Origin of the sequence: Natronocalculus amylovorans (assembly GCF_023638035.1) — an archaeon.
Lineage (GTDB): Archaea > Halobacteriota > Halobacteria > Halobacteriales > Haloferacaceae > Natronocalculus > Natronocalculus amylovorans.
This window is the reverse complement of the sequence record NZ_JAKRVX010000009.1, coordinates 57,672-104,327: the sequence shown is the minus strand read 5'-3', so window position 1 is coordinate 104,327 and position 46,656 is coordinate 57,672. Positions and strand designations below refer to the sequence as shown.

41 protein-coding genes (1 of these 41 cut by a window edge) are annotated in these 46,656 nt (G+C 49.6%); 27 read left to right on the top strand and 14 right to left on the bottom strand.

Going from position 1 to position 46,656, the window contains the following annotated elements; all coding sequences use genetic code 11:
* Positions 1-175: 175 nt before the first annotated feature.
* Both AArcSt2_RS15330 and AArcSt2_RS15325 read left to right on the top strand, forming a co-directional pair.
* Complete coding sequence (locus AArcSt2_RS15330; protein WP_250585904.1) at positions 176-892, top strand: DUF47 domain-containing protein; 717 nt, start codon at positions 176-178, stop codon at positions 890-892.
* Positions 889-1,761 carry a DUF726 domain-containing protein gene (locus AArcSt2_RS15325; RefSeq protein WP_343233298.1) on the top strand — a complete coding sequence of 291 codons (873 nt, stop codon included), beginning with the start codon at positions 889-891 and terminating at the stop codon, positions 1,759-1,761. Before AArcSt2_RS15330 ends, AArcSt2_RS15325 begins: the two co-directional genes overlap by 4 nt.
* A gap of 48 nt (positions 1,762-1,809) precedes the next feature.
* On the opposite strand, the gene AArcSt2_RS15320 is transcribed toward AArcSt2_RS15325, so the two are convergent.
* On the bottom strand, positions 1,810-1,986 hold the full coding sequence (locus tag AArcSt2_RS15320) for a rubrerythrin-like domain-containing protein (protein ID WP_174655103.1): 177 nt from the start codon (positions 1,984-1,986) through the stop codon (positions 1,810-1,812).
* A gap of 1,431 nt (positions 1,987-3,417) precedes the next feature.
* Here AArcSt2_RS15320 and AArcSt2_RS15315 point away from each other — a divergent pair.
* From AArcSt2_RS15315 to AArcSt2_RS15260, 12 genes are all read left to right on the top strand, one after another.
* Positions 3,418-4,497 carry a DUF1616 domain-containing protein gene (locus AArcSt2_RS15315; RefSeq protein ID WP_250585902.1) on the top strand — a complete coding sequence of 360 codons (1,080 nt, stop codon included), beginning with the start codon at positions 3,418-3,420 and terminating at the stop codon, positions 4,495-4,497.
* A gap of 288 nt (positions 4,498-4,785) precedes the next feature.
* Complete coding sequence (locus AArcSt2_RS15310; RefSeq protein WP_250585899.1) at positions 4,786-6,123, top strand: nucleotide sugar dehydrogenase; 1,338 nt, start codon at positions 4,786-4,788, stop codon at positions 6,121-6,123.
* A gap of 2 nt (positions 6,124-6,125) precedes the next feature.
* Entirely contained in the window at positions 6,126-7,202 is a 1,077-nt protein-coding gene (locus AArcSt2_RS15305; RefSeq protein ID WP_250585897.1) for a glycosyltransferase family 2 protein, read from the top strand.
* Positions 7,203-7,373: 171 nt separating this feature from the next.
* Complete coding sequence (locus AArcSt2_RS15300) at positions 7,374-8,372, top strand: GNAT family N-acetyltransferase (RefSeq protein ID WP_250585895.1); 999 nt, start codon at positions 7,374-7,376, stop codon at positions 8,370-8,372.
* Positions 8,373-8,849: 477 nt separating this feature from the next.
* On the top strand, positions 8,850-9,698 hold the full coding sequence (locus tag AArcSt2_RS15295; RefSeq protein WP_250585893.1) for an ATP-grasp domain-containing protein: 849 nt from the start codon (positions 8,850-8,852) through the stop codon (positions 9,696-9,698).
* A gap of 4 nt (positions 9,699-9,702) precedes the next feature.
* Entirely contained in the window at positions 9,703-10,500 is a 798-nt protein-coding gene (locus AArcSt2_RS15290) for a polysaccharide deacetylase family protein (RefSeq protein ID WP_250585891.1), read from the top strand.
* Positions 10,501-10,621: 121 nt separating this feature from the next.
* Entirely contained in the window at positions 10,622-11,800 is a 1,179-nt protein-coding gene (locus tag AArcSt2_RS15285; protein WP_250585889.1) for a carboxylate--amine ligase, read from the top strand.
* A 1-nt stretch (position 11,801) separates the two neighbouring features.
* Positions 11,802-12,830, top strand: coding sequence for a glycosyltransferase (locus tag AArcSt2_RS15280; RefSeq protein ID WP_250585887.1), 1,029 nt, complete (start codon positions 11,802-11,804; stop codon positions 12,828-12,830).
* 421 nt (positions 12,831-13,251) lie between these two features.
* Complete coding sequence (locus AArcSt2_RS15275; RefSeq protein WP_250585885.1) at positions 13,252-14,421, top strand: glycosyltransferase family 4 protein; 1,170 nt, start codon at positions 13,252-13,254, stop codon at positions 14,419-14,421.
* A gap of 34 nt (positions 14,422-14,455) precedes the next feature.
* Entirely contained in the window at positions 14,456-15,286 is an 831-nt protein-coding gene (locus AArcSt2_RS15270) for a hypothetical protein (RefSeq protein ID WP_250585883.1), read from the top strand.
* Between the two features lie 134 nt (positions 15,287-15,420).
* Entirely contained in the window at positions 15,421-16,248 is an 828-nt protein-coding gene (locus tag AArcSt2_RS15265) for a hypothetical protein (RefSeq protein WP_250585881.1), read from the top strand.
* A 992-nt stretch (positions 16,249-17,240) separates the two neighbouring features.
* Positions 17,241-18,728 (top strand): hypothetical protein, encoded by a 1,488-nt coding sequence (locus AArcSt2_RS15260; RefSeq protein WP_250585879.1) that lies wholly within the window; start codon positions 17,241-17,243, stop codon positions 18,726-18,728.
* A 348-nt stretch (positions 18,729-19,076) separates the two neighbouring features.
* Here the strand turns inward: AArcSt2_RS15260 and AArcSt2_RS15255 are convergent, their stop codons facing one another.
* Complete coding sequence (locus AArcSt2_RS15255; protein ID WP_250585877.1) at positions 19,077-20,543, bottom strand: flippase; 1,467 nt, start codon at positions 20,541-20,543, stop codon at positions 19,077-19,079.
* A gap of 310 nt (positions 20,544-20,853) precedes the next feature.
* On the opposite strand from AArcSt2_RS15255, the gene AArcSt2_RS15250 reads away from it, so the two are divergent.
* The 5 genes from AArcSt2_RS15250 (at position 20,854) to AArcSt2_RS15230 (ending at position 25,751) form a co-directional block, all read left to right on the top strand.
* A complete protein-coding gene (locus tag AArcSt2_RS15250; RefSeq protein ID WP_250585875.1) occupies positions 20,854-21,840 on the top strand; it encodes an SDR family oxidoreductase in 987 nt (328 codons plus the stop codon).
* Between the two features lie 114 nt (positions 21,841-21,954).
* Positions 21,955-22,227 (top strand): DUF8044 family membrane protein, encoded by a 273-nt coding sequence (locus AArcSt2_RS15245; RefSeq protein WP_250585873.1) that lies wholly within the window; start codon positions 21,955-21,957, stop codon positions 22,225-22,227.
* Positions 22,228-23,361: a DUF4350 domain-containing protein gene (locus AArcSt2_RS15240; RefSeq protein ID WP_250585871.1), complete on the top strand. Its 1,134-nt coding sequence runs from the start codon at positions 22,228-22,230 to the stop codon at positions 23,359-23,361.
* A gap of 234 nt (positions 23,362-23,595) precedes the next feature.
* The gene (locus tag AArcSt2_RS15235) at positions 23,596-24,567 is read left to right on the top strand and encodes an AAA family ATPase (RefSeq protein WP_425493676.1); all 972 of its coding nucleotides are present in this window, start codon (positions 23,596-23,598) and stop codon (positions 24,565-24,567) included.
* A 671-nt stretch (positions 24,568-25,238) separates the two neighbouring features.
* Positions 25,239-25,751 carry a GNAT family N-acetyltransferase gene (locus AArcSt2_RS15230; protein ID WP_250585867.1) on the top strand — a complete coding sequence of 171 codons (513 nt, stop codon included), beginning with the start codon at positions 25,239-25,241 and terminating at the stop codon, positions 25,749-25,751.
* An 89-nt stretch (positions 25,752-25,840) separates the two neighbouring features.
* Here AArcSt2_RS15230 and AArcSt2_RS15225 read toward each other — a convergent pair whose 3' ends face one another.
* Positions 25,841-26,566 carry a class I SAM-dependent methyltransferase gene (locus AArcSt2_RS15225; RefSeq protein WP_250585865.1) on the bottom strand — a complete coding sequence of 242 codons (726 nt, stop codon included), beginning with the start codon at positions 26,564-26,566 and terminating at the stop codon, positions 25,841-25,843.
* 280 nt (positions 26,567-26,846) lie between these two features.
* On the opposite strand from AArcSt2_RS15225, the gene AArcSt2_RS15220 reads away from it, so the two are divergent.
* The gene (locus AArcSt2_RS15220; protein ID WP_250585863.1) at positions 26,847-27,389 is read left to right on the top strand and encodes a class I SAM-dependent methyltransferase; all 543 of its coding nucleotides are present in this window, start codon (positions 26,847-26,849) and stop codon (positions 27,387-27,389) included.
* Between the two features lie 408 nt (positions 27,390-27,797).
* Here the strand turns inward: AArcSt2_RS15220 and AArcSt2_RS15215 are convergent, their stop codons facing one another.
* From AArcSt2_RS15215 to AArcSt2_RS15205, 3 genes are read right to left on the bottom strand one after another with little or no spacing between them, the layout of a single operon-like run.
* The gene (locus tag AArcSt2_RS15215; protein ID WP_250585861.1) at positions 27,798-28,739 is read right to left on the bottom strand and encodes a DUF7982 domain-containing protein; all 942 of its coding nucleotides are present in this window, start codon (positions 28,737-28,739) and stop codon (positions 27,798-27,800) included.
* Positions 28,736-29,332, bottom strand: coding sequence for a DUF8163 family membrane protein (locus AArcSt2_RS15210; RefSeq protein WP_250585859.1), 597 nt, complete (start codon positions 29,330-29,332; stop codon positions 28,736-28,738). The genes AArcSt2_RS15215 and AArcSt2_RS15210 overlap by 4 nt, the downstream gene beginning before the upstream one ends.
* A complete protein-coding gene (locus tag AArcSt2_RS15205) occupies positions 29,325-30,845 on the bottom strand; it encodes a DUF58 domain-containing protein (protein ID WP_250585857.1) in 1,521 nt (506 codons plus the stop codon). The genes AArcSt2_RS15210 and AArcSt2_RS15205 overlap by 8 nt, the downstream gene beginning before the upstream one ends.
* Before the next feature lie 147 nt (positions 30,846-30,992).
* On the opposite strand from AArcSt2_RS15205, the gene AArcSt2_RS15200 reads away from it, so the two are divergent.
* Positions 30,993-33,125: a collagen binding domain-containing protein gene (locus AArcSt2_RS15200; RefSeq protein WP_250585855.1), complete on the top strand. Its 2,133-nt coding sequence runs from the start codon at positions 30,993-30,995 to the stop codon at positions 33,123-33,125.
* A 194-nt stretch (positions 33,126-33,319) separates the two neighbouring features.
* Complete coding sequence (gene aglF / locus AArcSt2_RS15195; protein ID WP_250585853.1) at positions 33,320-34,039, top strand: UTP--glucose-1-phosphate uridylyltransferase AglF; 720 nt, start codon at positions 33,320-33,322, stop codon at positions 34,037-34,039.
* Between the two features lie 115 nt (positions 34,040-34,154).
* On the opposite strand, the gene AArcSt2_RS15190 is transcribed toward aglF, so the two are convergent.
* From AArcSt2_RS15190 to AArcSt2_RS15155, 8 genes are all read right to left on the bottom strand, one after another.
* Positions 34,155-35,465 (bottom strand): hypothetical protein, encoded by a 1,311-nt coding sequence (locus AArcSt2_RS15190; RefSeq protein WP_250585851.1) that lies wholly within the window; start codon positions 35,463-35,465, stop codon positions 34,155-34,157.
* A 25-nt stretch (positions 35,466-35,490) separates the two neighbouring features.
* Complete coding sequence (locus AArcSt2_RS15185; protein WP_250585849.1) at positions 35,491-36,390, bottom strand: hypothetical protein; 900 nt, start codon at positions 36,388-36,390, stop codon at positions 35,491-35,493.
* Positions 36,391-36,475: 85 nt separating this feature from the next.
* A complete protein-coding gene (locus tag AArcSt2_RS15180) occupies positions 36,476-37,117 on the bottom strand; it encodes a hypothetical protein (RefSeq protein WP_250585847.1) in 642 nt (213 codons plus the stop codon).
* Between the two features lie 782 nt (positions 37,118-37,899).
* Entirely contained in the window at positions 37,900-38,721 is an 822-nt protein-coding gene (locus AArcSt2_RS15175; protein WP_250585846.1) for a class I SAM-dependent methyltransferase, read from the bottom strand.
* A 287-nt stretch (positions 38,722-39,008) separates the two neighbouring features.
* A complete protein-coding gene (locus AArcSt2_RS15170; RefSeq protein WP_250585844.1) occupies positions 39,009-39,824 on the bottom strand; it encodes an FkbM family methyltransferase in 816 nt (271 codons plus the stop codon).
* Positions 39,825-39,889: 65 nt separating this feature from the next.
* Positions 39,890-40,480 carry an AAC(3) family N-acetyltransferase gene (locus AArcSt2_RS15165; protein ID WP_250585842.1) on the bottom strand — a complete coding sequence of 197 codons (591 nt, stop codon included), beginning with the start codon at positions 40,478-40,480 and terminating at the stop codon, positions 39,890-39,892.
* A 580-nt stretch (positions 40,481-41,060) separates the two neighbouring features.
* Positions 41,061-41,672, bottom strand: coding sequence for a metal-dependent hydrolase (locus tag AArcSt2_RS15160; protein ID WP_250585840.1), 612 nt, complete (start codon positions 41,670-41,672; stop codon positions 41,061-41,063).
* 305 nt (positions 41,673-41,977) lie between these two features.
* Entirely contained in the window at positions 41,978-42,559 is a 582-nt protein-coding gene (locus tag AArcSt2_RS15155; RefSeq protein ID WP_250585838.1) for a hypothetical protein, read from the bottom strand.
* Positions 42,560-42,893: 334 nt separating this feature from the next.
* Between AArcSt2_RS15155 and AArcSt2_RS15150 the strand changes: the two genes are divergently transcribed.
* The 5 genes from AArcSt2_RS15150 to AArcSt2_RS15130 all read left to right on the top strand — a co-directional run.
* Positions 42,894-43,718, top strand: a complete 825-nt coding sequence (locus AArcSt2_RS15150) for a helix-turn-helix transcriptional regulator (RefSeq protein ID WP_250585836.1) — start codon at positions 42,894-42,896, stop codon at positions 43,716-43,718.
* Between the two features lie 198 nt (positions 43,719-43,916).
* Positions 43,917-44,522 (top strand): OsmC family protein, encoded by a 606-nt coding sequence (locus AArcSt2_RS15145; protein WP_250585834.1) that lies wholly within the window; start codon positions 43,917-43,919, stop codon positions 44,520-44,522.
* Positions 44,523-44,534: 12 nt separating this feature from the next.
* A complete protein-coding gene (locus tag AArcSt2_RS15140; RefSeq protein WP_250585832.1) occupies positions 44,535-45,305 on the top strand; it encodes a methyltransferase domain-containing protein in 771 nt (256 codons plus the stop codon).
* A 10-nt stretch (positions 45,306-45,315) separates the two neighbouring features.
* On the top strand, positions 45,316-46,026 hold the full coding sequence (locus AArcSt2_RS15135) for a hypothetical protein (protein WP_250585830.1): 711 nt from the start codon (positions 45,316-45,318) through the stop codon (positions 46,024-46,026).
* A gap of 238 nt (positions 46,027-46,264) precedes the next feature.
* Positions 46,265-46,656, top strand: the start of a protein-coding gene (locus tag AArcSt2_RS15130; RefSeq protein WP_250585829.1) for an FAD-binding oxidoreductase. The gene runs 1,018 nt beyond the window's last position; 392 of the gene's 1,410 nt are visible here — the first part of the coding sequence; its start codon is at positions 46,265-46,267; its stop codon lies off the right edge, out of view.

Sequence of the window (46,656 nt, the reverse complement as noted above, 5' to 3'; positions counted from 1 at the left end):
GCAAAGCGCGTCGTGGAAACGGGAAGCCTCGGGGCTTGACCCCGAGGTGGTTCACGTGTGTGTACAAATGACATTTTTGTCAGCAATCATGGCCAAAAAGACAATACGCTTCTGCTTCTTTTACAGACGAAATATACTTGCGAACCGAACTACAACTATTGTATTGAGTATTGTTATGTCATCAGACCCTGATTTTGGTACCCAGTTAGAGACCCTCACTGAAACATATTTTTTCGATCTGTGCGAGTGTGTTGAACTCCTTCCACAGATTCTTTCGGAGTATGAAGACAACGGTAGTTATGATGAAACGCTTGAACAGATACAAGACCTCGAAAGCGACTGCGATCGGACAGTACGCGAAATAAACGCGACCATCACAAATGCAGGTCCGAGTGAGATGGGTCTATTAAATTCGCGCGTGCATTTCAATTCGTCCGCACTCATTCAGTTCTACCAGAAACTCGATGTTATCGCAAACACAACCGAACGCATTGCCCAAGAGTTGCAGATGATGCAACCAGCACATGGCAACGAGTGTTATGACGGCCTCCAAGAGATGGCTGCCTGCACTGCTCGTGAGATCACAACGCTGGAAGATGTTGTTCAACGGTTTGTCCATAGCCTCCGTAATACAACAGAACAAGAGGTTCTCACGGCCGAGATTGCTGCAATTAGAGATATGGAGAGCGAGTGCGATCGGATTCGTAACCACGTGATTGCAACTGCATTTGAAGATGATTCAGTCGCACAGCCACTCATGTACCGTGAATTTGCAATCTTGTTTGATGAGTTGGCAAACACGATGGAAGACGTGACTGACCAAATTATCATTATTTCAAGTCACGAACCTGGTATTGTCGCCGAATCACGAGTGGATACTGACACACAGTGAAAGACATCTCAGCACCTATCAAGACGGATCGAGGAGTCTCACGTCGAGGAGTACTAGTTGGGGCCGGTGCTCTTACAGGGCTCTTTGTGAGTGCGGGAGCGTACGTCGCGTGGTCACTGCAAGGCGACCATGGCGGCTACGTCGCACCGGCTTCACAGCCAATGCTCTCGATACGTGGCCAGCAACTAGACGGGAGTGATCAACAGCTCCCAGAGCAAAGTGGAGAGTGGTCATTTGAGACTGCAGATGAGCTGTATCTCTTTGTACACGGGTTCGATACAACTGCTGATGCGGCTCCTAATTTGGCATACACCGCCGAACGTGCGTTCGAAGCAGTTCGTCCAAACCCTGTAGTTGGATTAAGTTGGGACTCCGATACTGAATGGGACGCTGCAAAAGAGACTGCAGATGCAACTGGTACTGTGCTCACGAACTGGCTTACCGAATGGGAACACACAGACGGAAGGCCGATTCATATTCTTGGCTATTCGCTTGGTGCGCGAGTTGTCTGTGAAGCACTCAACATCGCTGCCGATCGAAATGTGGAGACTCCAATCCGGTCTGTCTCATTACTTGGAGCTGCAATTCCACGTGAGAGCGTTACGACGGCGGGGCGATATAGCTCTGGAATCGAAGCCCTTGACGCGCCGGTCAGTAACTTCCACAGCGAGAACGATCGCGTCTTAGGTTGGATCTATCGCCTCTCCGATCGGTCACAAGCAGTGGGATACCAGGGAGCCGGGCAATCAGAAACGACGTCTGGATATACAGACGTTGATGTCACAGACTTGGTTGCAGATCACTACTCATATTTTCAGCCTGAAGAAGGCTGTATTCCTCGTGTTGTTGATCAGTTCCCGTCACAGTGACAGCTCACGTTGCTCTCAGTAAAACCGATGACATAAAAAGGAGCCGTACTATTCGATCGGCATCGATCGGTTGCGGAGATCAGAGCCACAGCTTTGACACGAACTCTCTGGTGTATCTGAAACCAGTATTTCGCCACAAGAGAGACACTCATACGATGTTGGTGTAGTATTGTCGTATCCACAATCCCAGAAACGCGGTTCGGATTCAGACGCTCTTTTCGACATACTAATGCAATATTTGCGTAGACCCATAGCCGTTTTAGTTTAATAATAAACTATTCAGAACACGACTCATTTATAATTAAACAGGCAGTGCATCAAACGGCAGTTGGTAATCACACGACACCGCACTCTGGACAGCAGACCCAATCTGGGACACAACTGGCGAAATACCGGATGAAGGAACGCTAAGCGTACGTGAAGGACCAGTCACACTGGAAAGATTGGAATGCACAACCCAGTTCGTTTGAAAAACGAAGTCTTTCGTAATGCCAGAAATCTTCGATTTTTGAACGGCACAGCCTTCGGTATACCTGTTTGATTACCGAGGTGGAGGCTCCGATCTGTAAGATCAAATTGTATCGTAAACCACCAAATATCCCAACTGAAGCACTGGAAGCCCCATCATCAGACTATCTGTGTTTTGATTGGCCAGCAAGATGCCGCGCGTCATGTGACGTCGTTAATATGGGAAGGATGTCACTCGAATAGACTTTGTCTTCATACATTGTTTATCCACCCTGGCAGGTTCTCTCGCTTCAATACATGATAACTAAATAGACTGTTAGCTGATATGCCTGATTAAAATCATAAATATAGCTCTAAGATACGTTATTTTATTTGGATCAAAAATACATAAATATAGCTAAGTACATAATATTGTAGTATATTTTAGCTTAGTTACCATAATATTACAAATTTTTGGATGATAAGAATTTCATAAAACTGTCAATCGTATTTGGCGGATCTAAATCCTATAGAATAGTATAATTATGTAAAAATTATATTTAACCACAAATGTGAAAGTTAGAAAAATAACAATTACAAAATTATGTTTGTAATTGCTCTCCAGGCAATTTGTCATCACCATTCAACGAGCAAACACAGTTGACGCGGACTCAAAATGGTTTCAATCTGTCATGTTTCCATGACGACCTCGATCTCGTCTATGGTTCAATTAGCATAATCCCACCTGTAGCGTTTGGCTGCGTAGCTATTGTACATGATGTCAAATTCACATTAGCAGATGAACCGTTATCATTAAATTACTATTACCAGTTATACCTAATGAACAATCTTTCTAATTAAATTTGACGTTCACACACCGACCACCGAGACAAAAGACGATTTCTTGATCTTGTTTGTTGGTTACCACTTCATTCTAATAACTCTTGAAGTAGCCATGTCGGCCCACCGTTTCTAATACTAACAGTTATAATTACAACATATATTATAAAAATCAAGTACGTATTACTGCTTGAACAATCTAAATTATATATTATTTTACATTATTTATCCGTTTGCGATTAAAATCAGCATTTTTGATCGGAGGAGGTATCCTATTAGAGATGCTGTATACGACAACCATTTCTAACAAAAATAAAATGACAGAACTAAATAAACCCGTTTTTGTCCTCTGAGAGATTGTATCTGACAATGGCTTCAAACGAGTTCTTTAGAATGCTCGTCCCACGCGAGATACGTCAGTTTCCTCCGGATCTCGCGGCCGTCGTTGTACTTACAGTCTCTGCGGTTGCAGCAGTGTTTCTCCCTGTTATCAACCTGACCCCAATACGGATATTTTTGGGAGTCCCGTTCGTATTGTTTCTCCCTGGATATGCGTTAATCGCCGCACTTTTTCCTGAGGCCGGTACATCGATCGACGAAGAAGGCGACGGAAGCAATGGAAGCAACGGAAAAGACAAAAATGGTAGTAATATCCTGCCTGGTGCCTTCCGGCTACGAACCGGAATCGATGGTATCGAGCGCGCTGCACTTTCTTTTGGGACCAGTATAGCAGTCATTTTTTTGATCGGCCTTCTGTTAAGTTTCACTCCTTGGGGGATCCGTCTCGTTGCGGTCGTACTTACCGTGGCGGGATTCACGATACTCACAGCTGCGATCGCGTCTTTTCGACGTTGGTCGCTCCCCGAGGAGGAACGGTTTGTCGTACCGTATCGTGAGTGGATTTCCCGGGGACGTGCGTCAATATTTGACACCGACTCACGGTTCGACGGTGCGTTGAACGCGATACTCGCGATCAGCGTGCTATTGGCAGTCGGAAGCGTAGCGTATGCTGTGGCTGTACCGCCAGATGGAGAGCAGTTCTCGGAAATATATCTGTTGACAGAGGATTCAGAGGGTGAGCTGGTGGCCGACGGGTATCCGCAGGAACTCGTCGCTGGCGAATCCGAATCCATCGTCGTCGGTATCGAGAACCAAGAGCACGAGACGACTGAGTACACAGTGATCGTTGAAGTCCATCAGGTAGAATTTTTGGAAGATAATGAAGTTCGTGTGACCGAACAAGAGCGAGTGACGACATTGGAAACGACACTTGAAGACGGTGAGACGTGGCAAGCGGAACACGAGGTGGCCTCAACGCTGGTCGGAGAGGACCTTCGCGTAACGTATCTACTGTATACTGACGACCCACCCGATGATCCGACGCGAGAAAATGCCTACCGATCGCTCCACTTCTGGATCGACGTAACCGATGATGACACGTCGGAGTGATACCGTTTCAGAACAGGATTATCAATATCACCATCAGCTCTTACTTTCATCGTTGAGTCTGTCGACGTGGCCTTACGAGATTCCACGACGTGAGTTCCGGTTCAATTTGTGCACTCTAGAAAATTTCAGCAGTCGGTGACAAGTACTTTGTATATTCTGTTCATGTGAAAAACCAATTTAAATGAAATTGTAAATATATATCTGTCCGTATCCGGATATGGTGGTATATACAGGCGCCCGGTACACCGAGAGAGCGACTGACAAACAGGACACCGCAGGGGTAAATAAATGGATACTAATGCAGACTACACCACGGAAAAATCGAAGAGGAGAGTACGACTGCCACCGAGCGATATTTGCGTCGTTGGTCTCGGATACGTTGGGTTACCGATAGCCGTCGAATTCGATCGCGCGGGCTACGATGTCGTTGGGTTTGACATCGACAACAAAAAGATCGATCAGCTACGCAGTGGAGTCGACCCGACAGGAGATGTGGGTGGTCGTCGGGTCAAAACGAGTGAGGTCCAGTTTACCGCCGACGAAATGGCGATCGAGCGCTCGAGATACGTCATTGTCACCGTACCGACCCCGATCGACGATTTGAAAAATCCGAATTTGACGTATGTGGAAAGTGCTGGTGAGACGATCGGTCGAAACATTACTCCTGGGACGACAGTCGTGCTTGAGTCCACGGTTTATCCCGGTGCGACGCGCGAAATTCTCGCTCCGGCAATCGAAGGGACCTCCGGACTCATCTCCGGTGACGATTTCTACCTTGGATATTCGCCGGAGCGACTCGTACCTGGCGACGATGAAAACGGCTTTCGAAATGTGGTGAAGATCGTCAGCGGCCAGGATGACGACGTGCTCGAGGATCTTACGGAGCTGTACGAATCGGTTGTCGATGCTGGCATCCACAAGGCACCGGATATTGAGGTTGCAGAAGCCGCAAAATGCATCGAAAACATCCAGCGGGATCTGAACATCGCACTAGTAAACGAACTTGCGATCACCTGTAACAATCTCGATCTCGATACGCATGCGGTGTTGGAGGCGGCTGGGACGAAGTGGAACTTCCACGATTATCGGCCAGGATTGGTTGGTGGTCACTGCATCCCGGTCGATCCATTCTACATCATCTATGAGTCCGAACGGAACGGATTCTCACCGAAACTCATCCAGCAAGGCCGAGAAATCAACGAGTACATGCCGAAGCACGTCGGCAAGGAGACGCTCAAGGCGCTCAATGAGTGCGGAAACGTACTCCGTGAATCTGTTGTGCTCGTCCTTGGATTGGCATACAAACCGAATGTCGGCGATATACGAACGTCAGCTGTCGATGGAACGATCCAGACGCTTCAGGAGTACGGCGTTAATGTCGTCGGATATGATCCCCACGTCGACGAAGATTTGGCAACGAAGATGTTCGATATTGACGTCCAACGAGAACTGATATTCGATGCAGTCGACGCGATCCTTTTCGCGACACCGCACGACGAATTCCGAAACATCGACTTCACTATGGCCGCCACCGAGATGACAGATAACCCGATTTTGATTGATGTGATGGGCGTGCTTACCCCCGAGCGCTACGAAAACTCGACGCTCGAATATCGGAGAATTTGAAAATGTATCGAGAGCACACGATCGGCGTCGTCGTACCTGCCTACAACGAAGAGGGGCTTATCAGCGACGTCATTTGGACGATGCCAGATTACGTCGATTGGATCTATGCGATCGACGACTGTTCCACAGACGGCACATGGGAAGAGATACAACACGCCGCACACGAAGATGCGATCGAAACTGAAGGTGGTGGACAAATAGGCCGTGAGCGGGCGCTACAATCTGTACGAGCCGATGGTGGCGTCGGAGATCTACTTACCGATCGTGCACGGATTCATTCACCGATCGGTCGCGTCGTTCCGATCCAGCACCGCGAAAATATGGGTGCCGGTGGCGCGATTAAAACAGGCTACCTTGCGGCACTGAAAGACGAACTGGATATCACTGTAACTATGGATGGCGACGGTCAGATGGATCCCAATCAGATGGTAAAATTGCTTGATCCACTCGTTGAGGATGCGGCCGACTACGCGAAGGGAAATCGGCTCCTGTACAGGGAGTATCGGGAGGGAATGTCGAACTTCCGTTTCTTGGGAAATTCGATTCTCACTTTCCTGACGAAGATTGCCAGCGGCTACTGGAAGACGATGGACCCTCAAAATGGGTACACGGCGATAACGCACTATGCACTGGAGAACGCCGACATAGAGAACATGTATGAGTACTACGGCTACTGTAATGACCTTCTCGTCAAACTGAACGCGAGGAATTTGCGGGTCGCCGACGTGGCGATGCCCGCGATTTATGGCGAAGAGGCGTCGAGTATTCGATACCCGACTTACATTCGAAAGGTATCAGGAATGTTGTTGCGGAACTACCTGTGGCGGCTAAAGGTGAAGTATCTCGTGATGGACTTCCACCCGCTCGCCTTTTTTTATATTTTTGGTGTCAGTACGATGGCGTTGGGGATGGTCGGCGGTCTCTGGTCGGTCTACGTAAAGTTCCTGCTCAATGGGGCGCTGTTTGTGCGGGCGTCGCTAAGCATGATGCTCTTTCTCATCGGGAGCCTGTTTTTATTGTTCGCGATGTTATTCGACATGCAGGTGAACAAAGATTACGAGGTACAAATTCATGAGTGAGGCCATCATAAATCGTAAACGGTGTATGATTGTTTCAGCCGAACTCTCAGGTGCTGATTTCTGGACATTATTATCTTCACATAAAACCTCGTTTTCGGTAGCAGGTCTTTCCGACGGATCCGATTTTGATATCTACCTTTGTGGAAGCAGAAATGCGGAGGAGCTGTGATTATGCGATTAGAACAAATTCAACTTACAGATTGGGAGAGAGCGCTCCAAAATCAGAAGTACAGTCCGTTTCACACGGCAGAAGCACTCGAAGTTATTGATACGCATACGGATGCGGAGATGCGGTTGTTTGCCGGATTCAACGGCCAGCGGCCGGTTGCACTGCTTCCGATATTTATTAAAGATGTGCCGATCGGGAAAATTGTACTTTCCCCACCATTAGGGCTAGGAATCAGGAGACTGGGCCCAATACTAATGCCGGCAAGCCCAAAACGGAGCAAACGTGAAAAAATAAATAGCAAATTTGCCGAACAAGTTATCGAAACCGTTGACGCCGACACAATGTCCACGCTGTTTTGGATATCCTGTGAGACAGAGTTTCGTGATCCGAGACCATACAAGTGGGCAGGATTCAACGTTGAGTCACTGTACACATACCAACTTGATCTCGGATCGTCCACGAAGGAAGAGGTTTTGAACTCGTTTAGCAGGAGCCTCCGTCGAGAGATCAGGGATGGAGAAGCAGATGATGTTCGGATCAAGAGGCGAGGTCAGGCGGGTGCACTCGACATTTATGAAGCCACAAAAGACCGATACGATGAGCAAGACAAAACATTCGACCTCTCTCCAGAATTTATGTTTGATCTGATAGAGGCACTCGGCGATCATGCAGCGGTTTACGTCGCCGAGTCTGCTGATGGCGAGTTCCTCAGCGGTATAATCGTTTTATATTCAAACGACACTGCATACTTTTGGAAAGGGGGGACGCGACAGGAACAGTTAGACCACAACGTAAACAGCTTGCTCCACTGGAACGTGATTACGGATATCTTCGAAGATCCTTCAAAAGAATCAATAAATAAATATGATTTTTCCACCGCAAATAACCGAAATATCGTTCAATACAAACGAAAGTTCGGTGGCAAACTCGAGACGTATTACCGGATCGAATCGAATAGCTTGCCCATGACAATCGCGAAACGAGCCTATCGCTTGAGGTGAGTTGTTGGCAAACGCACTAATGGGTTGCACCCAGCTGACTTCCTAATTTAAAATAATTAACCAGTATTCCACACTAATTTTTAAATAGGCATATAGCGATAGGTTGGCTTACGTATGACTGGAAGTAATTGGAGCGGAGAGTCAGTGGTAATTCCAGCGAATAAATATCCTCATTGCGTTCAACTGGTCCGTTCATTTGGTCGTCGAGGGATACATACGATCGTAGCCACTGACTCTATGGAGTGGGGACGAGCTCCATCACTTTGTTCACGTTATTGTGACGAGGCGATCCATACTCCCTCTCCAAGTGTACATTTAACGGAATTCAAAAATTCTTTTTTAAGTCTTGCCGAGCGACCGGACGTACGCACGATCACACCGATCAAAGAGGAAGATAGTTACGTATTATCCAAATATCGATCTGAGTTTAGCGATCACGTAGATACGCTCGCACCATCATTTGATATTCTTCGACAAGTGCAAGATCGTGTTCTCCTCGTCAAAGCTGCCAATGAAGCTGGTGTACCAACACCCGATACACAGATACTGAGTGAAGTAGAAGACTGGGATCGTGACGTAATAATCAAAACTCGGTATACGGTTCTCACGAACGAATATGTCGAATCAGTACCATCAACTGTCTGCCGAAAGGTACAGCCAGTAAAACAGATTCCGGCAGGGACAGAACCGGACGTTGAGGCGATACAGGCCGAGATGGGCCACGATCCAGTCGTTCAAGAATTCATTCGCGGAGCTGAATTTTCAGTGAGAGCGATTTGTGATCATGGTGAGCCAATTGCGACAAGTATTAAACGCCAACTTCGTGGCCAATCGTACGGTGGTGGGTTTAGTGCCTACCGAGAGCCGGTTGAACTTCCGAAACTCGAAGAATTAACCAATTCACTGCTCAAGGAACTCAATTGGCATGGACCGTGTTCTGTACAATTTATTGGTAACGAAGATAGCGGTGACTATCGTCTCACCGAAGTTAATCCTCGGTTCTGGGGGTCTCTCACAATGGATGTTCGAGCAGGGATTGATTATCCGTACTATTTCTGGCTTCTCTCAGGTGGTCAGTCAGTCGTCGTCAACCCGGACTACAAGACGGGTATCAAAACGCATCATCTGAGTAATGAGCTCCGATACATAGATACGGTCTTGCGTGAGAATTTAGCATTGACCGATCGACCAAAATTTTCCGATGCAATAAAAGAGGTAGGCTGGTCATCTGTGAGGTATCCACACTTTGATTTCTTTAGCATAGACGATCCCAAACCGCTGGTTCAGGATCTCTGGAACTCACTCGGTGTATATAAAGGTCGGTGAATATATGTCTGATACTAAACTGCTGTGTTTGACGTTGGATCTGGAGAACGACTGGTATTTCGACGATCCGGAGTTGGACCATCTTGTCTTCGACTATCTTGAGGACTTTCTCGAACTGGTTGGAGAACTTGATATCCCGCTCAGCGCCTTTGTCGTTGGACGGACACTGGAGGCGTATCCCGAGAAGGTCGATCGGCTTGGATCCGTTATCGATTGTGAGTTTCATCTGCACTCGTATCAGCACGACCTGAGCAAGTCTTATGATTTCGAGACGGAGGTCCGGTGCGGGATGACTGCGTTTCGAAACCATTTCAATCGGGACCCGATAGGCTATCGTGCACCGCAGGGGAATATTGAGCCCCACGAATTCCCTATACTCGAAGACCTTGGGTTCGCATTTGATTCGAGCATCTTTCCGTCGTATCGCCCAGGGAAATATTGTAACTTGAGAGCTCCCTTAGAGCCATATACACCTGAAAATGCCCAGTCAATGTTAGAGATTCCCTTCGGGGCATTTCGGGGAATTCGGATCCCGCTCTCACACAGCTACTTCAAGCTATTCGGTCGGCCGCTATCATCATATCTGTCGGTTGCCCCGCTACCGGACGTACTTGTGTATAACATTCACCTTCATGACCTGTATCGAACGGCATCACACGATGCACTCGACGAGCCAAAGCGGTGGATAATGAAACGAAACCTCGACGAAGCGGAGTCGATGTTTCGAACGAATATTTCAACACTCCTCTCCCGTGGATATAAGCCAACGACAATGACGGGGGTGTACGACGCTTTTAAGTAATTCGGCGGTGATGACTATTTAACACGACGTTATCAAAAATGCAATGTTGCGGTGCTGAGCCGTAGATGACTAACTTCCACGTCAGATAACGGGATTTACTTCAATTACAAAGCGACAAAATATGGAAACGAACAAAATACTGATAACCGACGGACGGACTCTCTCGTGTCTGGCATTTGTCCGGAAACTTGGACGTGAGGGGATGGACGTTCACGTTGGAGAATCTTTTAAACGTAATATCACAGCGTACTCGAAATTCACGAGTGAAAGCCACGTCTACCCATCAGCCGAGGATGATATGGATGGTTTTAAGACATATATCTTGAAACTCATACAGCAAGAGCAGTACGACTTTGTGCTTCCGACCAGGGACACGACAACAATTGCACTGGCCGAGATTCAGGATCAGCTACCAACTGATACCAACATGTTGGTAGATACGCCCGAGAAAATCCAACGGCTGAATGATAAGCATCGTTGTGCAAAACTTGCTGAACAAGTTGGAGTGCCAATACCCACTACATACTATCCATCAGAGACGCCGATTGAGGAAATCAGTTCAAAAGCTGATTTCCCCGTGCTAGTGAAACCAACCGATGCTTCGGGATCGCGCGGGATTCAACGTGTTGAGACACCCCAAGAACTACGTCCGACATATCATTCCGTACTACACGAACATGGCAATGCGATCGTCCAGGAGTTCGTAGACCACTCGGGGGGCCACTTCAGTATCGGGACGGTGTTCGATCGGAAGTCCAAGCCTCAAGCAGTTCACGTGTACAAAGAACTACTGCAGTACCCCGACAGTGGCGGTCCAGCAATCCAAGCAGTTAGCTCAGACCCCGAACCGTGGGTCGAAGAGATGCTTGCGATATTGGAAGCGATTAATTGGATCGGTCCTGCCCACATGGACGTGCTCTTCGATCCGGTGGATGATACCTACAAACTACTTGAGGTCAACCCTCGGATCTGGATGTCTGTTGCGCTCTCGATTAAATCAGGAGTTGATATTCCCAACGTGATACTCAATTTGGCTACTGGGACTGATACAACGGACCCTCAGTCGTATCGAACCGATCTTCATTATCGATGGGTGTTACCTAACGAAATTCTCTGGATACTGAATGGTGGGGACAGAGTAGATCGAATAAAAAAAATCGCATTCGACAGGAAAATCCCGGTCTGTTATGGAGTATTGTCTCGAGAGGATCCGTTCACGATCATCGGAACTCTCGCTCAAAGTGCTGACTTTCTGCTTGATACCGAAAAACGGCAGTTGATTTTCGATAGAGGGTGGTAAAATGAGTTCCAATGAAACACTGAAAGTTCTACAAATCGCAAGCTCTGGAATGGAGTTCTTCCACGAACAAGTTCGAGTGCTCAGAGGGCTCGGCATCGACTGTGACGTACTGTATTATCCTCCCGACTCTCGTAAGAAAAAGCAGATTCACGACGGACTGTTACGTAAAGTGTACGGCCATAATCCGATTTATTACGCAATACGGGGATCATTGTTCTATCCGAAAATCGTTCAATCGACGTTGCAGACAGACTACGATATTATCCACGTCAATTCGGGCGTTGTCGCTCCGCTAGGTCTGCTTCAGCCTCAGCGTCCGATCGTACTGACACTTTGGGGCGACGATCTGTTGGGTAACCGGTTGGCCGGGTACCAATCCGAAATAACGAAAATCTGCGCCAAACGTAGTAACGAGATTATCGTCAGGAACGAGGAGATGAAAAATGTACTACCTTGCGATGCAACCATTATTCCAAGCGGTGTTGACACGTCAAGGTTTAGACCGATGGATCAGACAGCGTCGAAAAAAGCGGTCGGTTGGAACGCTGCCGATCTCCACGTGATATTTCCGTATCCGAAGAGTCAGACAAAAAAACGGTATCACATCGCTGAGCAGCTAGTTGAGCAAGCGAATATGGCACTTGACGAAACGGTACAACTGCAGACCATTTCTGGTGTTGACCATGAAGACATGCCACAATATTATAACGCTGCAGACGTGCTTCTCTTACCTTCCCTTCGCGAAGGATCACCGAATACTGTCAAAGAAGCAATGGCCTGTAACGTACCGGTTGTCTCGAGCGACGTCGGTGATGTAAGAGAGCGACTCGATCCGGTATCTAATTCGTACGTCTGCTCGGACGATTCAGAGCTAAAAGACGCCCTCGTAACCGTTCTCCAAACCGGTGGTCGATCTGACGGAAGAGAGTACGTAGAAGAAGTAAGCCTCGATCGAATGGGCGAGCGGATCGTAGCTATTTATGAATCGCTTCTTGAGGATACAGAAGATCACAATCAAGAGATCATATGATCATGGGGAACAAGACCATCTGTTTGGCTCGAGAACACGAATCTTCTATTGGGTGTGAAGAGTCGTGCGAACAGATCCACAAATCTAACATCTGGAAAACGCACCGCTTTATGAACAAATCACCACGTATTCCCGAAAACCTATCAAAACCACTTCCTTGCTACGATGGCAAAATGTTCGGTTATCAAAATAATACAATTCTCTGTCTGTTATCAAACTTTTGCTGCGAGGATATTGAAGAGGTTAAAATCACTTTTTGTGGCGATCCTTTATTTGTGGTTATGTCCAAAACGAATAGACTACTAGAGGATACTAAAATTCAACATTATGATTGTATTATGTGCAGGTTTAAAATAACCAATTCCTTGAAGCGGGGTCGAATCGGAGATCAGATAACCGACATCTACGGGGACCTCGTCTAATGACAAGTCAGACACGCCCAGAAGAGAAGGCTGGGGAAAACACGTCACGACTGCACATTTGTTTCATTTGTCCGTACATTTATGGCTATCTTAAGCCGGGAAGTCAAAAAACAGTGGGCGGTGCTGAGAGACAGCAGCACCTGCTCGCAACGCGTTTTCGGAAAGAAGGACACCATATCTCGTTCATTACCTTCGAGACAGAGGATGACGAGTACGAACGGATCGACGGATTCAACGTGTGGAAAACGCTTCCCACCACGAACGACCTGACCCGCACACCGGAAGCGCTGATTAAATTACTACGGTCAGTCCACCGCATTGATGCTGACGTGTTCTATGTTCGAGGAAATCCTCCCCTTTGTATCCTGTCGAGCTACTGTTGCAAAATGCTCGGAGAAAACCTCGTCTACTGCGTGGCCAACGATTCAAACGTGGAGTTAAATAACCTCGCCAGACATCACGGGGTGTTCCGCCGTACGCTTCCGAAACTGGCGTACGTCGACGCGATTAGGCGATCAGACTACGTAATTTCACAGACTGATTATCAACAGCGTATTCTTAACGATGTGTTGGGAATACGGTCGACTGTCGTGGCGAACGCATACACTGTTCCACCGCGAAACAAACTCTTGGAGATGGACGAGCGATCTCACGTCCTCTGGGTCGGTAGCCTCGATAGCGAACAAAAGAAGCCCGACCGACTCATCAGGTTGGCCGAGCAATTACCACACATTGAATTTGTGATCGTTGGCTGGTCACAGAATAAATCGTACCGGGAAAAAATCAGGTACGAGGCAGAGGCCCTCTCAAACGTTAGATTTGAAGGGTTCGTCCCACCGGATAATATTGACCGTTATTACAGGCGCGCGGTGGCTTTCGTAAATACGTCTGAATACGAGGGTTTTCCCAACACCTTCCTCGAAGCGTGGCGGTACGGCGTTCCCGTGGTATCCCTCAACCATACCATTGATGGGGTCGTCTCCGAGCAAAATGTTGGACTTCACTCGAAAACGATGGATAGGATGGCCAATCACATTTCGATGCTGTGGAAAAATACCGACGAAGCGTCAGAAATGGGGCGTAACGGCAGGCAATATCTTCAAGAAAACTATTCATTGGATATTGTTTTTGAACGATACGCCTGCATATTTAATAACGTAGTCGAATAAATCATACACTATATACAACCAAACATCCAAGTAAATGATAGATACGATAGATCACGTACTTCGAAAGTCACAGAACGTGTTGATTGATACACATCCATCGGTAAAACAACTCGGAATGACTGCCACGCGCTGGTACACTCGGTTGTGGATACATGCAGCGACGGCGATCGGAGACATTCGATACGATGCACCCGTCGATCCGGCTCAACTCTACTGGGTGGATCCGAAACACATCCGACGTACCGTCTCCTGGACAGAGATTTCCACCAACAGGAAGAGAGACGAACATCCCCAGTTTCGGAACCCAAAATACCGCTTGGCGGGTCGCGTTTTTAGCGGAGAATGGGACAGGGTCGATACCCGGTTCAATGAGTCGACCGTCTATCGGTCCTTTTTGGCACGCTTCGATCGCGGTGTCACGTGGGAAGAGACGGACTTCTATAAGGAATCGACGAGCGCAATCAAGAATGGAGCCACGCTCTGGGGCTGTTCTACGCGGGATGAGTTCGATCGTCGTTGTAAACAGCTCGATACATTGTACAACCGGATCGCAAGTGGAGGATACAAGACGCAAAATGAACTGTACGAATATAACGAGCAGGGTGTAGGATTTGATCACATTGGGCGCGTCGTTTGGGGTGAAATTGCGGTCAATGTCGGTCGAGACGGTGAGTTTATTTTCCAGGACGGTCGGAATCGACTCGCAATGGCGAAGATCCAGGATTTAGAGTCTGTCCCAGTGGTTATTTTGGTTCGGCACAAAAAATGGCAACGGCTGAGAGATCAAGTTGTCCGAGGCCAGATTGAGTCGTCCGAGTTGCAAGATCAGATCCGGTCCCATCCTGACATTCTGGATCTTGTATGAACGTATCTGTTTGATAACGAACTTTTCGCGACGATGAACATCTGCACTGGATATTACCGTTACGATCCCGATTGTCACTTCCGAGCACTTCTATCCGCGTCAATCTTTTATAATCACGAGATGAATAAGAGGGCATGGTTCAATACATGCACCAACATGTCTTTCAAGCGTTTCGCAACCCAATATCTGCCTTCGAAACGATATCTCCGTATTTAAAATACTATCCGCCAAGTGACCCATATTTCGTTCGAGCCATTGATTCCCACTTGCATGAATATACTGATGCAGATATTTTCAAAACGATACACGTTTCGCCGGATGATATCGAATACTGTTCTCCTCGATTTGCTAATCAGTGGGAACTCGCCGGAAAGGTGGTGGGTGGTGAGTGGGATTTAGATCCTGTACCCTTCGAGGAAGAGTCGTTTACTGATGGCGTCAACGCCTCATTTTATCGCTCGCTCGAAGCTCATTTCCAAGATGAGGTTCCGTGGAGAGACACTCTCTTCGTACAACAGGTTCTCAAGCGTGTAGAACAAGGGCACAAGGTTTGGACCTGTTCTACTCGTGCCGACGTCAAAAAGAAGTGTGACCGAGTTGATCGTCTTTATGAGCGAATTGCCGAGAACGGATATCGGACCCACGAAGAGCGACTTGACGCCGGCATTAACGACCTCAAACCGTCTCGCAAGACAAGAATGTTCCAGTGGCTAAAAAGAAATACGGTCCTCAAGAAGGATGAGGTCACTGTTAATATCGCTCGCAACGGCACGCCGCTTCGGTTCTCAGGAAAACATCGGCTATCAATCGCCAAAATTCAAGAATTAGATTCAATCCCTGTGGTGGTCCTTGCTCGACACAAAAGCTGGCAGGATATTCGCAACAGAATCAACAAAGAAGATGGCGCTGCAGATATCTCATCTGAGCTTCTGGACCATCCTGATCTGCAGGACATAATTTAAAAATTTTGAGACTTTGTTGAAATTCTTCCACCCTGATAAGAAATGCTTGTTAAATACAACGCGAGTATCTTGCATTCGTTCCTCTCTGAATCACGGAGAATCAGATAGGTCAATATAGGTGACTTGCTGAGCAAATGTCATACAGGTGCCCGAAGGTTTGAGATCGTTTGATGTTAAATATCTATGTATGGAGGTCCCCAAACTTGATTTCAGATAGCTTGTTGAATTGGCATTAGTAGTTCTCGTTATTGCACTATTGCAGTATTTTGGAGGGATACTGGTTGAAAACCCAGATAAATTAATCCCACAGGGATAGTGATAATTGGGCGACATTTCACATATTTTCTGCTGTGATTGGGATTATCTCTGTAAATATATCTCTCCCGATGCCCAATTGAGCTATCAAATGATAATCAATAATCACTTCGAGTGGCACAGGTAATTCGTTAGATTGGGGCCAGAATGAATGCGGTTATTGTGCTGCGTGAGACCTCTATCTCTTACACGAGAAAAAATATCACTTATTATGTAATTTGACAGAACCAACATTAATTAATCTGTTGAACTCTCTGGTTACGGCGTCCGTATTTTGCCGTTCGACCGTCCGTAAGCTTATAGCCAATGTACCCTATTTACTCAGATAGATGCTGACTCGGTTAAGTGAATACTCAAAGGTTTGGTTGTTTCTCGGCTTTATCGCCGTGAGTATATCTACTGCTGCAGCGTATCAAACCCCCGTCACTGGGTATGAAATCTCAATATATACGGGTACACCAATTGTATTTTGGACTGGAATCTGTATTTCTCTGTTGATTTCGATACTGGTTGTTTTTAGTAACTTCAACAGCCATGAGCGGTATGTTGGTATCCTTCTAAGTGCATTGTCGATGACAACGATACTCTCGCTGCCGATCATACGCGGTTATCACTATATCGGGACGTCTGACTCATTGAGTCACCTTGGAACTGTCCGGGACATGAACTCCGGGTTGATGAGTGTTACTGTGAACCGATATCCGGTGGTTCACACCCTTGGATCCGTTTTTAGCGATGCCACAGGGCTTGAACTCCACCACACGTTCATGATACTGGTCGTCGTTTTTACTGTCTGCTTTTTTGTTTTTATTCCCCTGACGATCAGGCGACTCACGTACGATTCTCGCCTCGCCTATGTAGGATTGTACTCCGGATTCTTGCTGCTACCGATCAATCACCTGAGTCCCTCCTTATACATCCACCCGACGAGCCAAGCGATCATGTACGCTCCGGTGATCATCTACACATTTATTGCCGCCTACCGAGAGCCAAATCGGACGAATTCGATTATATTCCTCTTGGTTTCAACTATGTTTGTTTTTCTTCATTTACAGCAAGCTGCGAACCTAATCGTATTCTTTGCAATGATCGCAGCACTTCAGGTCGGTCGATCCGTCCTGACAAATAAGCGAGGAGTAGCGAGTGGTAAGCTCGTCTACTCGCTTGTCGCTGTGTTCGGACTTGTCTTTTGGCTCTGGGTACAGAATATCGAAACATTCTGGACGTCGGTAGCGGACACGATTCTTGTCCCATTTACCGAAACAGAAGTAGCGCAGACGGCAGCCAGTCGGGGTGTCTCACTTGGGCAGGTCGGTGGTAGCGTGGAGGAGGTATTCTTGAAACTGTTCCTTGTTTCGGTTGTTTACTCAGTCCTCGCAGCCATCCTCATGATAGGTGTACTGCTGCGCTCATCTAAGGTCTCCTCGATCCGATTGATCCAAGATGTGTTCACATCCGACTCCCACGCTGAAAGATTGCTACTGCTGTACTTTATTGGCGGCTTTGTCGCGGTCTCGTCTATCTTTTTCATTTATCTAATCGGCGGGATCTCCGATCAGTACTTCCGCCACCAAGGAACCATTATGGTTTTCGTTACAATGCTCGGCGCGATTGCACTGGGACGGGCGATGATCTTTTTCGGCCGTCACAGTTCGGCCCGCGCCGCACGTGGAACCACTGCCGCGGTGCTCGTTGTATTTTTAGTTCTCACTCTCCCCATCATTTTCTCCTCACCATACATTTATTACACATCTGACCACGTCACCGAGGCACATATAAACGGTTACGAGACGACATTCGAATATCAGGAAGACACCATGTCATTCGATGTTGTCCGCTCGTCCGTGGACAGATACGGAAACGCGATTCAGGGTCGGGAGATACCGCGTGATGCCTATTATCGAGAGGACGAAGATGGGAATGTAATTAATGATGGAATCCCCGATCATTTTGCCTCTCAGTCGTTAAGAGAGTACTATGATCAGCGAATGTACGTACCGGTAACGGACGCCGATCGCATCCGCGATCCGATCCTATGGAACGGCTTCCGATTTAGTCACGACGACTTCAGGTATCTCGACAACGAACCGGGCATCAATAAGGTCCAGTCAAACGGTGGGTACGATCTGTACGTTATCGAACCCATAGACGAGATCTCATTTTAAATAGAAAATAAATAACGAAGTCAAGGTCAGTTTTCATTCTCCATTTGCTCAGTCTCAATCTTGTATCTTCATACACCCAGGGTTTCTGTTCTACTAGCTGCTATTTTTCACAATTAATAATAAATATAGAATCTTTTCGGTAATTTGTCAGCAGATATTTTTGACTTTCCGAGATGCTCAATTTCACCTACTCATCGAAAAGCCCCCTTAGCAAAAATGAATTATATTTAATGATTGAATTGTACTTGGTTGCCATATCGCTTATTGAACACTTCGATAAACCATCATCAATATTATTGAATACGAAATAGTATGGCGTATTAACCACGTTTATTCCTCGCCGAGCCTTTACAGCAAAACCGATCGGACCTGCTTCAGGTCCAAGAGGCCGACCAGCACGGACAATATTGCCCAGACGATGACACCGACTACGACGATCAGAATTAGCGTTACCCATCCTGAGATGTAGCCAGTGAGAACGAATACTACTGCCGACATTACCACCGTAACTCCTAGGATCCAACCAACGTTCTTGAGAATGTATCCGATTCGTAGTTCGAATTCCTGAGAGACGATAAAAACGTTTGCCGATGTATAGAGAGAATACGTGAAAACGGTCGCAATAGCTGCTCCGACGACGCCAATTAGAGGAATTAGGATGACGTTGAGAACCACATTCAAGACAGCCGTCAGGCCTTTAGCGATTGCGCGCACTCGAGCTCTCCCGAGGTAATCCAACCCATTATCAGTGAGCTTTGTTACACATTTCAATACCGCATATAGTCCCAGAACCTGAAGAACAGGTATCGCACCGCTGTAATCCGGTCCGAACAGGAGGTGAATAAGCGGATCCGCGACGAGGATTATTCCGGCTCCAGCTGGGATGTAGAGAAGTAGCGAGTTAACGAGCGCCGATTCGTAGATTCGTGACGCTTGCTCGATATTTCCAGACGCCTTTTGCGATCCGAACCTCGGAGAGAGCGTGAATCCAAGCGCACCCATAGGAGTTTCAACGAACTTTATGACCTGTTCCCCGATCACATAGAAACTCACCGCGATAGGAGAAAGAAAGAAGCCAACCAAGAGTGTGTCCAGTTTTCCGTCCAACGTGTTTGCTGCGTGGGTTGCGGTGATGGGGACTGCATACTCAGCGATTCGACGTCGAAGACCGGACTCGACCACTGAACCGGATTCTCGAAAACCCTCTATCCGTTTATAAAGATAAATAAATCCAATGACCACAGATACGACGAAACTGAGGATGTATCCCCAGAGTGCGCCAACAGCTCCTAGACCGAGTAGAACTAATCCGACGGCGAGAATAACTCGTATTACTCGTTCGATTACTTGTAAGACGGCGACAAATTTTATGTCTTCAAACCCTTGGAATATGATTAAAAGAAAAGTTGTTAAAGAAGATAGAGATATATGAAATACACCAAGTATTAACAACGGTGCTAAGTCCGGCTCATTGAGGAGGTCAGCGATGTATTGATGGGTCAAGGCTAACGTGATTGTAGTGATTACTATTGTAATCAAGTTGAAAACTAGAGCGGCACGGACAATGTGTGGAACCTGGTGTCGTTTCTTTTTTTTATATTCAGCGATATATCGGCTCGCTGATCTCGGGATCCCGAGCCTCGCAAGCTTACTGAAAACACCAAAGACAGTAAGGGCAAGAAAAAGCAATCCATACCCGCTGGGATCGAGCAGTCGAGCTAGAACGACTGTGAGTATTCCACTGCTGATCGCTAGAATAAGATCACTGAGAAACAAGACTTTGAACCGTGATGTTATCTGTTCGGTGAGGTTCATCGATCACATCTCGTTATCCGTTTTAGTGTCCGCACCCAGGTACACCCCAAATTGCTACATTGATCGATTGCTCGCTGTAAGTTGAGACACTGGCAATATCTCAGCGCGACTGTTGGGGAATGCGGCGGTCCGGTAGAGTCTATAATCGCCATTTGCGGTGATCGAAAGGTCATCGATAACTATCCATAACGTTCGAGTTCCGATTATTAATAACATTACCATCTTCGGATCGACTTTCGGTTGAAGTTGGATCTCCACAACAGCGGAAATATCCGGTGAATTTTTATTTGCTGGTGCGGATGGAGTGAGCATGCGTATCCTCGTTACCGGCGGGGCCGGTTTCATCGGCAGTCACCTCGCAGAGTCTTTCGCACGTAACGGCCACGAAGTGACCGTGCTTGATAACCTAGAACCGTACTATGATATTGGCATTAAACAGCACAATGTCGAAACCGCCCGCAAGGCGTCTCACGAAAGCGACGGAAGCTACGAATTCGTTCATGGGAGCGTCACCGACCCCGAGATAGTTCGAGAACTCATCACAGACATAGACATAGTCTACCATCAGGCGGCTCAGGCGGGTGTCCGAACCAGCGTCGAGAACCCGACGAAGCCAAACCGAATCAACGTCGACGGCACGCTGACAATCCTTGAAGCCGCCCGCGACGCGGACGTAACGCGCGTGATCAACGCGTCGTCCTCATCTGTCTACGGCAAACCTGAGTACCTCCCGTACGATGAGGAACATCCTACGACTCCCGTCTCTCCGTACGGCGTCTCGAAACTTGCGGCGGAGAGCTATGTACGCGTTTTCAACGAAGTGTACGGGCTGCCGACAGTTTCGCTTCGGTACTTCACCGTGTACGGCCCGCGAATGCGACCCAACATGGCAATCTCAAACTTCGTCTCCCGCTGTACCAAGGGGAATCCCCCGATAATCTACGGAACAGGTGAACAGACGCGCGACTTTACGTATATCACCGATGTCATCCAAGCGAATCGAACCTTGTTAACTGACGGCGGCGCAGATGGTGAGGTGTTGAACATCGGATCGACAGACAACATTGATATTCACACGCTGGCAGAGGTGGTGCGCGATGAGATCGATCCGTCGCTGGATCTCAAGTACGCCGATCGTCACGCTGGGGATGCCGAGCACACTCACGCTGACATCACAAAGGCGAGCGATCTGATCGACTACGAGCCGACACTCTCGATCCGCGAGGGCGTGCGGAAATTCATCGACTGGTACGAGGTGAATCGAGAATGGTACGAACCGCTCGTCCTGAAATCCTAACTCGTGACTTCGTCGATGAACTCCTGCGTATCCCAACGGTCGATGAGAGGATCGAATACGTCGCATATCGGGAGAGTCGACAGTTTAGTAAGCCATTGTCTCGATAGTGAATTCATGGGTACTACGCGTCGAATCCAATTTGTACACGCGTTAACCGCGTGGATGCTCGGGGCAGTACTGCTGTTAGCCGTTCTCGACGCGTTATCGCCGGAGTTCCTCTTTACAATCTCACTGATCGGCTTCTTCGTTATTGTCGATCTGACAGCCGCATTCAGCGTCACGCCACGGTGGCGAAAGCGGCTCTGGGTCGTGATCGGAATTGGATTATTGGGCGTCAGTTATATTATCTTTCGCCGAACGATGGAAGTACTTCCGGAGGTGATGTGAGTGCGAGGTATCGACCGAGGTGGTGCTCGAACCCGTCTCAAAACATCCGTCTCTCGGCCGTTCGGTTGGTCGTATCCAAAACTGTTGTTCGTTGGGCTCACAATTGCGCTCGTTCTCACCGCTATCGTGCTCATGAGTATGACGACAGCGGGCTTCGGCGCGTACAATCCCGGCTGGGACGGAACTAGCGAGTTCAGAGAAATGGCCGACGAACGGAGCGAACTCACCGTCGGGACGACTACTGGACACTACGACACACTGGAAGCCGACACTGCAACGGCGATTGTGATCGCTCCCGAGTCCGAATATGACGAGACGGAAACGGAGCAGGTTCGAACGTTCGTTGAAGATGGGGGAACGCTTGTCGTTGCCGATAGCTTTGGCTCGCATGGGAATCAACTTCTGGTGGAGGTTGGAGCGAATGCGCGGTTCGACGGCGCAGTGCTCAGAGATGAGCAACACTACTTTCGTTCACCCGCGATGCCGGTCGCGAACAACGTCGATAGTCACCCAACCGTCCGGAACGTCGATCGAATCACATTGAATTATGGCACCGCGGTCCAGTCAAACGGCGCAATACCGATCGTCACTACATCTTCGTTTGGATACCTCGACCGAGACGGTAGTGGATCGCTGAGCGACGACGAAGCGATCGGTAATCACTCAGTCGTGACAGTCGAATCCGTCGGTGACGGGACCGTCATCGCCATCGGTGACCCGAGCATCTTCATCAACGCGATGATCGACGAACCAGATAATAGGTTGTTTGCGAACAATCTTGTGGGTAGCGGCGAGCAGGTGCTGCTCGATTACAGTCACGGCGCGTCTCACCCACCACTTGTTTCTGCAATGGTTACGCTCCAAAATGTGCCAACTGTCGCTGCAATCGTTGGGGTAATTGCTGTCATCATCGTAGCCTACGGTGGGGGGTTGTACAGCCGTTCGAATCGACGACGATCGAAGAAACGAGCTGTCGTGGATGAGGCAACAGCTATTGAGCAGCTACCTGCTGCGGTAGAACCGGAGGTTTTACGAGTTCAGCTACAGAACAAATATCCGAACTGGAATAGTAAACAAATTAACCGCGTGGTAGCTTCGATATTACACCGTCGAGAAGAATTGGATGAGGAGTAACGGTACTCGGGTTAACACCTGATAAATAAATTATACACATTCGGACCAAACGAAATTGGATCCTATATCGGTGATCAGAACAACCGATTGCATGATTCTCGACCGCATGAATTTCTAGGAACGACAGAAACTATGGACGATGCAGAACGGCAAAATAAAAACGAGAAAGATGCACAGATACCTGACTCAGTGACAAATAATCGCAAGTTGAACGACACCGATGGAGATCCGCTAATTTCGGATCCTAAGACGTTCTACGATCAGGTGCAAGAGTCAGTTGGAGCGGTGTTAGTCGGCAATGAGGAGATTATTGAGGGGTTGACGATCGCACTCTTGACTCGTGGACACGTTCTACTAGAAGGAGTCCCCGGGGTCGCAAAGACGACGATCGCAAACGCGTTCAGTCAAGCAATCGGCCTTGAGTATACGCGGATACAGATGACGCCAGACGTGCTGCCCGCCGATATCACTGGCACACACATCTATCGAGATGCGACTGGCGAGTTTGAACTGCGGACTGGGCCGGTCTTTTCGAACGTTGTCGTTGCCGACGAGATTAACCGTGCAACACCGAAGACACAATCTGCACTGCTAGAGGCGATGCAGGAACGACAGGTGACAATCGAAGGGGATACGCTACCACTCCCGGTCCCGTTTCTCGTAATCGCGACGCAGAATCCGATCGAAATGGAAGGAACCTTTGAACTGCCGGAGGCCCAGCGCGATCGGTTTTCTCTGAAATATATTGTTGAGCTGCCAAATCGTCAGGACGAAACTACGCTGTTGGATCGATTCGACACCGATCCCAATATTGGGCCACAGACCGTCGAACCGGTTGTTGGCCCGGCGTCGGTACACGCAGCGCGCGAAGTAGTCGCAGACGTACACGTCGCAGACCCGATCAGAGAGTACATTCTTGATATTGTTCATGGAACCCGGGACGATCCAAGTGTCGAACACGGCGGTTCGCCCCGGGCCAGTCTCGCGTTCCTCAATGCGAGTAAAGCGCGCGCCGCAATCCACGGCCGGAATTACGTCCTGCCTGATGATATCAAAACACTCGTTGAACCAGTGTTGATGCACCGAATCGTACGCAACACAGATGCCAGGCTGAGCGATCAGTCGACTAGCGCAATTTTAAATGGGTTACTTGAATCGCTCCCCGCCCCTGGTGCAGAGGTTGAATTCGCGTCGGCCGACGATTAACCCGAGCGGCCGGTGTATCGCACAGGAAATTCATCGCAAGCCAACGCATCAGGTCTGCCATTCATTACAGATATACATAAGTAACACTTTGTGTGAATGTATTGATTGAATGTTATTTCTACGGACGGGTCGGCCGGACGTGACTGCCGTCAATACTAATAGGCGCTACGGTGATTTTATTAATAATACCTATGGATATATTTGAGCTATCGAAGCCCGATAAATGGAACGAGTTGGTTGAGCGGAGTTCACAGTCGACTCCATTTCACCGTTATGAGTCGCTAGAAGTGATTGAGGATCACACTGACGCCACGTTACATCCATATGTCGGAGTTAAAAATAAGGAACCCGTTGGAATCTTTCCAATTTTCATTGTTTCGAAGGGTCCGTTTAGCGCTGCGTTCTCCCCGCCACCTAACGTAAAGATTCCTTACCTGGGACCTGCCCTAATAAATTCGGAGCGAGGAAAACAACGTCAAAGGGAGCGAACTAACTACAGATTTATTGATAGTTGCTTGGAAATGTTCGCCGAAGCTAACAGTCTGATTTTTACGCATTTCTTTTCGACACCTCATTATGCAGACATTCGCCCCTTCACTTGGAACAATTTTACCCTTACAACCAAATTCACATATTTTGTTGACCTCCGACCTACCAAGGAAGAGCTTCTCATGAGTTTCAGCAAAGATGCGAGGCAGAACATCCGATCTACCGACGAAGCGGCGTACGAGGTGTACGTCGGCGAAGAGAAGGACCTGATGCGAACGAATGAGATGATAACACAGCGTCACGAGGAACACGATGCTACATACAATGTTTCTTCGTCATTTCTCCTCGACCTTTACGAAGCACTCCCCGATGGAATGATGAACGTTTATCTATGCAAAGTGGCCGATCAGTTCGCTGGAGGCCACATCACGTTAGAAACCAAAGATATGAGTTATGGGTGGCAAGGGTGGGGAGATGTAGACGTCGACATTCCTGTAAACGACCTCATCGAGTGGACAATAATGAACAACGCCCGCGACAAGGGTGCTGAATGGTACGACTTCAACGGGGCAAACGTTCAACGACTTTCGAAGTACAAAGCAAAGTTCAATCCAGAGCTTCGAGCGTACAAACGAATAGAAAAGGGAATGCCTGGAATGGATTTTGTCTCCGAGGTGTACAAACGTATTCGGTGAAGTCCTACTTTTTAGAATAGTTGCCGAGCTTCCGATCGAATGATATCAGCTACCGATACGTGGATTCATCCAATCCAGATTCTTCACTTTTATTTCCGTTCCCCCGACTTTCTCAGCACGTAGTACATGTCTTTTTCAACGTACCGAGCTGGAAATTCACGCTTTCCGATCTTTTCGATCGAAAACCCGCATTTCCGAAACTCGTGAACGTGGCGTAACGGGGTCGAAAAGTGTCTATCTAGCCCCCATTCTTGATGGTCTCTTTTGTATGATTTAAACAACCGTTTATAATTTCCATTTCTGACGTAAAACCTGAAAAATAATTCTATCTTCCTGCGAAACAGTGATCCGAGCAGGTAGAGACTGTTGCCGGCGCTGATAATCAGGATACCGCCGGGCTTCAGTACCCGACGTACCTCGCGAAGAGCAGTCAGGCGCTTCGACCTTGGATGAAATATATCTATATTGAGTCCTGGAAACAGCGCAAACTCGAAGCTGTCTGATGAGAAGGGAAGAGCCGTCGCGTCCCCGACGTAGAATTCGACTCCGGGGTGTTCATCCTTAGCCGTAGTAATCATTCCGGGACTGATATCGACGCCCACGACGTCATACCCTTTGTCAGTGAGCGGTTTCGTCGTTCGTCCGGTGCCACATCCGACGTCAAGAACCCGTGCTGAGCACGGCCGAAAGTACCGATCGACGAGGTTGGCTTCCGTCGGGAACAACCCTTTTTTTGCGTGTTCTACATAGCTCTCAAGTGCGTCTTCGCTGGAGTACACCTCGGAAGCTTCGCTCGTGTTTCGGGGTATCTGCATAGTAGCACCACCACGGTGATGTGCAAGTAATTTTGGGTGTTTTACTCCGAACTCGTATTGGATTGGTTCCGTGCATAGATCAGATGGTATACGCGATACCTCCAACGCAGACCAGGCCACCCCAACTGTTTTCGTATTTACGGTTGTAATGATGGCCATGCTTCTGGACAAAGTCCAAAGAGGGCTCAAAAGACCAGCCAAAGCGTGGAAATACGTTCATCGCCGATACCGCGATTATCGTGCGGAGGACAGAATCACTTGTGATTACGACGTGGTAACAATGTCGAAGGACCCTCCCGATTTTAGCCACGAACTCTTCACGGACGTTGATCTAATTGAGCGCGGCCTCGGCGAGTACCGTGCCTCCAAGTCCCTCGAAATTGGCTGTGGCTACGGCCGGTTGACCCCATGGCTCGCCCGTCGCTCGGCAGATCACTACGCGATCGATCCGGAGAAGGAGTTGCTTGACGATGCACGGCAGCTGTATCCGAACGTCACGTTCCACAACGTACTTGCACAGGAACTCCCGTACGAGGATTCAATATTCGATTTAATCGTTTCCTTCGGCGTGCTGACGCAAGTACCGAACGAGCAGCTCGATCAGGTCGCTGGAGAGATTGAGAGAGTTGCGAGCAACAATCGAAAATTACTCATCGCCGAGAAAATAGGCGCCGTCGAAGACACAAATCGTGTTTACACCCGCAGCATCTCCGAATATCATTCGCTCTTTTCATCATTCGATCTCGTAGAAACGATCGAACGGCCCTTGGACCAGGACTATTGGGGTGAGGACTTCAGATATGCCCTCATGTGCTTCAGATAACCGGTTCGGCTAACCCGTCAGAATATCTCGTATTACCTGCCAGTAGCGGCATCTGCCGGCGTAGATATCGTTGAGCAGTTTTCGCGTACGTTCGTTTTAAAAATATGCCGTGGTGTTTGGATAGATTCCGATGACATCGCTGAGGAGGTCTCCTACGCATGAATGGAAGACCTGGATTCACACGTAATCTTCGAATGACCTAACGCTCAATGGTACACTCTATCCAGAATGACAATTACGCAAATGTATCGGATCAAAAAGTATTGTCGCTGATGTACATGCGATCCTTACATAGTTCATTGCTGCTACTTGGAAACAGTCATAAACACTGGCTTCAATCGAACTGTCAGCAATTAATATAAGAACAAAATAGATGAGTTCGTATAACCTCTATCATCCGATAGAGTGTCAGTTGTGAGTTTCTGGTGTCGGCTCGTCGTCCCACCGAAGCGTAACCGAGAGTGGAGCAGTGTTCGTAATCGTCGTCTCAATCGGTAGATTGAGCCCGTTCGCTAAGCCAACCGCAAAGAATGATGCGATCGGGTGGTCGAACCGTGCCCGACCGTCGTATAGCGCGTCGGCGAATTCAACCGACATACGACCGCGTTCTCGATCGAGATCGACAGTGGTCGACCGTGCGAGTTCGAAGTCCTCGACGACGCAATCCGAGAGTTGGCGGTAGAGTTCTCTCGGCTCGTCTTCGAGTGATCCATCGAGTGAGTTCATAAACGCATCGTACAGCCCGCTCCCGGTCGGGAGCACCGAGAGGCCATGTGTTTGGTTTCGAGCGTCTACGACAAACGCATTCTCACGAAGTGTGGCTTCGTCCGGTACCTCTACTTCGGCTCGCTGGGGGATGAATAGTCGAACGTCGTCCAGTGCCAATCTGGTCGGCTTATCGCCTACCATTTTTTTGGATACCGAATCGTTGTTCGGTCGGTCTAACGGCACGTACACTCGGCGGGCGGACAGTCCGAGATCGGCGCAGATGCGTTCATAACTCGTCGCAGTGGCGGCGTACACTCGTTCTCCGAGGTCCGCGGAGATGAACCGATCGGGCGTCAAAAAGTAGGTGAACATGCCACCGAAGACGCCTATCCCTGCCAGCGCGAAGAGGACGTCCGAACCCGCCGTAGTCCCAAAACCCAGCACTCCGCAGATTACGCCTATAATGAACAGCCCAGCTGCGATTCCGCGGTAGTGATGCCGTCTCGCGTCGGAAACTGACCTACGAAGTCGACGATTCTCTGCGCTCAGCAGCTCAAGTTGGGCGACAAGTTCCTCCTGATTATACTCAGTGTCCTCGATACTGCGATCTCCATTGTAGGCTGTCGAATTGGATGGACTCATGTTGTTTCTCCTCCACCGGTCGTTTTTTGTTCGGATACCCCCTGCTCCGTAGGCGATCGTTGATCTTCGATCCGCGGTGTGTCCTCCAAATCATCGGCAGCCAACAGCCAAAACGTCTCGTATCGATAGAGCACGTAAGTGATTGCAGCGAAACCGAGCACGATCGAGACGCTCCCGGCGAGTATCCCCGCTTCCATGACGATCGCCGCGAAACTGGTCGCCAAAGCGACCGCGGCACCGACAGTTAGTGCGCTCACAGTGAGATTCATTGGGCGCTCGGTAACAAGTACAGTTATCAAACCGATTTCGAAGAGTGCGAGTTCGGCAAGGCTCCCAGTGCTCCCAATATCAGTAATAACCGCTAATAGCGCCGTATGTGCGACCGCTACAGTGACTACTGGTCGCGAAACGAGTCCGACTGCGAGCAGCCCTGCCCCGAGCACAAATCCCATGTCACCAGCCACGAACCAGCCAGCGGCGACGACCCAGAGCAGACCGGCGATCCGTACGAAACTTGCGCCGTCGAACCGCCATCGTTGCGTCAGATTGAACTGTTTGTGCGCTGATGCGGTTTCGTTGACAGGTTTAGCCATCGATCGTCCCCCCAGACACCGATGATTGTGTGCGACCAGTTCGTCTCGTCGAACCTTCGGATCGGTTGTACAGACTTCCCGGTCCTGACTGACTCCCGGAGATGACTGCTTGGAGCCGATCGGCTGGGGCTACCTCGAAGGCAGTAACAGATTCAAGACGGCACAGCCGTTCCCGGAAGCGTTCGAATTCCAAATACTGCTCGTAAGCCCGCTCGATATTGTCGAGTCCTTGTGGATCATAAAACACCCGCGGCGCGAGAAACAAGAACGTTTCTCCCCTGTCACGATCGGCGACGCGAGCAATTTTCCATATGTCTGAGCGTTCGGTATCGTCTGTCAGGATTACAGTAACCCCGGTAAAGCCGCCGTTATTGGCGCGTTCATGGCGAACTGCCTGAGAAAGCGGATCAGAACTGAGTCGTTGGACATAGGACGTCGTCGCGGTTGCAAACGCGTGTACGACGCGCTCAAATTCACTCTTTCCATCCCCTAACTCGCGGACGAGTCGTCGAGCGGATTCAGGATGGTCCAGTTCGACCGTGGACGTCGGTCCGCTGGTAGGCGTCGGCTCGAGGTCAAGCAACCGCTGGCGAATTTCGTCATATCGCGTCGATCGGTGCACCCCCTGAATAAGGTTCGTGATGCCGTCGTCACCGACGGCCACGAATCTGATCGGATCACCGGCGTTCTCTGCGGTCGAGACGATGCCAAGTGCGACATCCCGAACGTACATGAGCGCGGTCGTCTGTTCTCCATCAAAACCAATTCCCATCTTCGCTCTGTGATCAACGAGCATCTTAACTTGCCGATTACTCTCGGTTTCGAACTCTCGGACGTGCGCTTCCCCGAGCCGGGCGGTCGCCTTCCAGTCGATCCAGTTTGCGGGATCGGTTTCCACGTACGGTCGGGTCTTTTCAGGGATGAGTCCCTTACCAGTATGAGTACCGGTGTGCTCTCCGAAGACAGTAACCTGTGCTCCTCCTCGACCAACGTGGAGATTACGGGCCACCGACTCTAAGAGTTGGATCTTGGGAGTCGGACCACGAACGTACGTCTCGGTAAATGCGCCGTACGGGTCTGAGATCGACCAGCTTGGCTTCGGGAGCGTGAACTCTCCGGCAACAGGAATCTGCACCGTATATGTTGTCGTCGCATACGTTTCGTCCGGCTCGAGTGTGATTCGTCTATCTACCACCGAGGCTGGCTGCGCCGTAGGTGGTTTTGGAAACGTCACCATCACCTCGGTTTCGGTCTCGGATCCGGGGCGCTTTACTGTCGCCGTGACCGGGAATTCTTTGTTAGCGCGGGCGCGCGATACCTCGGGTTCAATTTGGACGCTCGTCGCCGTGACAGTCGCGCGGAAGCTTCGGATGGCAGCGATCTGAACCGCGAGAAGCCAACCAAAGAGCACCGAAGCTCCGACTGCGGGCAGGACCGAAGCGGTAATAGGTGACAGTCCTGCAAGGATAACTGCCATAATTACGACTGTCCACGTCTGCCGCGTAGCCTGCATACCTTATTTATACAGAGACCATCGTTTGAAACTTGTTCACGAAATTACTACAGTATGTCAAATCGATATTTGCTCAACTTGTCTGGTCCAATTGTAGTGAGGAGGAGAGGATATTTAATGTTGCTTGCAGTACTGATATGTGATTGAATGGCTCTCGCCCGTTGGACATACAAAGCTTTGCTCTCGCTGATCATCCTCGTCGCCGTCGTTTTTTCCGGTGGTGCGGTGGCATCGGACGCTGCCTTTGACGAGATCGAAGACGAGGAGTCAGGTGCTGTGTCGAAGATCTCTCTTGATGTTGAACAACCCATACTGAGCACATCCTCACAAATAGAGGAAAACGGTGATGAAACGAACCAAGAGAACGAGACCACTCCACCGCAGCATGAAAACCCTGATGAAGTCTCTGAACAGGGTGACTCCGAGCGCTTACAACTACATCTTGAATCAATACTCTCTGAACGGCTATCTGAATCGACGGCGAGTGTCGACGACCGAGACTATGAACAAGCGAATATTTCGCTCGGTTCGGAGTATGACGAGATACTGGAGAATTACCGGAACGTAGCAGACGAGGATAGTGTAGAGATGTACGCGACGGCTCAAGAAGCACACCAAGAATTCACCGATGCGGACGGTAACTTCGAGAGTATACGAATCGAGTACGAGCAGGCTCGGCAAGAAGGCGACGACCAACGTGCCCGCGCGTTAGCGGGTGAGTTAGAGGAAGAAGCTACCAGAATCCTCGATAGCGGTGACGCACTCATCAATTCATACGACGAGATTCAGTCGAACACCAACGATGATTACGAAACTGAGATTGAGACGATCGAGGCACGCCAAGAAGCAGCCGAAGCGTACGTAGAGCGCTTCAACGAAGCAGAGTTCGTCGACACGCAGCTCGATCTCTCAGCGGAGGGTACTGAGGCGAGTTTCGACGATCCGCTGACGATCAGCGGACAACTCCTGACAGATTCCGGTGAGGCGATCGATGACCGGACAATAACCCTTGCAGTTGGTCAGCGCCTGTATACGGTTGAAACTGACAATACCGGCCAGTTCGAACTCGCCTACCGACCGGTCCACCTGTCGACCGACGAGACGACGTTAAACGTGCAGTACCGCCCTGATTCCTCCTCCTCATTTGGTGCGACGAATGAGACCGTCCCGATTACTGTGACACCGGTCGACTCGACTGTTGTCATCGATGAGTATAGCACATCGGCTAGCTTCGGAGACAACGTTACTGCCATCGGAACCGTCGTTGCAGGCGAAAATGATCGGTCCGTATCCGAGGTCGAGGTATCCCTCCTTGTTGATGACCAGCGGCTTGAAACGGTGCAAACAGATGACGACGGACGGTTCTCATTTTCAGCCCCCGTTCCACGATCGATTGGGGATGGTGAGACGGCCATCATAGTTCGAATAGAGAACCAGAACCGTGCGGTTGCCACATCAAACGATTCCGTTACGACATTGATCGAGTCCACCGAGACAGCCCTCACGGTTCAGGCCGAGCTAACCGATGAATCAGCCGAACAGATCTCCATTCGAGGATCGCTCGAAACCGACGCTGGGGTGCCGATCGATAACGAAACCGTCAGCCTCGATATCGACGGTGAAGAAGTCGATAGCGTAGAGACCGACGAAAACGGAATCCTCGATCACACGATTACAGTTCCAGATACAGAAGCTGACAGTGTGACAATCGAGTCTACATTCGACGGCTCTGAGTCGAATCTCGAATCGTCGAACAACGAGAGGACCGTACGCATTCCGCGTGATGAGGCTGCACCGTCGCTACTGCCGTTCGATATGCGCGACATCCTACTTGTCAGTGGCGGGACGATTACACTCTTTGGCATTGCCACCGCCTGGTTGATTCGGCGTGATCCAGTTTCGGACGACGAGAGATTCGATATTGTGGGCACCAGTTTGTCATCAGATCCCCAAGTGGCGCAGGAGGTTAGCCAGAAACTGCTGCGATCGGCCAATGAGCGCGTCGATGCCGGTGCATACGAAGAAGCAATCATCCTGTCGTACGCTGCCGTACGCCGGCGTCTCGGTCACCGCCCCGAGATTACGGACGCGTCGACACACTGGGAACTGTATAATTCGTATGTGGAATCGGGCTTCGATCAGAGTTCAGAGTTAGCAGAAATTGTTCAACAGTACGAGAGAGTAACGTTCGCGTCGGAACAGGCGGACGAAGTAAGGGCTACCCAAGCTATTGAGGCAGCCGAACGAGTGCTCAAGTCGATTGATCAGTTGGATATGTAATAAGAAGCACAGAGCTCGATCGCCCAATCCGGCTCGCTAGGAGCATAAATAAATCACCTCGATAACCACGTCGAGATGATCCGACGGCCTGCAGCAATTTTCAATACATCATCTAGTTACTACTTCTCAACGAGTGAATTATACTATTTTGAGTAGGTCTAAAGAATTTTATCCGTGGATGACAACTAACGGCTATGGAAGCAGTAGTGCTAGCTGCCGGCAAAGGAACCAGACTTCGTCCGTTGACGGAAGACCAACCAAAAGGGATGGTCGAGGTCGACGACAAACCGATTTTGACCCACTGCTTCGAGCAAGTTGTCGAATTGGGCGCTGACGAATTAATTGTCGTTGTCGGCTACATGAAAGAAGAAATCATCGACCATTACGGGGATGAATTCGAAGGTACCCCGATCACGTACGCCCACCAGCGCGAACAGTTAGGGCTGGCACACGCACTTTTGACCGTCGAAGACAACGTCGACGGTGACTTCATGCTCATGCTCGGCGATAACATCTTCGACGCAAATCTGCAAGACGTTATCCGTCGCCACCAAGAGGATCGGGCAGACGCCGTCTTCCTCACAGAAAAAGTTCCTTGGGAAGAAGCCAGCCGTTACGGGGTCTGCAACACGAACGCCTACGGTGAGATTACTGAGGTCGTCGAGAAACCCGATAAACCGGAGTCAAACCTAGTGATGACTGGTTTTTATACCTTCACGCCAGCAATTTTCCACGCGTGTAAATTAGTGCAGCCGTCGGACCGGGGCGAATACGAACTCAGCGAAGCGGTCGACCTGCTGATCCGTAGTGGGCGTACGATCGATGCGCTCCGTCTCGATGGCTGGCGGATTGACATCGGCTATCCTGAAGATAGAAAAGAAGCCGAACGACGGTTGCAGGAGATTTTGGCATAGGTATCTCGACCGATGCCACACGGTCACTTGATCACTAATTGTAACCCCGTAACGACCTTTCAGCACGGAACGCTTGTTCGGTTTGCTTCCTCTCAACCGTGAGTAGCGTGTCTTGTCAGTGGAGAGGGTTCACGGCCCCGAGTTCGACCTCGTCGGTGTATCGCTGAAGCCAGTCGAGCACATTCGTGCTCGGAGGATTGAGCGACCGACTCGTTAAGTTATAATTCGGATAGCCGCCCACATCGTTTTCGTTGTCGATGATCTGGCCCTCCCCGTTCACCCACTCGGTGATAATCCGATCAGAAACTGGATCACGATTTGCAGGACGTGGTCCAATCTGAGGTGAAAGAAAATCTTTCAGGTCGGTAGACGAAACAATATCATCCACTTCAAGCCCCGGGGGTAGGTTCTGAGGCTCGTTGACGTAATTTAAATTACTATCAGATAACGATTGATCCGAAGGGATTAGAAGTTGATCGTTGTAGTAAACAGTTGCAGCACGGTGATCAAATGTACCTATGCTTTTGTCAGTATTCACACCGTGTTCGGAAACATTTCCAATCCAGTCGATATAGGGACCAGGAGAGCTGGAAGTACCATGATAATGTCGATCTCCCCAATTGTATACGTAATTATTAATGAAACAAAACTCAACCCCATCGTGATTACAGACTGGGTTTCGTTTCCACCCATGTGAGACTAAATTACCCATGATCGCTAATTCCGAAATATTTTCCGACATGTGGATACTGTACCCGTGTGGTGCTTCATCGTGGCTCGACATGTTTAGTGCCTCAGAAATGATACAGTTGATTGCCGAGTGGTTGGAGTGATCCTTTCGGAAACGAAGGTTTGTGTCAGGAGCCCAAGCAAACGTACAATGATCGACGAGATTATTGTTACCGTCCTCGTCGAACGTGAACGCTCGTTGGGAATTCGGGTCACTCACGTCATCTCCGGGGAGAAATGACATGTGGTGGAATATACTGTTATCCCCATGCACTCGAACCCCTCCACGAATGAGCGTAATGCCCGGATATGGGGCAGTCTGCCCTGCAACATATACGTTGTCAGCATAGCTACGCATCCAGTTACTGCTAATGGGGCCGTGGTCAATGACGCCACCGACTTCGAAGGCAACAATAGTAGTATCATTGTCTTCTGCGTTTTCTAACGCTTCTTCAAGCGAACCGGGGCCACTCGGTTCAAGATTGGTGACGGTTTCGACGGTGATGTCGTTGGACGAATCTGCCTCGGATAACCAAGAGGTGTCGGTGTGGGTCTGATCCCACGAGTATCCCATCCCACTGCCACTGACCGTTCCGCTATCGGTAGTCGTCCCTCCAATCGAGATCCACTGGTCTCCTTTTCGAATCTTGGGTGTGCCCTGGGACCAGACACCGCCCTTTTGCGTGTTAAATTTCATGTTATAATAATTCTATCGTCAATTTTCACGACGTGTCGATCCACAGTGATCGGGGACTCACGTCATCAAATTCTTCCGTAGGGTCTATAGGACGGACATACAGCTCGTCAATATCTGTCGACCATGGGGTTTCCACCCGATCTTCCTCTGGCCCGATGAGCCAATCGAAAAAGTAGTACCAGTGATCGTGTCCACGATCGTCACTGTGAGCCGTAAAACCCCCCCGGAGGAAGTTGATTCCTATATCCGGGTAATCGTGTTGTTCGTAGTCCTCCTCCGACCAGTCGTCTTCATTAGCTAGTCGACGGCGCAGCGGGATGTCTGTTTCCTCGGCATCGGTGTACGGACCGCGCTGGAGGATGTACTCGTCATTCGGGTCTCCATTACCTGACGCAGGGACTTTGAAGCTAAGTTCGACACGTTCGGTGCCGCCGGAAAGTCGAATAATTTTCGAGTCGACGACGGGTGCATCAGTGGATCCGTCTCTCCATTCACGGAGTTGAACTTCGATTTCATCGTTAGACACGTTCGAGAGGTCCGAATCGACGACGACGCTGCCAATGTGTAAATCTTGGGCTTCAAATACCACACCATACCCACCCTGGGTATAGGTATTGTCGTGGTAAGTGCCACCGACCATCGCGCCAACGTTTGTTCGTGCGGATGTGATTCCACTAATACTCGAGGAATCAACGCTCCCGCTCACTTCATCAATGGTTCCGAGGGTGTTCCAGTTCTCGCCGTTGCCGAGGTACACTTTGCCCGTATCGACGGCGAGATATTTTGCTCCGTCTTTCGGCTCGTACTCGTCGAGATTCGACTCAGTATCGCGTATTTCAACGTCTCTTTCAAGATTCTCGAAGTTTTCGTTCAGCGGGATGTGCCAATCGCTTGTACCTGATTCAGGAATATTGTATCGTTTCATTGTTATTATATTGCTCTATTGGTTTGATTGATTTCTTCGGTCGTTTGTGCGTACGTGTCGTACTTGTGGATAGTCGGTGAGATATTCATGTTTCGATGGATTCCAATTCAGTTGTCTGAGTGTCGTATCCACTTGTCATGCGAAGCCGAACGACGTATTGCTCACCTGCACCCTGATGAACCCGTGTCGTCTCAACACCGCTGGCCGCTTCTTCGTCGAGATCTTCGGTGACTACCGTAATCTGGACCCCATCGTGACGCTCCACCCACAGTTCCATAAGTGCTAATTCACCGTCGTCGATCGAAGCAGCCCAGTCGATTTGCAGGTCCGCGTGCGGATTGCGCGGATTACTCGTATCACGGAGGTTGAGCTTCGTGATTGTTGGCTCCGCGGTCAGCACCTCTTCATCTTCGTCTTCAACTACTTCATCGTCGTCATCTTCAACTACTTCTTCATCTTCATCTTCCTCGGTGTCACCGTAGACACGGTCACCGTACCCACTAACGCCGTAGCCAGTATCTTCCGTCGACAACGCACGGCCAGCAAGCATGGGGGTCGTCACACCCACACCGAGTAGCGTCAGATACCCTCGACGTCCGAGTGAAGCACTGGAAGCGGATGACGTTACATCTTTGTTTGTTTCATTTTGACCACTGAGTGAATCTGTCTCCTCATTGCCCGGTTCGACGGATTCCTGTGGCCTGTTATTTTGCCCGGTTCGATGCACATCAATCGATTAGAGCCATCATTAATAAATCTTGATAAACATATATATTACTGGTATCTATTATTTATATATTTTCCGAAAGTGTACGATAATGTAGAACGTCTGTTTACCAGTTACTTGTATTATAATATCTAACTGCGGCCTGTTCGTACGATTTGAGAGTAACGATGCATGTCAACCAATAGTATTCGAATATTATACGATTCGAATTTTCTCCGCAAGCCGACTGTTCTGATTGCTTTCATCAGTCCAGTCTATCATGCAAAAAATATTGACAAAAAGAATGTATCTGGCACTAAAGCTTCGGTTACGTGACTAGTTCTCCTATCTTCATGACGCATGCCGCGGCTATCGCCGAGCGGGACGACAGACAAATTCAGTTTACCGTCCGGTACCTTCGAGAATGCCGAAAGCCCTAGCGATCTCTTTGTCGCTCCGATCGGAGCGTATCGACGTGCAGGCGATGGTCCGCTCTTGAGAATGTTGTCGCAAATACTCTCGACTCAAGTCAATACGGGCCCGCTCATCGGGGTCCCCCTAGAGAAAGAGAGACAGTGTAAAACGAACAGTAACAAATCGTTAATTTTCTTTCCGGCGGTCATCTTCGGGTACCCCCTGAGAGTAGATATCGGACTCGGTCAGCGATTTGGTGGGCGCTGCCACTGCTTCAGAGTTTGGTCACCTGTTAAGATTATTCTTGAACTCCAGGAGACACAGTAGGTACGTGATCGAATGGCTAAGTTAGGGACCGAGACCGAAGAGATACTTTCGACGCAGTCAGGTTACGCAGACTTCACTCCGCCTTTCGTCAGGTATCCGCTACGGCACGGCTTACGAGAGGAATAACAGGAGTTTGGATGTGGCTCGGGATCCCAGAGCACGTCATAAACTCCGTGATCGCACGAGCGCTCCTCCGCGAACGTTTCGAAAGCGTCGTTCTGTGCGACGTGTCCAGATAGCATGATCCCGGATCGACGGAGATAGTTCCAGACAAGTTCGAATTCGAAGAGCATCCGAGCGTTCGAGTGCTCTGAATCATGAACGAAAAAATCGACCTCACCGAGTTCATCGAGCATCCCCGGAAGTATATCTCGGCTGTCACCTTCCGTTAATTCCCACTGCTTCTTCAATTCCTCGGGGATAATCCATCCGGGACCTTTATTTTCGGGAACGATCGCGCTGTCTCCACATGACTGTCCTCTCCGACTATAGAACCGATCGCGGTTGGCCGCTCCTTCGTCTCCTTTCACGTCCATCTGTCTCGGATTAGCGATATTTTTTGAGTTATCGATCGAGTACAGCGTTCCACTGCCGTTCTCTTTGAGGGCGAGAAGCATCGAGAGCGTCGCGACGCCGTTGTACACACCGGTTTCGAGCAGCACCTTTGGTTCGTACTTTCTGATCAAGCTGTAGTAGTTGACACATGTATTGAGATGGGCGTCAAAAAAGTAGTGGGGGGGATCTACCTCCTTACGGGAAGACATACAAATGTTATAAATATCCGTTTCTAAGAACTCGTCTTTGTACGCTTGGTATTCTTTTTCGGTCTCAAAAAACCGATCGACAAAATGATCGTACGCACGCTGCTTTTCTTTTAATTGCATCCACGATCGTCGGGGATTAACAAAGTAGTAGGATTCTCTCGCCGTACTTTTTATCCCTTCTGGTAGGCGGTGGTATGTCTGCTTTATTTTTGGTAACAGATACTGTGTCCGATACTGATTGTATGTGTTTTTAATCCCCGTTTTTATTTGATTTTGCGACCCATCGAATGACATAGCTCTCTTTCTTGAATGACGGCTATTTGCCACAAAAAAGTATAGGCGTTTTATTGGCCATTTTATTTACCTGCATTACCTTATACGAGTCATCTGGTCGCCCCCAATATTTCTCACCTGGAGGTAGAGACCCTATGTGCAATAACCTGCGCCGTGATTTCATCTTCATTGACCACGCGAGGGTGGAAATCGAATCTTTCGAAGAACGCACAGACTTCGTCGGTATCGACACCCATGCGGGGATGAGTTTCGCAAAAAACGGTGCGGCAGCCCGAATGTAGTACCTCTGTCATACCTTCTAATACTTGCATTTCAGCAGCCTGAACATCGATTTTCACCACATCGGGCTGTGGATATTGAGAGAGGAACGAATCTCCGGTTCTCATCGGGACAGTGATCGATCCTGAGTCGCTCTTTGTGACGGTACTGTGTCCAACGGTTCCGGTTTCACCGCCGTCCTCAATCCCGAGTTCAATTTCCCCATTTTGATCGCCCAACGCCGCCTCTTCCACGCTGACATTATCCAATCCGTTATTAACGACGTTATGCCTGAGTTTGCGCACGTTTCGGGGATACGGTTCAACCGCCAGAACGGATCCGTTTTGTAGTAGCTTGCCTGCGAGTATCGCGTGGGTTCCGATATTAGCGCCAAAATCCCAGAGGGTGTCGCCTGGACGAAGTTCCGCTAAGAGTAACATCAGGTCGTCGTTTTCATTGATTCGCCGCAGTCGGTCGTACTCGGACTGTGTGGTGACAGTGAACTGTGCATCGATTCCGCTCACTGACACTGGGAAGGTATCCCGACCGAGTTTCGAGACGATCGCGTACCTTGCGGTTTCGTAGGCTTTGTATCCTCTCGAAATAAACGGATGAATATTATATCGCTTACTGATTGTACGAATATGGTCCGAATACAGTCGGCGAAACATGGCCGAACAATCGATATCCCATGATTTGAATATTATTTCAGAAACATGGAATAGATGTAAACACCTCACGTGACGAGATAATACGGATCTTGTTTCATTTTCCCAGAAACAAACGTATCGATTTCAGGGATCGATGCAGCATAAATCGACAGACCGTTGAGGTCGTACTCGTCTAAGATACCGGCTGCTCGCAGGTGCCGCTGCAATTTGAACTTGTTAAACGTCCATATGCCGTCATACATCTGGGTTGTCTGGGTAATCTCGGACATGGATCCGTTATCATGCATTACTCCCTTGTACTCTTTTGCAGGCATGTATGGCGCGCCGTGGTTGGCCTCGATGTGGTGAAGGTACGAACAGATAAGCCACGGAGTTCCAATTGAGATTGTTAGCGCGTCATCCTTCTTGACCTGTTCGAAACATCCATTTTTGCTGTATGTATTCCGGTGATTGCACTCATCGAACCGATACTCCCCTTTCACGAGAATCGATTTGATCGCATCATTAGTTCGATAATCCGCGTCATTAAAAAATAATCGAACGAACGTTCCGTGTCCCGGCCTCGAATGTTGTTTGTCGTAGACCCGTGATTTTCTGAAATAGTGGGTGAATCCTGTCGCCAGTATGTTCTCGAAATTAGCCCTCAGCGCGTTCATTACGTTTTCGTACGGGTTTCCGGGCAACGCGCGGTTCACGTCACTCAGGCCAATGTGTACCCAGACGAGGTCGTACTTGTCGTACCTTTCGAAGATAGCTTCAAATGATTGAGGGTCGGTACTCCACACTCTGTGGGGTATTTTTTCGAGGGATTTGTGAAGGATTGTATTTGGCCAACGTGTTACTTTCATGGTTCAAATTCGTAATCTCCAAGCGAATCTGATCAGCAGGCTGTTTAAATTTGGGGATCGGTTGAGTTTCTAGATTGCCTTTCGAGACACTCCATCGACACGAATTAACGTTATTACCATTTGTAAGTCAACTACTCTTTTCGAGCAACCCCAGATATACGATCCGCACATTCGCTTCTTCATAAGCCATCTGACTGGCTTTGTATCAAATCCCGATCGTATGGCGATTGTTTCAATAGCCGATCGTCCACACACATTTGTTCAGACAATCATGAGAAGTGATTATTTGAGCTTGTGGGTTCACACTCGTTGTATGTCTTTTCCTGAATCGAAAACGGCACTCGCTGCACTCAAAGACTGAGGCAGTTTTCCGAATCACAGTTCTGATTCACCGACTTCGATCGTCATCCGCGTGTGACTCTCTGTTTGTGGCGATTTGGACCGCTTCCCTGGCGACGGGCGCTCCGTCGTAAAGCCAGAGCAGAAAGGTGAAACCGAAGAGTCCGAGCAGAAAGAGGAAGTACGGTGAGGGCTCTCCAGACGTGGCTTCTTCTAGGGCCCACTGTGCGTACGGGACCATGTTCCCTATAAATTCGCCACGAAACTCGCCACCTTCGCCGGACCCGGATCTGTGGAGCGGCCACAGTGCACGGTCGATCGGTACCTCACCATCTCGAACGTACGATGGAATGATATCGAACGGCGTGTGAAGCAGATAGCCGATCCCGAACGCCCAGCCGAGACGCGGGCTCCCCCGTCGATAGGCCAGCAGTCCAACAGCGAGAGAGAGCGGCACGGCGAAGAAGATCGAGTGACCGATTGCGTATCCTGATGCGAAGATACCAAACTCCCACGCGAGCGGTTTATCAATGAGATCCGGTAGTATTGACGCGAAGACCACGACAATGGTTTCGCTGGCGGTAGGTGAATCACGGTAGAATGCATGGATGAACAGCGAATAACCAATGTATCCAATAACGGCGTGCTCCCATGGCATCATGTGAACTAGAAGCCTCCCAAAATCGTCCGTTGTGCATCAACATACTCACAGCCGAGATCCACATTCCCAAAACGGTTACACCGGCGACTGGTCAAACGGACATCGATCACCATTGCTGGTTTTAGGCTAAACAAGAATAAAATAGTTACAATATGTCAACAGAAACGATTCCCAATTGGAATTGAAAAATTTGGGACGCAAACCACTACTTTTCCGAGGCCCATCGATTCGGTCGTTCGAGGCTCACGTCGTATTATTCGATCGAGACAACCGTTCCCTACTGATTTTTTGTTTTATATCTATTCTTATTCCTCGTTGTCACCATCGGACGAGAAGTGCTCTTTGGCGAGTAGATAGGCAGCGGTAGCGCCCAACCCACTGCCGGCTGCAAGCAACCCGAAGCCTGGTGCGAGATCTGATGTTTCATTTTCTATGCCTGTGTCCGAGCTTGGCGTCTCAGATCCCGATGAGCTGTCTTCGCCCGTGTCGTCACCTTGCGCAGATGAGTCATCATCTGTGTCTGGATCGCTATCGTCAGTTTCACTATCGACACTACTCCGCGTATCGTCAATTTCGGCCTCGTCTACATCTTCAACCTCATCGTCACTGCTGTCTTCGATGGTGTGTCCATAGCCACCCTCACCGTAACCATTGAGACCGTACCCCTCTTGTTCTGTAGCGTCTGTTGTACCGCTCACAACTCCAGGGAGGACGGCAGCTGAACCAACCACCGCCAAGAAACCTCGTCGCTGCAATGTAACGCTGCCGTCGGTTGAATCAGCGACACCATCTTTCTGATGATGATGATGATGCTGTCCACTGGTTTCAGGCAATTGTTCTTTCTGTTCGTTCTCTGATGCCCGTTGCTCTTGCCCGGAATAACTCATAACTATAGCCAATCTTTGTATGTTATAAGTTTTCTGAAGTTGGTAACAGACCATTGTTTAATTGACATTCTCCCTCCCCAAAGTAGCATGACGAGACGCATTCATCTCGTTGCAACAAAAACGTGTCGCGTTTTCGAACAGAGGTATTGCACCCATAGTACAAAATAACTATATTTTATTTGCTGTATTGAAATTCTCTCAAGTAAACGACCACGGGTCGGGTGAGCCGTGGCTTTGTAGTTCCCTCAGCCTACATCGTATACGGATGCTTCCGGTGCCTTACAGCGATTTATCTGAGCCAAATGATTTTAATGGTTGTTTGCGTACTCAAATCATGGGGCTGAATAACATACATCACCAAACACCAGACTCGCCGATCGGCGACATCGCCTACCTCTCGCGATCGGAACACCGCATCCCAGCACTCGTTGCGCTGGCAGAGCGTCCCCGAAGTCGGTCCGAACTCTGTGAGGAAACTGGCGTTTCCTCGTCCACGATCCGGCGGACGTTGAACGAATTCGGAGAGCGGCTCTGGATCCAGAAAGACGGCTACCAGTATGTAGCAACTCGGTTGGGAGAAGCGATCGCCACCGAGATGGATGACCTGCTCGACTGGTTCGAAACCGAACGAAAACTGCGTGACGTCTGGCACTGGCTCCCCGATGAGGTCAGCAAATTTCCGATCGAGACTTGGTCTGAACTGACGATTACTATTGCTGATCCCGATGTCCCGTATCGGCCAGTAACACGATTTGAGTCGCTTCTCAAGGAGACGACGACGGTACGATATCTCCGCCCTGAGGTTGCGCTGATGGATCCGTGTTTTGACGTTCTCTGTCAACTGGTTGATGATGGCGTAGACGTAACGCTAATCGATCGCCCAAACTGCCATACATATTTCCTCTCAACGTATCCGAAGCGGTGTTCCGAATTACTACAACAGGATAATTTCACGGTACTAGAGCATGACGAGTTGCCACCACATGGAACTGGCCTGCTCGATGAGCGTGTCGTCATTAGTTGTTACGAGCAGGACAGCGGAACCGTTCAGGGAGTAATCGATACAGACGTAGCGGTGGTCAATAAGTGGGCGAAATCGGTCTACGAACGCTACCGTTCTGATGCCCGACCGATCGAATCCCGACAGATAGCCGAGTGATCTCCCAGCGGGACACTTGACTTATTTTGTTGTGAAGTGTCGGATTGAAACCGATACAGAGGTGGCCATCTCCAGAGGGCAATTCCTGTAGGTGCCTTGTTTTCAGAAGGTGCAGGATCGCCAGGGGCCGCCGGAATAGCAGAAAATAACTACACAATCATCGGCTTCGTAGTGTCTCTGGCAAGGTGACACCACACCATGACTAAAGACCAACAAACCGCACACGGTATCGACCTCGAAACACTCGAAGGGTTCGCCCAACACGCAGCCGATAATCCAGATGCCGTCCAGCTCGGGCTGGGAGCATCTGCAACCTATGAGGGAACGGCCGCACACAGTCTGGCGAAGATCGACAGTTACGAACTTGGCGGGAAGACAATTGCTCGGAACACGCGCGAGTTCACGGTCCCTTACGGTGCTTGGAAGGAAGTATTGGACGCTGGTGGATGGCTCGGTCCGGTCGACCGAATCGAACCGATCGAAGCGGCGCTATCAGCGCTGGCCGCCTGTATCAACGTCGGCATTTCTATCAACGCCGCCGCCAACGGCGTGGAGATCGACCATCTCCAAACACGTGTCCGGATTGATTTTGATCCTGCAGTTCTTTTCAGCCTCAAAGAACTCAAGGAAGCCGACTCAGTGTACGAGAATCTGACGGCGGAGATCGAGATCGACGGTGATGACCTCGATCAGGATATGATCGATGAATGGGCACGTCGAGCACCCGTTTACACGCTTGTCTCGCTCGCTCAAGACGTCGATATGACCATCAACACGCCCGCAGCGGTGGCGGGCGACGACTAACGGTGACCAACAATGAGTGAATCACTCGACACGGACAAACTCGAACGCGAGGTTAAATCAATGTACGCTGCTGTCGCGGAGTCGGCCAACTCCGAGTTCCACTTCGAGACGGGTCAGGAGCTAGCCAAGCGTCTCGGCTACGAGCCTGACATTCTAAGCTACGTACCCAGCGAGGCGATCGACTCGTTCGCAGGCGTTGGTTACTACTTCGAAATGGCGTCTCTCAAACCACAGGACAAGGTACTCGACCTGGGTAGCGGTTCCGGGATGGACGCTTTCTACGCCGCAATGAACGTCACCGAAACCGGCTCCGTCACTGGTATCGACATGACAACCGAGCAGGTCGAAAAAGCGAATAATCTTGCCGCGGATAACGGCTTCCATAACGTCAGCTTCCACCGAGGATATATTGAAGACCTACCGTTTGAGGATGAATCGTTCGACGCCGTACTCTCGAATGGTGTGATCAATCTCTCGCCAGAGAAAGAGCGAGTGTTCGAGGAGGCACACCGAGTGTTGCGACCGGATGGACGGCTCGCACTGTCGGATATTATCAGCGAACAGCAGTTACCCGAGAGCATCAAAAGCGATGCAGATCTCTGGGCGGCTTGCATCGGCGGAGCCGAACAGATCGACAGCTATACCGACGTAGTCGAGGCGGTTGGGTTCGTTGATATCGAGGTCAGAGAGAACACGGAGTACGAGTTCATCTCGGACCAAGCAGCGAGTGCCTGCGATAAATACGGGGTCAAGAGCATCTCGATCGCCGCACGCAAACAGTGAGTGCAACAACATGAGTAACAATTACGAAACAAATGACGGAATCTTCCGCAGAACAGTATTACAGGCGAGCGCAGTAGGTGTAGGCGCCCTCGGTATGGCCGGAGCTACCGCAGCCTCCGACAATGCGGACGATAACAACGACGACAATGACCAAGAGGACGTCATTACGGAGACTGCAGACGTTTACGGACAAGAGCCTGACAATCGACTCGTTGCGAGAGACGGTGCGACAATCCACCGAACAGAAAACGACATTCTGATCGATTTTAGGATGCCCACGCCGGTACCAGGGACGTACACCTATCCTAGCGGCCCCCCGGATTTGGAAGATGTCGGCTGGACCGACGAGGAGGGGGATCTCGAAGCGTTCACTCTGTGGGCATTCATCTTTGATTATCCCGACGAGTGTGAGAACAGCTGCGGTGCCGAAGATCTTGGAGATCCAGCAAGCGGCGGTGCGTTCGCTGTAGCGGGTCGTGCCGTCGAACAAAGTCGCGTTGCAGAACTCACGCTTCACGGCTCCGTCTCGACGGATACCGATGTCTACGAGGAGAATGGTGAAACGTTCGGTATGCCGATGGAACGGCCGCAAGAGGCGGAAGTCCACCTTGCGATAGCCCCACACGGCGCATTCAATCCCGACATGATGCCCGAGATCCTCACGACCAGGACCGGTCCGCCCGACATTTGGTGGACCGCTATTTTCGATCCGCAGGAGTAACGCTCCGTCCGAATCTCCAGATTTTCGTAGATCTCATTGGGAACCCGTTTCTCGAACGCGGTGAGTTCGTCTCTGAAAGGGTCGCTCCAGCCCTTTAATAACTCAATGCCCTCATAGTAGTTTCTTGACTTGCTGCCGCCGAACGGTTACAGATCGTGCATCGACTGACTCTGACCCAACTCCTGCAAAGCCGTCACGGAATGACGTTATGCGACTGTGCAACATAGGTGATCACCATATGTCCGAAGCAACATCAATAACACTTTCAGAGGATGCTATCCAGAATCTGATCGATCGATTCCACGGCGAAATAGTTCTTCCTGAGGATGAGGGCTACGACGACGCCAGAGCGGTCTGGAACGGGATGATTGACAAGTATCCCTCCATCATCGCCTATTGCTCAGGAACAGCAGATGTGATCAACGCGGTGAATTTTGCCCGGGAAAACGAACTCCCAGTGGCGGTTCGGAGCGGCAGTCACAACGTAGCTGGAAGCGCAGTTTGCGACAACGGGATCGTCATCGATCTCTCAGAGATGAACGGTGTCTGGGTGGATCCGGAGGAACAAACGGCGTGGGTGCAAGCAGGCGCAACGTTGGGTGATGTCGACCACGAAACGCAGGCGTTCGG

What these genes read in the sequence shown, in the direction of transcription:
- AArcSt2_RS15330 (WP_250585904.1), top strand. Translation starts at nt 176, where the DNA reads ATGTCATCAGACCCTGATTTTGGTACCCAGTTAGAGACCCTCACTGAA.
- AArcSt2_RS15320 (WP_174655103.1), bottom strand. Translation starts at nt 1,986, where the DNA reads ATGTCGAAAAGAGCGTCTGAATCCGAACCGCGTTTCTGGGATTGTGGA.
- AArcSt2_RS15315 (WP_250585902.1), top strand. Translation starts at nt 3,418, where the DNA reads ATGGCTTCAAACGAGTTCTTTAGAATGCTCGTCCCACGCGAGATACGT.
- AArcSt2_RS15310 (WP_250585899.1), top strand. Translation starts at nt 4,786, where the DNA reads ATGGATACTAATGCAGACTACACCACGGAAAAATCGAAGAGGAGAGTA.
- AArcSt2_RS15305 (WP_250585897.1), top strand. Translation starts at nt 6,126, where the DNA reads ATGTATCGAGAGCACACGATCGGCGTCGTCGTACCTGCCTACAACGAA.
- AArcSt2_RS15300 (WP_250585895.1), top strand. Translation starts at nt 7,374, where the DNA reads ATGCGATTAGAACAAATTCAACTTACAGATTGGGAGAGAGCGCTCCAA.
- AArcSt2_RS15290 (WP_250585891.1), top strand. Translation starts at nt 9,703, where the DNA reads ATGTCTGATACTAAACTGCTGTGTTTGACGTTGGATCTGGAGAACGAC.
- AArcSt2_RS15285 (WP_250585889.1), top strand. Translation starts at nt 10,622, where the DNA reads ATGGAAACGAACAAAATACTGATAACCGACGGACGGACTCTCTCGTGT.
- AArcSt2_RS15280 (WP_250585887.1), top strand. Translation starts at nt 11,802, where the DNA reads ATGAGTTCCAATGAAACACTGAAAGTTCTACAAATCGCAAGCTCTGGA.
- AArcSt2_RS15275 (WP_250585885.1), top strand. Translation starts at nt 13,252, where the DNA reads ATGACAAGTCAGACACGCCCAGAAGAGAAGGCTGGGGAAAACACGTCA.
- AArcSt2_RS15270 (WP_250585883.1), top strand. Translation starts at nt 14,456, where the DNA reads ATGATAGATACGATAGATCACGTACTTCGAAAGTCACAGAACGTGTTG.
- AArcSt2_RS15265 (WP_250585881.1), top strand. Translation starts at nt 15,421, where the DNA reads ATGGTTCAATACATGCACCAACATGTCTTTCAAGCGTTTCGCAACCCA.
- AArcSt2_RS15260 (WP_250585879.1), top strand. Translation starts at nt 17,241, where the DNA reads ATGAGTGTTACTGTGAACCGATATCCGGTGGTTCACACCCTTGGATCC.
- AArcSt2_RS15255 (WP_250585877.1), bottom strand. Translation starts at nt 20,543, where the DNA reads ATGAACCTCACCGAACAGATAACATCACGGTTCAAAGTCTTGTTTCTC.
- AArcSt2_RS15250 (WP_250585875.1), top strand. Translation starts at nt 20,854, where the DNA reads ATGCGTATCCTCGTTACCGGCGGGGCCGGTTTCATCGGCAGTCACCTC.
- AArcSt2_RS15245 (WP_250585873.1), top strand. Translation starts at nt 21,955, where the DNA reads ATGGGTACTACGCGTCGAATCCAATTTGTACACGCGTTAACCGCGTGG.
- AArcSt2_RS15230 (WP_250585867.1), top strand. Translation starts at nt 25,239, where the DNA reads ATGAGTTTCAGCAAAGATGCGAGGCAGAACATCCGATCTACCGACGAA.
- AArcSt2_RS15225 (WP_250585865.1), bottom strand. Translation starts at nt 26,566, where the DNA reads ATGCAGATACCCCGAAACACGAGCGAAGCTTCCGAGGTGTACTCCAGC.
- AArcSt2_RS15220 (WP_250585863.1), top strand. Translation starts at nt 26,847, where the DNA reads ATGTCGAAGGACCCTCCCGATTTTAGCCACGAACTCTTCACGGACGTT.
- AArcSt2_RS15215 (WP_250585861.1), bottom strand. Translation starts at nt 28,739, where the DNA reads ATGAGTCCATCCAATTCGACAGCCTACAATGGAGATCGCAGTATCGAG.
- AArcSt2_RS15210 (WP_250585859.1), bottom strand. Translation starts at nt 29,332, where the DNA reads ATGGCTAAACCTGTCAACGAAACCGCATCAGCGCACAAACAGTTCAAT.
- AArcSt2_RS15205 (WP_250585857.1), bottom strand. Translation starts at nt 30,845, where the DNA reads ATGCAGGCTACGCGGCAGACGTGGACAGTCGTAATTATGGCAGTTATC.
- AArcSt2_RS15200 (WP_250585855.1), top strand. Translation starts at nt 30,993, where the DNA reads ATGGCTCTCGCCCGTTGGACATACAAAGCTTTGCTCTCGCTGATCATC.
- aglF (WP_250585853.1), top strand. Translation starts at nt 33,320, where the DNA reads ATGGAAGCAGTAGTGCTAGCTGCCGGCAAAGGAACCAGACTTCGTCCG.
- AArcSt2_RS15190 (WP_250585851.1), bottom strand. Translation starts at nt 35,465, where the DNA reads ATGAAATTTAACACGCAAAAGGGCGGTGTCTGGTCCCAGGGCACACCC.
- AArcSt2_RS15185 (WP_250585849.1), bottom strand. Translation starts at nt 36,390, where the DNA reads ATGAAACGATACAATATTCCTGAATCAGGTACAAGCGATTGGCACATC.
- AArcSt2_RS15175 (WP_250585846.1), bottom strand. Translation starts at nt 38,721, where the DNA reads ATGCAATTAAAAGAAAAGCAGCGTGCGTACGATCATTTTGTCGATCGG.
- AArcSt2_RS15170 (WP_250585844.1), bottom strand. Translation starts at nt 39,824, where the DNA reads ATGTTTCGCCGACTGTATTCGGACCATATTCGTACAATCAGTAAGCGA.
- AArcSt2_RS15165 (WP_250585842.1), bottom strand. Translation starts at nt 40,480, where the DNA reads ATGAACGCGCTGAGGGCTAATTTCGAGAACATACTGGCGACAGGATTC.
- AArcSt2_RS15160 (WP_250585840.1), bottom strand. Translation starts at nt 41,672, where the DNA reads ATGATGCCATGGGAGCACGCCGTTATTGGATACATTGGTTATTCGCTG.
- AArcSt2_RS15155 (WP_250585838.1), bottom strand. Translation starts at nt 42,559, where the DNA reads ATGAGTTATTCCGGGCAAGAGCAACGGGCATCAGAGAACGAACAGAAA.
- AArcSt2_RS15150 (WP_250585836.1), top strand. Translation starts at nt 42,894, where the DNA reads ATGGGGCTGAATAACATACATCACCAAACACCAGACTCGCCGATCGGC.
- AArcSt2_RS15145 (WP_250585834.1), top strand. Translation starts at nt 43,917, where the DNA reads ATGACTAAAGACCAACAAACCGCACACGGTATCGACCTCGAAACACTC.
- AArcSt2_RS15140 (WP_250585832.1), top strand. Translation starts at nt 44,535, where the DNA reads ATGAGTGAATCACTCGACACGGACAAACTCGAACGCGAGGTTAAATCA.
- AArcSt2_RS15135 (WP_250585830.1), top strand. Translation starts at nt 45,316, where the DNA reads ATGAGTAACAATTACGAAACAAATGACGGAATCTTCCGCAGAACAGTA.